Genomic DNA, 57,671 nt, shown 5'->3' on the forward strand with positions numbered 1-57,671 from the left:
CCCAGGCGCTGGAGTGGATTTTCGCGCGCGCCTGCGGCTTGGGCTTTCGCGTAAGTGCGGACAATCTGGATGCGGGGCTTGGCCCAAGTGATGGGTTCAAGCGAGCGATCTGGCAGCAAGTGCAGAATTACTGCACTGAGGGCGTCAATGGGCGTGCCGAGCTGTTTGCGCGATCCTTGGCGCAGGCTTTCGGCCAACCAAATCCGTTCAAGCAGACGCAATATCGACTGGAGGATCTCGGGTGAAACAGATTTATCTGGTGGACGCCTCTGTCTATATTTTCCGCTACTACTTTGCGTTGCCCCCGAATTGGGAAAGCCGCTCCGGTTACACCACCGAAGCGGTATACGGCTTCAGCAATTTCTTACTGGATCTTTTGGCGCGCCGGCCCGACGGTGTTGCTTGCGCGTTTGATGAATCCCTCGGCAGCTGCTTCCGCAACGAAATTTATCCGGACTACAAATGCAGTCGGGCATTACCGGACGAGGGGCTCGCTTTTCAGCTGGCTGCGTGCCGGGAAATGGCCGAGGCCCTCGGCATCGCCAGCTTCGCCAGTGAGCGCTATGAGGCAGACGATATTCTCGCCACCCTGACCAGGATCTGTGCCGAGCAGGGGGAGGCGCCGGTGGTCGTTACCCGGGATAAAGACCTTGGGCAGTTGCTCAGTCGCGGCGCATCGAGCCTGTGGGACTTTGCCGCCGACGCGCATATGGGAAGCGTTGAGATTGAAGCGAAGTTTGGCGTGCGCCCCGAGCAGATCGCCGACTATCTGGCACTGGTTGGTGACAGCATTGACGATATCCCTGGTGTGCCCGGTATCGGTGCCAAGACGGCAGCGGGCTTACTAAGCGAGTTTCGCTCAGTCGATGAATTACTGGCGAACCGAGAGCGCGTAGCGGGCCTTAAAATACGCGGGGCCAAAGGCTTGGTGGACAAACTGGCGGAACATGAGGATCAGATTCGCATGGCGTTGCAACTCGCGCAGTTGGCTTACGATGTGCCAGTGGGTGTGACATCTGAAGCGCTAGCCCATAACGCCTCCGGGCTTGACTTAGCGATTGCCCTGGCTGAGGAGTTTGGTATTGGTGGACTTGCTAACAAGATTTTCCGCACGCTGACGAACAAAAGTGCAGAGCCTGTAACCTGACTCGTCTGGACTAGATACTGATTATTAATGATATACGAGAAGTCATGAGTCTTAACACCACAACAATACCACTCAACATGGTCGCCGATGAAAACATTCCCGGGCTTGAGCAGTGGTTTGGCGATCTCGGTACGATTGTACGCGTGCCGGGACGCAGTCTTTCCGCATCGCAATTAGCTGATGCCGATATTTTACTGGTGCGCTCGGTCACCCAGGTGAACGAAGCGCTGCTGGCAAACACGCCGGTGCGTTTTGTCGGCAGTTGCACGATTGGCACCGACCACTTGGATACGCACTGGCTGGAGCAGCAGGGTATCGCCTGGAGTGCGGCCCCAGGCTGTAACGCCAATTCCGTAGTGGAGTATGTGTTTTGCACACTGGCGGCGCTGGATGTCGATTGGCGCGGGCGCAATTTCGGCATTGTTGGCTGTGGCAATGTCGGCGGGTCGCTGCAGCGCAAACTGCACGCGTTGAATATCCAATGCAAAATTTATGATCCCTGGAAAACCGATAACCCGGATAGCGCGACGCTCGAAGAAGTCCTGCAGCAGGATGTGATCTGCCTGCACGCTCCTCTGGTGAAAGATGGCCCGCACCCAAGTCTGCATATGATTGATGGCGAGGCGTTGGGCCGCATTCGTCCCGGGGCGGTGCTGATCAGCGCCGGCCGTGGCGCAGTGATTGATAATCGCGCGCTGCGCGAACGGGATACGTCGTTCACCACGGTGCTGGATGTCTGGGAAAACGAACCGGATATGGATCCGGAGTTGCTTGAACGTGTAAACCTCGGCAGCCCGCATATCGCCGGCTACAGTCACGATGGCAAGCTGGCGGGGACGCGCATGATTCGCGAAGCGCTCGACCGGGCGCTGGACCTGCCCGCGGCAGCAACCGCACAAGAGACTAGCCCAGCGAGTTCGCCAGAGCAGTCGTTGTTGACCACCGACAAGTCGGGCTTTGCGGCAATGTGTGAATTGCTGTTGTCGATGTACGACCCGCGCCAAGACGACACCCGCTTGCGCGCTGCGGCGCAGTCTGCAGCCACCGGCGGGGAATCTCTACCGCTTGCGTTTGATCAGCTGCGCAAGCAGTACCCCAAGCGTCTGGAATTCTCACATTACACTTTGCCATCGTCCGCGCAGTTGCCGAATCTCGACCAGGCAGTGCGCGCGCAGCTGGCAATATTGGGGCTCAAGTGAAGCTTAAAAAACTCGGACTTATCATCAACCCCTGGGCGGGTGTTGGCGGCCCCGCCGGGCTCAAGGGGAGCGATGGTGTCGACACCGTGACCCGTGCTCTGGCGGCAGGTATTGAGCCGCAATCGCACAAGCGCGCGGCGATCGCGTTAAGCGCGCTGCAGCCGTTTAGCGAGTCGCTGCAAATCGTGACTTTTGCTGGTGATATGGGAGAGGAGCTCGCGGCCTCCCTGGGCTTTACCGTAGAGGTGATTGGTGCTGCGGCCGGTGAGCGCTCCACGCCGAGGGACTCCGAGTTGGCCGCTGCAGCCATTCGCGATGCCGGTGCGGATTTGATTGTGTTTGCCGGTGGCGACGGCACCGCGCGCAATATGGTCAATGCGCTGGGTGATGGCTTTCCTGTATTGGGGATTCCGGCCGGGGTAAAAATGCACTCCGCCTGCTTTGCCATCTCCCCGCGCGCGGCGGGCGAAGTACTGCGCCGGCTGATGGCTGGCGAGCTGGTGGATTTGCACCAGCGCGAAGTGCGCGATATTGATGAAAAATCTTTTCGCGAAGGGCGGGTAAGTACCCGCTATTACGGCGAGTTACTGGTGCCGGAAGAAGGGCACTTTTTGCAGGCGGTAAAAAATGCCGGGCGCGAAGTGGAAGAGCTGGCAGTGGCAGACATCGCCGCGCAGATGGTGGAAGAAATTGACGAGCTGGACCCGGAGGCCCTGTATGTATTCGGCCCCGGTTCTACGACCCTTGCGGTGTTGAACGAGCTGGGCGAGGAGGGGACCCTGCTGGGGGTGGACCTCTGGCGCAATGGATCCCTGGTGGCGGCAGATGTCAGCGCCCCGCAAATTGTGCAGGCAATCGCGCAACACCGTGAATCCCACCCTGAGCGCCCGGTAAAAATTATTCTTACCGCCATCGGTGGTCAGGGCCATTTAATTGGTCGCGGCAATCAGCAGCTAAACCCGCAGGTTCTGACCAGTGTAGGCCGGGAAAATCTGTTGGTGGTGGCCACCAAGACAAAGGTCAGCGAACTGGGAGGCCGCCCGCTGTTGATCGATAGCGGTGATCCGGCGTTGGACGAAGCCTGGAGTGGCTTTGTGCGGGTAGTCACTGGCTACCGCGATGAAATTCTCTACCCATTGTCTGGTGACGGCAGCGGTATTGCGCCAGATCATTCGTCTGCCACACGCGACGAATAACACTCAGTAAAGAACTAAAGAGTACAAGTACATTGAATTGGGAACCCTTGCTGCAGGTAGTGCGCAGCAAATTGCAGGAAGAACAGTCTCAGGGTGAAGCACCCGATAGTCGCCGCCTGTTTCATGGCCGTGGGCACTGCTATGCGGGCCTGGACCGCGTGTGTGTAGACAGCTATCACCCCGCCATTCTGGTCACCTTGTTTGACGAATATCCCGAGGAAGATGCACTGGCGGACCAGCTGTGGTCGCTGGTGGAGCCGCTGGGGTACAAGGGTGTGGCCGTGCAGCGACGCTACCAGCGCGGTGCCCCCATTCAGTGGCAGTGTGGCGAAGAAGTGGAAGCACCCGTGGCCCGTCGCGGCGCGCTGAAGTTTCCCCTCACATTTGATCGTCAGAACGTGGGCTTCTTTCTGGACATCGAACCAGGCCGCCAATGGCTGGAGCAGCAGGTGCGGGAAAAAGCCGGCAAGGTCGACAGCCTCAAGCTGCTGAACCTGTTCGCGTTTACCTGTGCGTTTTCTGCGGTGGCGCGCGCCGCGGGAGAGCTGGAAGTGCTGAACGTAGATCTGAACAAGGGCGTGCTAAAGCGCGGGCAGGCCAACCACCAGCTAAACAACCTGGCCAGCAAGGGTATTCGCTTCCTCGCCATGGACGCGCTCCGGGACTTCAAACGATATGACCGTCGCGGACCGTTTCAGTTGGCGGTGGTAGACCCACCCACGCGCCAGCGGGGCAGTTTCGATGCCGCAGAGAACTATGCGCGGCAGTTGGAGCTTTTGCCCGGCTGCCTGGCGGATGAGGCAGACTTGCTGCTGGTGCTGAATTCACCGGCCCATAGTGAGCAGTATTTCAGGGATTTGATTGAAGCGGCGAACCCGGGCTTCTCTGTGGTGGCGCGGTTGCCGCAAAATCCGGATTTCCCGGATAGCGATTCCGACGCGGCATTAAAAATGTTGCATGTGAAGTTTCACAGGTGACGCATTAAATCCACGACCAGCGCTTCCAACTGAGGTGACGAGCCTCCGCGAACTGCCTCGTTAAGCTTTTCCGCATTACTCATCCCGTCTTCACCGCGGCTTACCATCAGTAAGAAGCTGCGGTGGGATAGGGTGGCTTCCTCCACCGCTTCCTGTCGCACAATTTGGGCGAAATTAATATAGCCGCACTCCTTGAGCCAGGTCATTGCGCCCAGGCAGGCGAGGTGGCGGGGGGAGTGCAGGCCAAATTCGTCCGGGGTGTCGGGGCCGGAAATATCCTCCACGTAGATGGTCGCCGGTACGGGAAACTGCTGGAACAGTGCCAGCAGAATACGTCCCGCATCGCGGTAAAAGTCGTGAATGTGCAGATCGTCCAGCATGTTGCTCTATTGCCAGTATTCTTTTGCCAGTACTTAGCGGCTAATTATTTGCTGTAGTGTTCGAGGAAATTGCCCAGCCGTGCAATTGCATGCGACAGGTCATCGGCCCGCGGCAGGAACACGATGCGCAGGTGGTCCGGTTCATCCCAGTGGAAGGCGCTGCCCTGTACCAGCAGAATCTTTTCCTTGCGCAGAAACTCGAGCACAAAGCGCTCGTCATTTTCGATCTTGTGTTTATTCAGATCCAGCTTGGGGAACAGGTAGATAGCACCCTGTGGCTTTACGCAGCTGACTCCGGGGATATCATTCAGCATGCGATACGCCAGATCGCGCTGCTGGCGCAGGCGGCCTCCGGGGAGCACCAGGTCGTTGATACTCTGGTAGCCACCCAGCGCCGTTTGTACGGCGAACATGGCCGGTACGTTACTGCACAGGCGCATGGACGAAAGAATGTCCATGCCCTGGATAAATCCCTTGGCGCGCTCCTTGGCGCCGCTGACAATCATCCAGCCAGAACGGAATCCCGCCAGGCGGTAGGATTTGGACAGGCCATTGAAGCTCAGGCACAGTACGTCTTGCGCCAGTGAGCCCATCGGTACGAACTCAGCGTCGTCGTACAGGATTTTGCTGTAGATCTCGTCGGCAAAAATTACCAGATTGTGCTGGCGCGCCAGCTCAACGATTTGCTCCAGCAGCGCGCGCGGGTATACGGCGCCGGTGGGGTTGTTCGGGTTGATCACCACGATGCCGCGGGTGCGGGAAGTGATCTTTGACTTGATGTCTTCGATATCCGGCAGCCAGCCCGCCTGCTCGTCGCAGCGGTAGAGTACCGCTTTGGCGCCGGTCAAATTGGTGGCGGCCATCCATAGCGGGTAGTTGGGCATTGGCAACAGCATTTCATCGCCGTCGTTCAATAATGCCTGGGTGGACATGGAGATCAGCTCGGACACGCCGTTGCCGAGGTAGATGTCATCGATGTCCACATCGGGAATGCCCAGTGTCTGGCATTCCTGCATGATGGCCTTGCGCGCCGCAAACAGGCCCTTGGATTCCACATAGCCCTGCGCCTGGGACAGGTTGTAAATCACGTCCTGCAGGATTTCATCGGGCGCGTCGAAGCCGAAGGGTGCCGGATTGCCGATATTCAGCTTCATGATCCGGTGGCCTTCTTCTTCCAGGCGCGTGGCCTGCTCCATGACTGGTCCGCGAATCTCGTAACAGACCCCGTGGAGTTTTTGCGACTTGTGAATATCCTTCATTGCAGCGTTCTTTAATTGGGCTCAGTAAATTGGGTTTGTGCGCATTGGCCCGGCAGTTTCGATGAAACTGTTTCCATGGAACTGCCAGGCGGGCAAATTCGTTTCTCTCCAACGCTCGGACCTAGTAGGCTGTACTGCTCGTTGGTAAGGCAATCAGCGGCTGGTCGGCCCAGCAGTTGGGTGGGCGCCCCGGGGTGTGAGGTGCTGCCACAAAGCGTTTTGCCGGGGCAGGGTAATGCCGCTGGATACTGACTTTTCAGGCAAAAAAGGAGGCACAGTATGGCAAAAGAAAAAGACGATAACTACTGGCGCGAGCGCCTGACTGCGGAAGAATTCCGTGTTTGCCGGGAAGCAGGGACCGAGCGTCCATTTACCGGTGAGTACTGGGACACCTTTGAAGACGGCAAGTACCTGTGCCGCTGCTGTCAGGAGGTGCTGTTTCATTCCTCATCCAAGTTTGATGCCGGCTGTGGCTGGCCCAGCTTCGATGCGGAGGCGAGTGCGGGTGTTGTTGAGGAGCGCGCGGACCACAGCCTGGGGATGCGGCGGGTTGAGATACTGTGCGCCAACTGTGGCAGCCACCTGGGGCACGTATTCCCCGATGGGCCGACCGACACCGGCTTGCGCTATTGTGTTAATTCACTGTCGGTAAAACTGGATCCGGATACCGAACCACAAGATGACTGAGCCCCCGCGAGGGTAGAGGGTAAGGTAGGAGGCTGACTATGCTGCGTTCCGGGCGTCCACGTCACTGGAGTCGTTGGCTATACCGCATCCAGTGGACACTGCTTGCGCTGATCGGCCTGGCGATTGTCGGGGTGCGGGTAGGCCTACTGAGGCTGGATGCGACTTATTCTGTCTTCACCGTCCTCGGCCTTTCAATGATTGCGGTGGCGCTCTTTGCCATGCTGGTGTTCCTGTGGGGCATGGTAAAACGCAATGCAGAGGCGCGAACCTCGGCATTGTGGGCCATGCTGCTGGCGGTGATCCCCGTAGCCGTGCCGATGATGTTGGTGGGCCAGCAGAACCTGAATACGCCTGCGCTATACGACATTACTACCGATCTAAAAGACCCGCCCGAATTCGACATGCTGATCTCCCTGCGCCGGGAAGGCGACAATAGCCCGGATTACCCTGGGCGAGTCTCTGCAGAGATCCAGGCCGCCACGCCCGCCTATGCCGATATCAAGCCTCTGGTTGTGGATGTGCCGGCGCGTAAGGTGATAGAACATGCGGAGAAGGTCGCGCGCGAGCTGGGCTGGCGGGTGATTGCCGTCCAGCCAGCTAAAGGACGGTTGGAGCTGGTGGGGCGTACCCCATTGCTTGGCCTGACTCAGGACATCGTGGTACGTGTCCGTCCTCACGAACCGGAGAAGGCCTCTGAGTCAGAGGCGGATGAAAAGCCGTCTGACCAGCAGAAGAAAAAGGCGGATGCTACGCCAGTGAGCGGTAACGCGGGGCCGGTGAGGGTGGATGTGCGTTCTGCTTCCCGCACTGGCGCGCGCGATTTGGGTAGCAATGCGGCGAGCATTCGCCTCTTTCTTGAGCACCTTCAGCAGCGATTGCTGCACTCGGCGGAAGGGGAGCCCCCGGTGGCGCAGTAATCGCTGGTCATCCGAGCCAAGTATTTCTGCGGGTTTTGGCCGCTGGTTGTGTAAGTGTCTGTATGGAAAGGAAAAATTTCTGGAAAAGTTTTAAATCGGGTGTTGACAGCCCCCCGGCCTCTCCATAGAATGCGCCCCACTTCGACGCAGTACTGACTTACGGAAACGACGGTCAGCAACGCCAAGAAGGATTCTGGGTCCCCATCGTCTAGAGGCCTAGGACACCGCCCTTTCACGGCGGTAACAGGGGTTCGACTCCCCTTGGGGATGCCACGCGGGAATAGCTCAGTTGGTAGAGCGCAACCTTGCCAAGGTTGAGGTCGCCGGTTCGAACCCGGTTTCCCGCTCCAAGTTTTTGTTCGCCGGCGTAAGCGGGTGAATAGGTAGATCGAAAGGTTCATAAGAATACTTCGGTTTGCCAAACTCAACCTCCTTGAGGTTGGGAATGTTCTATGTCCCCATCGTCTAGAGGCCTAGGACACCGCCCTTTCACGGCGGTAACAGGGGTTCGACTCCCCTTGGGGATGCCAATGCTGTGAAGCTGCGTTAGCGGCTTTGCCACAGGATTGCGGGAATAGCTCAGTTGGTAGAGCGCAACCTTGCCAAGGTTGAGGTCGCCGGTTCGAACCCGGTTTCCCGCTCCAAAATGAAAAGCCGCTCTTTGAGCGGCTTTTTTTTGCCTGTTTTTCGGCTAGCTTGTTTTTCAATGGGTTCTTTCGTTTCCGGTTGCGGTTGAAATGTTGCCGCTACGGGCGTTGAATAGCGTCTCCCTGCACAGGAATAGCAACCACTTATGACTGCCGCACTCTCCATTCGCAATCTTCAGAAAACCTACGACAACGGTTTCCAGGCATTAAAAGGCATCAGTTTTGAGGTGCAGCCGGGCGACTTCTTTGCACTGCTCGGCCCCAATGGGGCGGGCAAGTCCACCACGATTGGCATTCTCTGTTCCCTGGTACGCAAGACCGGTGGCAGCGTGTCCATCTTTGGGATTGACATCGACAAGGATTTCCCGGGCGCCAAGCAGCAGCTGGGCGTAGTGCCTCAGGAATTCAACTTCAGCCAGTTTGAAAAGGTGTTCGACATTGTCTGCACCCAGGGCGGCTTTTACGGTATGCCTCGCAAGCTGGCCGAGGAGCGCACCGAGAAGTACCTGCGCAAATTGGGTCTGTGGGACAAGCGCTTTACCCAGGCGCGGATGCTGTCCGGCGGTATGAAGCGCCGCTTGATGATTGCACGTGCACTGATTCACGAGCCCAAGCTGCTGATTCTGGATGAGCCCACCGCGGGTGTGGACATCGAGCTGCGCCGCTCCATGTGGGAGTTCCTGCAGGAGATTAATGCCCAGGGTACGACCATCATTCTTACTACCCACTATCTGGAAGAGGCCGAGAGCCTCTGTCGCAACATTGCGATTATCGATAAGGGTGAAATTATTGAGAACACCTCGATCAAGTCCCTGATCAAGACCCTGAGTAAGGAAGTCTTTATTTTGGATTGCCTTGAAAAGCTGAGTGACGCGCCCGACTTCGGGTCTTTCAATGGTCGCTTGTTGGATGAGCATAGCCTCGAGGTAACGGTGGAGAAGGGGCAGTCCCTGTCGGAATTGTTCGCCCACCTGAGTGCGCAGAATGTTTCCGTAACCAGTATGCGAAACCGCGCCAACCGCCTTGAGGAACTGTTTGTTTCCCTGCTGGCGGAAAATAAGAAGCAAGAAGCGGAGATGGGAGAATGAGTGTGAGCCCGCAACTGATCTGGACTTCGTTCTCTACAATTTTCCGCCGCGAGGTGCGTCGGTTTATGCGCATCTGGCCGCAGACCCTGGTGCCGCCGGTGATCACCATGTCGCTGTACTTCGTGATTTTTGGCTCGCTGATCGGCAGTCGTATTGGCGAAATGGGTGGCTACTCCTACATGGAGTTCGTGGTGCCCGGTCTGATTATGATGGCGGTAATCACCAACTCGTATTCGAACGTGGTGTCTTCCTTCTATAGCGCGAAATTCCAACGCAGTGTGGAGGAGTTGCTGGTGTCGCCAACGCCCAACTGGGTGGTCATGTCCGGATATGTGCTGGGCGGCGTTGCGCGCGGTTTAATTGTCGGGTTCATCGTAACCGTGATCGCGCTGATTTTTACCTCGCTCACCATTCAGCACATCGGGCTCACGATTCTGATCGTGTTTATGACCTCGGTGCTGTTCGCGTTGGCGGGCTTTATCAATGCGATCTTTGCTAACAGCTTTGACGATATTTCGATTATTCCAACCTTTGTGCTGACGCCACTAACCTACCTCGGCGGGGTGTTTTACTCCATTGAGCTGCTGTCCCCGTTCTGGCAGGCACTGTCCAAGTTGAACCCGGTACTCTATATGGTGAATGCGTTCCGCTACGGAGTGTTGGGTGTTTCCGATATTAATGTGGCTTGGGCATTTGCCGGTGTGCTGCTGTTTATCGCGCTGCTGTCTGGCTGGGCTTTGCACCTGATGCGTCACGGCAAACGGCTGCGTCACTAATCGATCGAACAATTTCGGATTTGAGCAAAGGTATGAACCGAGAAGACTGGCAGAACCTCCCGCTGGGCCAGGAAACCCGCTACGAGAGCAAGTACAACTCTGGGTTGTTGCACCCCATCCCGCGTGCAGTTTCGCGTAAGCAGTTGGGGCTGGAAGGGGAGGCGCTGCCGTTTAGTGGTGCGGATGAATGGTGGGGGTTTGAGCTGTCGTGGCTGAATCCGAAGGGTGTACCGCAGGTGGCAGTGGCGCGCTTCCGTTTTGCCGCCTCCAGCCCGTCGATGATCGAATCCAAATCGTTCAAGTTGTATCTGAACTCCCTGAATCAGACCGAGTTCGCGTCTTCCGGCGCAGTGCGTGAGGTTTTGGAAAAAGACCTGAGCGCGGCGGCTGGCAGTGACGTTGCGGTGACCCTGTTTGACGTGGACGATTCCGCGCTGGCGGTGCATGCGCCGCAGGGTGAGTGCCTGGATGGTCTGGATATTGAAACTCGTACCTACGAGCCGGATGCGGCGCTGCTCAAGCTGAAGCAGGGCGGTGAGCTCGTCGAAGAAACCTTGTTCAGTCACCTGCTGCGGAGCAATTGCCCGGTCACCGGTCAACCTGATTGGGCCACGGTATCGATTCAATATCGTGGGCCAGCGTTGGACCGCGAGGGTTTGCTCGCCTACATCATTTCATTCCGTGAGCATCAGGACTTCCACGAACACTGTGTAGAGCGTATCTACTGCGATCTGCAGCGCCTCGCAGCATTTGAAGAATTAACCGTTTGTGCGCGCTATACCCGCCGCGGTGGGCTGGATATCAATCCGCTGCGCACATCCTCGGGCAACATCGAATTTCCTCCGCGCTACGGGCGCCAGTAACCCGCCCGGCAAAGAGGGTAAGAGTAGGGTGGTGGTATGTAAGGTGGGGGCTATCTGGGGCGGCTGCCTCAGATAATGACTTTGCTTTTCAGGCGTGCCTGCGCATCTTTGAGTGCGCGCAACACTTTCTCTTTGTCGTAGTTGCGCACCTTGTCCAAATCCAGGTGCATGGCAAAACCCGGCGCATGTTCTTCCAGGTAGGCCTGCTTGCCGCCCAGATTCTTGCGCAGATCTGTTACCGAATAGACCTTTACCGGGGTGCTGAAGCCTTTCACGGTAACGTGGCCCTTGTCGCGGCACATCACCGTTTGTTTGATCATTGCCCAGGTCTCGTGGCTCACTAGGATTTCTCCCGGGTCCGCGGCACTTTCCAATCGCGCGGCCAGGTTCACGTGGGTGCCCATCACGGTATAGGTTTGGTGATCGGCGGTGCCGAACACGCCCACGGTGCAATAGCCGGTATTGATGCCCATACGAATTTGCAGTGGGTGTGAGATGCCCTGGTTGTACCACTCCTGCATCATTTCGCTGACCCGCTTGCGCATCGCCAGCGCCATTGCCACGCAGCGCAGCGCGTCGGACTTTGGCCCCTTGCTCTGGTCATCCCCGAATACCACCATGACCGCATCACCGATAAATTTATCGATGGTGCCACCGTAGTGCGCCACGATACGCGACATTTCGGTGAGGTAATTATTGAGCAGGCGGGTGAGAGTCTCCGCTTCCATCTCTTCGGTGAGCTGGCTGAAATCCTTGATATCGGAAAAGAACACCGTCAGCAGTTTGCGCTCGGTAACGATTTCTTTGTCTTTGCCGGTAGTTACCGCGCGCCACAGGCGCTTGGGCAAGTAGCGGGAGAGTTTGTAGCTGGCGATGTTCGCAATCCGCTGCTCTTTGCTCAGCCTTTCGTTGCTACTGCGCAGCTGGGAAATCTGCTTGTGCATGTAAAAGGCATAGCAGCAGAAATAGGTAAATACGCCGATCAGGCTGGCCGCACTGATATTCAGGTCTGCGTTTACCACGAGAGCGGGGCGGTGAATCAGATAGCCGACACCAACGCCCAAGAGTAGCGCCGTATTGTGCTCAAACCAGCTGCGACCGCCGCCCTGGGTGAGCGCGTGGAACTGCACCATGGTCAGGAACAGCAGGCTGGGTAGTAGATTGAAGTTGGCGAGCGCCATGGCCATGCCGATAAGCAGCGCATCGGTGAACGAGAGCCAGCGGCGAATTTCTTCGCGCTTTTCCTGATTGGCACGCAAGGCAATGCGGTAGGCCGTTGGAATGTACACCAGGAGCAGCGCTGCCATGCCCAGCGGCAACAGGGTGGATTGCGATAATAGGGAAGACCAGTTGATGCTGTTAAGCAGGGTGCCCGCCGCCGCGAAACAGATTAAAGCGCGGAAATACAGCGGATACCGGGAATCCGATTTTAGGCCGTTGTTTTCTTCGGGCTGGTTCTGCATGACCACTGAATCTTTTTAATTCTGTACTGCAAAAACGGAACGGGTGTAGGCGGCGTTTCGCAGAGGTTCTCTGGGAGCTTGTTGTTTTCTTTTTGTCCACATTGCCGTGCGCAGTCGGGATTCCGACCATTGCCGCAGGTATGGAATTGATAGCCCCGCAGCACTGTGACCTGAAAATGTCTTGGGGGCAGGCTCCGTCAGATGGAGGTGGGTTCCGCAAGAATTATTGAAATAACGTGGTTCAGATCACCGACAGGCGCAAAGTTTACCCTCAACTGCGAGGGAAAGCGATGTCATTTGAGAATCTTGTCCTAAAAATGGACGGTCGTCCATAAGAAAATCGAGCAACCAATAGGGTAAAATCATGCTCTTTTGAGGTTGGCGCCAAATTCAGCCTGTACCACCTACACAGTTTTATGAAGCACTCAGGAGACACAAATGGACGCGCTGGACGCATTGCATAACCGGGTTTCGGTTGGCCTACTCACCGAGCCCGCGCCGGATGCGGATCAACGGCAGAACATTTTCCGTGCAGCCCTGCGCGCGGCTGATCACGGCAATTTGCGCCCGTGGCGCTTCCTGGTGGTTGAGGGCCCGGCAAGGGCACGGTTGGGGGAGATCTACCTGGAGGCGACTGAGAACAAAGAAGCACTAAGCGAGGCCCAGCTAGCGCGCATTCTCGCCATGCCACTCCGAGCCCCACTGGTGATTGTGGCCATTACCCAGCTGCAGGAGCACCCCAAGGTGCCGCGTAACGAGCAGCGGATGTCTACCGCCGGCGCTGTGCAGGCCATGCTGACCGCCGCCTTTGCCGAGAATGTCGGCGCCTACTGGCGCACCGGTGCACTCGCCGAGAACCGATTGGTCGCCCGCGCCCTTGGGTTGGCAGATAACGAAGAGATCAGTGGCTTCATCTATATGGGTACCCCGGCAAAGCCACCGAGATCCGCGCCAGACCTCGCAGTAGAAGACTTCTTTGCGGACTGGGCTGGCGAATAACTCGACAGGCGGAGGTGATTGGCGGATTTTTTTCGAATTTCGCTTGCACCCTCCGCCGCCTTTTTGTAAAGTGCGCGCTCGCTGATCGGGGCGCTATGTTACTGATTAGCAAGGCAAAACAGCCACGAGCCCGCAGGCGTGCGGACGGCAAGCTCGCTAAACAAGCCGTAATCCACGCATACAATTTGGTGAGGTGTCCGAGTGGTCGAAGGAGCACGCCTGGAAAGTGTGTATATCGAAAGGTATCGAGGGTTCGAATCCCTCCCTCACCGCCATTAAACGAAAAAGCCCGGCATATGCCGGGCTTTTTCGTTTAACGACGCCGAGGTCGGGTGAGAACCCTCCGGTTCGATTAACTCGCGCAAGCGAGTTAAGACCGAGGCGAGTAGCCGAGCCCGCAGGGTTGAAACACGCCCTAGCGTGTTTCAAGTCCATCCCGACCGACGCCCGATACCTACCGCGTACCTTCTAAACCGAATCTGTGCTTTCTGTTCAGCTCGGTTGGCCCGCTTTAACCGCCCGCCGACACCCATACGCAAACACAAACCCAGCAACCAAGCCCGCCAAACATTGCCCCAGAAGCCCCCATGTGTCTCGCGTACTAGCGATCAGGCTTACATGAAAAATCGGATGCATCGCAGCAAAAAAAGCCAGATAAGCAATCACTCCCCCGATAGGGTAAACAACCGCAGCAGGCAAGCCGGTAAAGCGGCGTAGTAAGCCCATCACCAAAAAGCCGATTGCCAGCCCGACGGCAATAACCGTTCCGTAACCGGGCAGCAGCCCGGCGATGTCCCGCCCAGTAGCCACCAGCCGATCCTGCCAGCCGATCTGTACGCCGAGTTCAGTCAGGCCGGACAGAACCACCTGAGTATGAATGATGCTGCTTAACAGGAAGGCAACGACCACCGCCACCAGATAAGACAGAAGGACCACCGATTTACGGATCACAGTTTTTTCTTTATTCATGCTTACGACTATGTCACAACTTTCCCGCTGCGCGAAGTGCTTGCTACCCAACGCAGCTTTCGGCGGGGCACATGAGTTGCAGTCTCGTCCCCTGTAGTGGTTACGGGTTCTGCGTTATAGTTTTCGGAACAATAAATGGAGTGCGCAAGTGCCAAATAGAATCAGTGTATGGGCGGGCCTTATGTCTCTCGCTCTATGTTCCACCCTCGCGATGGCTGCCCCCCCACACGATGTACCGGTGCGAGAGGCGATCAACAGTGATGCCTTTACGATTACCGAGTTGAATACAGACTTGCAGCTGCCCTGGGGGCTGTCCCTCCTGCCAGATGGCCGCATGCTGGTGGCGGAGCGCGGTGGGCGCCTGGTAATGCTGGATGCGGACGGCGGTAACCTGCATGAGATCGCGGGGCTTCCGGATGTCTACGTAAAAGGACAGGGCGGCCTGTTTGAAGTGCTGCCGGCTCCAGATTTTGCGCAAACCGGCGAAGTGTTTGTCTCTTATGCGCACGGTACCGACAAAGCCAACGGCACACGTATTAGCCGGGCTATCCTGCGCGACGGTGGCCTGCAGGATTTGCAGCCCATATTCACTGTCGAGCCACTCAAGGATACCCCGGTGCATTTTGGTGGGCGCATGGCCTTCCTGCCGGATGGCTCCTTATTGCTGACAACCGGCGACGGTTTCGATATGCGCGAGGACGCGCAAAAGTTGCAAGGCCTGCTGGGTAAGGTCGTGCGAATCAATCGCGACGGCAGCGTGCCAGCGGATAACCCCTACGCGAGTAACCAGGGTGCTGGAGCCAAGGTCTGGACCTATGGCCATCGCAACCCGCAGGGGCTGGTGTACGACGCGGCCAGCGACAGCGTAATAATGCATGAGCATGGCCCAGCCGGGGGCGATGAGGTCAATATCCTGCAGGCGGGCAAAAACTACGGCTGGCCAGTTGCCACCTATGGCAAGGATTACTCCGGTGCAATTATTTCACCGTTTACCGAGTACGAGGGTATGGAGCCCCCCCTGATGCACTGGACGCCGTCCATCGCACCGGCAGGCCTTGCCATTTACCGCGGCGAGCTGTTTCCGCAGTGGGATGGGGATCTGCTGGTAGCGGCACTGGCTGGTCGCCATTTGCGGCTGGTGCAGATGGAAGGTGGCAAGCCAATTGCACAGCAGGAACTGATTGCGGATCTCGAAGAGCGCATTCGTGATGTACGGGTGGGGCCGGATGGTGCTATTTACCTGTTGACCGATAGCGACCAGGGCAAGCTGCTAAAGCTCCAGCCTCGCTGATCACTACAAAATACCCACTGACGATAATTAAACAACGCACCCAGGGGCTTAAATGTCACTCAAAACTTATCTCCGTCGCTCTGCCATCGTGCTCGGCTTATTCAGCACACCGGCGCTGGCGATCACTTACATTAGCGCCGACCGCATGATCGATGTGGAAACCGGCAAGGTTATCGAAGCGCCGGTGGTTACCGTGGATGGCAACCGCATCACGGCAGTTACCGCCAATGGTAAAGTTCCAGAGGATGCGATTCGCCTGCCAGGCACTACTTTGGTGCCAGGGTTGATGGATATGCACGTACATCTCACGGGGGATGCGCATACCCATGGCTACCGTCGTCTGGCGGTATCTTCCGTGCGCTCGGCGCTTACCGGTGCCAAGAATGCGCGCATCTCGCTGGATAAAGGCTTCACCACCATGCGCAACCTGGGTGCGGGTGGCTATGCGGATGTGGCATTGCGGGATGCGATTAATGATGGCGATATTCCGGGGCCGCGTCTGTTCGTTTCCGGTCCGTCGATCGGCATTACCGGTGGGCACTGCGATAACAACCTGCTACCGGTGGAATACGATGCGGTCGGCGGTGGCGTTGCCGATGGTCCCTGGGCGGTGCGCGCCAAGGTACGTGAAAACCTGAAGTACGGGGCGGACCTGATCAAGCTTTGTGCCACCGGTGGCGTCATGTCCAAGGGCACCGAGCCGGGCGCCCAGCAGCTGGCACTTGAAGAAATGCAGGCCGCGGTAACCGAGGCTCACAACCGCGGCACCACCGTGGCCGCACATGCGCACGGCACTGCCGGTATCAAGGCTGCTATTCGCGCGGGTGTGGATTCGGTAGAGCACGCCAGCTTTCTGGATAAAGAGGCGATCCGCCTGGCGAAAAAGCACGGCACCGTATTGTCCATGGATATTTACGTAACCGAATACATTCTTTCCGAGGGCGAAAAGGCGGGTATTCTGCCGGAGAGCCTGGAAAAGGAGCGTCGTGTTGGTGGCAAGCAGCGCGAGAGCTTCCGCTACGCGGTGGAAGAGGGCGTGAAAATGGTATTCGGCTCCGATGCAGCGGTATATCCGCACGGCCAGAATGCGCGCCAGTTCTCCCGTATGGTGACGTTCGGTATGACGCCGCTACAGGCCTTGCAGGCATCTACCATCAATGCGGCGGAACTGCTGGGTAAACAGGAAGACCTGGGTAGTATCCGCGTGGGTAAGCTTGCGGACCTGGTGGCGGTACCGGGTAACCCGCTGGACGATATTTCCGTAATGGAAAATGTGCAGTTCGTGATGAAGGATGGCGAAGTATTTAAAAATACGCTGAAAAACTTCTAAGTTTTCGCTAGCCAGCCCTGCTATTGGAAAGGCCCGCGGACAACTCAATCTGGAGTTGCCGTGGGCTTTTTTGTATGTCGGACTTCTCTCTCACAGAGAAGAGCAGGAAAAGTCAGTGCCCCCAATCTCCTACCTTGTCTGATCCGGGAAGATAGAATTCGAGATAACTTTCTACCGAAAAAGGTAACTCTTCGGTCACTTGCTTGACCCGCTCGGCGATCGCCTTGGTTTCCGGGCGCGCATTGGACAATCCGGTGTACGGGATGCCCTTGGCGTTCGGCATATCCGGATATTTCTTTTTCATCAGCTCGTGCCGGGCGACCATCCGGTTAAATTGACCCTGGGTGTGAATCAGTGGGGTCAGTTGCGGATTTTCTTCTCGAGGGTCCATGTACAGGTCGAAATAGGCCTCGGGCATACCGGATGCGGCTACATCACCGGCACCGATCCAGTGGCGCTTATAGCGGCCTTTTACCGTGGCACCGAGTTCGTGCCCCGCGTAGATAAATACATAGTCTCGTCGGCTGTGGGTGTCGCCTTTGAGCAGTAGCGCGGTTTGGTCGAGACCATCCACCACGCGGTCGGTTGGGATATTGTCCTTGGCGCCGCCAAGGCGGGCGAAGGTGGTGTAGAGGTCGGTGACGTGAATGATGTCGCCGACGGTTTGCCCCTGCTCAATCATCCCGGGCCACCAGGCAAATGCCGGTACCCGCACGCCACCTTCGGTGAAGTCACCCTTGCCGCCGCGATACAGCATCGGCAGCATGCCCCAGCCCGTAGGTGGGCTGTGTACCATGGGGCCGTTATCCGCCATGGCGATAAACAGGGTGTTCTCCGCAATGCCCAGTGTTTTGAGTTCTTCCATCAGCTGGCCAACGAAGTCGTCTACCGCCGGGAAGGCGTCGGCGACCATCAGGCCAGCAACGGAATTTTTGGGATTGTAGACGGCGAGGAAGTTGAGAAAGTTGGGCCAGTAGGCCACGAAAAAGGGTTTTTTCGCTTCTGCATTACGCCGAATAAAATCGATGGTGCGGCGCTCAGCCTCCGGGTCAAACTTGGCAAAACATTCGTTGGATGTGCCGCACCACTCTTTACCTTGTTCTCCCTTTTTGCCCTCGATATTCATTACCCAGCCCTCGGGAATTAATCCGGGGTTATCCAGGCGGTAGGGATCGGGTGGGTAGATCTCTGGGGCGAATCCCAGTACTGCATTTACCGCGTTGGCCTGCGGGTTATACAGGGAGGTGATTTGGTTCATCGGGGTAAACAGTGCTTCGTCAAACCCCTGGTTGTGCAGGTAGCTTTCTTCGATATCCCCAAGGTGCCCCTTGCCGAAAAATGCGGTGGCGTAGCCGCTTTTGGACAGTACCTCGGCGATGGTGACTTCCTCTTCGCGCATGCCGGAAAATTCGTGGGGCATGCCGACAACCCCCATGCCGTGGCGCACCGGGTGCCGCCCGGTAAGGAATGCCGCGCGCGTTGGCGTACAGGAGGGCTCGCTGTACATGCGAGTGAAGTTGATGCCCTCGGCAGCCATTTTGTTGATGTTTGGTGTGGTGTAGCCGAAGTTCTTTTGCAGGGCAGGGAAGCCTACGGCGCCAAATGCGGTGTCGTCCCAAAGCAGGTAAACGATGTTGGGTGGCTGGCCATATTTTTGGCGCAACTGCCGCAGTTTTTGGTCCAGCTCCTGATCTTCCTGTTTCCATTTTTCGCCGTGTTGTAGCTTCAGCACGTAGTACTCGGCGTCGTGTACGACCTTGTCGGCGAGTACCGTGAGCGGCAAGAATATGCTGACAAGAAAAAGGGTGGTGGCGCGCATCATGGTGTTACTTCCCAAACCTGCTGGTGAATGATTGGTAGCGACTTCGCAAACAATGAAAAGGCGCACATCATCAGGCGCTAACCGAAGGAGATAACGGGTGGAATTAACCCAACGCTAGCAGGCTAACTTTAGGGTACTGTGGGGCAGGTGAGCGGAGTCGGGCGCCAGTTGGGTGTCTGTGCTCTGTAAATGCGAATTTGGCGAGAGGCTAGAAAAGCAAAAGACCCGGGGATTACCATCCGCGGGCCTTGGTTTACGTCGCAGCTGAACCGGTCAGACTTCGGTGACAGGAGTCTGGGGGCTGCCAGTCAGTTTCCGCTTCACCGCGGCCTTGGTGCGAGAAGCCACGTTACTGATGTCGACACCAATTCCGTACATGGCGGGTACCAGCAGCAGGGTCACGAAGAATGCCACGAATACACCGAATGCCAGTGCCACCACGATGGGCTGCAGGAAGGCGGCCTGAATGCTGCGCTCCAGCATCATTGGCAGCAGGCCGACAATGGTGGTGACGGTGGTCAGCAGGATCGGACGGAAACGCGCCACGCCCGCTTCTACTACCGCCTTGATGGGTTCCATGCCTTTCTCCCGCAGGCGATTACAGTGGTCCATCAATACCAGGTTGTCGTTGACCACCACCCCGGCCGCTGCGGCAATGCCGAAATAGCTGAAGATGGCCATGGTTATCCCCATCACACCGTGGCCCAGGATCGCGCCGACAAATGCGAAGGGGATCGCGATCAGGATCAGGATGGGCTGGAAGTAGCTGCGGAATGCCACCGCCAGCAGGCTGTACATGGCGAAGAATGCCATGGTGTACAGACCGAGTACTTCCTGAATAAAGCGTTTTTCGCCTTCAGCCTGACCCACCGCACCGCGCACGATACCGGGGTAGCGGGCTTCCCAGTCGGGGAAGAAGTTTTCATTCAGGTCCTTCATGATGTCGCCGCGTACATCATCTTTCAGGTCCGCCATCACGCGCGCGGCACGGTTACCGTTCCAGCGCTGGATGCGTTTGATGCCCGGTGCGTATTCCAGATTGGCGACGGCAAGCAGCGGCACTTCACGGCCATCACTGGTGCGCACACGGAAGTCCTTCAGGCTTTCAATGGAGCGACGCGACTCCAGCGGGTAGCGCACCATGACTTTTACGTCCTGGCCGCCGCGCGGCAGGCGCTGTACTTCTTCACCGAAATAGGCCTGGCGCACCTGGCGATTGACTTCGGCCAGGGTCAGGCCAAGTTTGGTGGCACCGGGCTTCAGGTCGATACGGATTTCTTCCGAGGCACCTTCCAGGTTGTTGCGCACGTCGTAGAGGCTTTCGTAAGTGCGCAGTTGGGCTTCCAGTTCGGCGGTGGCATCGCGCAGCACGTCGAGGTCCGGGTGGCGAATGGAGAGTTCAAAACCCGGCCCGTTGTTGTTGAACGAGTACTGTACCGATACCTCCTTGGCGTCTGGGATCTCGCCGAGCAGTTCACGCAGGCGCAGCGCGGCGTCCTTGGCGGTCATGTCGCGCGTTTCCGGCGGCGCCAGCTGCACAATGGCCATAACACTGTCACGGCGTGAGCGGGTGTACCAGTTCTCGATCAGTGCGCCTTCGCCATTGGTGCGCTGGTTGACCTCTTCTTCCAGGCGCTTCTCCGCATCCTGAAGCTGGGCGAGGATTTCCAGTGCACGGCTGTAGGGCGCGCCCTCTGGCATGACCACGTTCACAATAATCTGGTCGGATTCGATTTCCGGCATAAAGCTTTTCTTCACCCAGCCGCTGCCGAATGCGCCAAAGCCGATAAACATTGCCCCAACAAAAATGCTCAAGGTGAGGTAACGGCGACCCACCGCCCACTGGCCAATGCGGCGGTAGTGGTTCTGGGCAACGTACACAATGCCGTTGGCAATCTTTTGTTGCAGGCGACCGAAGCGGCCCGGGTTTTCCCGCGGCTTCAGGTTGTTAAGGTGCGCCGGCAAGATAAACAGCGACTCGATCAGGGAGAACACCAGGGCCAGGATCACCACCCAGGTAATATGACGTGTGAACTCACTGGTAGATCCGCTGATAAAAATCCACGGCAGGAATGCGAGGATAGTGGTCAATACCGCGAAGATAACCGGCTTCGCCACCAGCTGGGTGCCCAGGGTTGCCGCACTCAGGCTATTGCCGCGGTGTTCGGGGTTGTGTGATTCGGTATGGATGCTCTCGCCCACCACGATAGCGTCGTCCACCACGATGCCGAGTACCAGCAGGAACGCGAAGGTAGACAGCATGTTCAGGGAAACACCAACGCTCGGCAGCAGGACAAAGGCGCCGGCGTAGGCGGTACCAATACCCACCGATACCCAGAAGGCCACCTTGGGGCGCAGGCTGAACACCAGCACCAGCAATACCAGTAGCAGACCCATAAAGGCGGAGCTGCTGATGGTTTCCATGCGACCTTTAAACTCTTCTGCGTTATCGGTCCATAGTGTCAGCTCGGCACCTGCGGGCAGGGTCTTCTTCCGCTCGGCGATCCATTTGCGAATGGAGTCGGAGGCGGTAACGATGTCCATGGTCTCGGTGCTCATGACCTGCAGCAGCACCGCCGGCTCGCCATTCAGGGTGGCCAGGATCTCATTGTCTTCAAAGCCGTCTACAACCGTGGCCACATCGCCCACGCGGATGGTGCCGCCATCGGCTGTCTGGCGGACGATGATATTGGCAAACTCTTGTTCGGTGTCTGCCTGCTTGCGCACTTTCAGCTGATAGGCGCCGACTTCGGTACGCACGGTACCGGCGGACTGGTTAATGGAGTTGGCACGGATAGCATCGGCAAGTTCCTGGAAGGTCATGCCGTAGCGGCGCAGGGCCTGCTCGCTGACCTCAATGGAGACTTCTTCCATGCGTGTACCGAACAGCTGCACCACGGAAATAGCGGGTAGGGTGGCCACTTCCCGACGCAGTTGTTCCGCCAAGCGCTTAAGTTCACGCTCACTCAGGTCGCCGTGCACCGCCACGCGAATAAATTCCTGGCGGTTTACCCACTGGTGTACCTGTGGCGGCTCAATACCACGGGGGAATGAAGAAATACCGTCCACGCGGATTTTTACATCGTTCATAAAACGGGAAAAATCGACGGTAGTTTCGGCGAGGATATACACGCCGCCATATCCCTCGGCGGAGGTGGAGCGAATCCATTCAATATTGTCGAGCTCGCTCACCGCTTCTTCGATACGCGAGACGATTTGTTCTTCCACTTCCTGTGGTGCAGCGCCCGGCCAGGACACATTAATCTCGAGTCCTGGGAAACGAACCTGTGGGTCCATTTCCCGTTCCATGCTGAAAAAGCCAATAACACCGGCGACAAGAATGCCAATCATGGCGAGGTTGGCGGCAACCCGGTTACTGGCCCACCATGCAATCAAACTATTCATGGGTGTGAGTCCTTATCGACGAGCCAGTTGGGTGATTGGCTGAACTTCCATACCTTCCACCGGATTGGCAATGGTGGAGGTCACAACGCGCTCGCCATCGGCAACGCCAGCGGCGATCACTACACGGTTTTCGGAGGTGGAGAGTACCTCGACGGTGCGAATATTCAGGCGGTTATCGGCGTCGACAACGTAAACCTTGTCAGCGCTGCGCAGCGCTTCGCGGGGAACCACGACGGCATTGCGTTCCGCGGTGGATGCCGCTTCTGCATTTACAAACAAACCAACTGCCAGAGGCACACCATCGCTGGCGCCCTTGCCGTAAGGATCGGCAACTTCGGCAACCGCATAAATCAGGCGGGTTTGCTGATCAATCGTTGCCTGGGTACGCACGATACGTCCGCTCCACTGCTGCTCATGGTTGCCTACCAGTGCGGAAAGTTTTACTTCCGGACCAGGATTGTTGTCGCCAGCGACGAAGCCCAGTGGCAGGCCGAGCTCCTGCAGCTGGTTGTCGGTCAGCGGAAGGCGAATTTCTACACGATCGGTGGCGAATACGCGGCCCAGCGAAGTACCGGCGGTAACGTATTGGCCAACACCCACTTCGCGACTCACCACACGGCCGCGGTAAGGCAGGTGAATTTTGGTGCGTGCGAGGTCCATTTTTGCATCGGTCAGCGCAGCCTTGGCGGCACGCAGGTTTGCTTCTGCTTCCAGTACTTGCGGTTTGTTTACCTGCAACGGGGTTGGTTCTTTATTCGGGTTCAGGTTTAACCACTGCTGGCGTTTGATCGCCGCAGCAGCCTGAGCTTGCAGTAACAGTACCTCAGCTTGTGCCACACGCGCTTTGGCCTGGGCAACTTCCAGCTGGTAGTCGGCATCGTCGATTTGGATCAGGGTTTCGCCGGCTTCAAAGCCTGCGCCTTCCGCAAAGCGATCGGCGATCGCCGTGATGCGTCCGGATACCTGTGGGGTCAGATCGATTTCGGTGTGCGCGCGCACTTCCCCTTGTGTCGTTACACGCAATTGCACCGGTTCGGCACGGGCCTCAGAAGTAACCAGCGAAATCAAACGCTGCTCCTCTTCCTTCTTTTCAGGCTCCGGTTTTGCTGCGGACATCCATTGTACGGCGCCGAACGAGGCCGCAATTACGAGAACCGGGGCCATCACATTCAAGATTTTTTTCTTCATCGTTCTATTCGCGTAGTTTCAATTTTTGTGGAATTTGGCGAATGCGACCGAGTTACCACTGGTGCAATAACCCGATATGAGCACGAAAACTACGGGCCTTGGAATCTCCAAGGCGCCGAGGTGAGCTGAATCAGCGACCAAAATCCATTTGGGTTGCCTGATTGACGAGGTGATGTCTGGCGGTGGATGCAGTGGTTGTGAAAAAAATTTTGGGCGAGCGGATCGACTGTTGAAAAAGGCGCCCAGGCAAGCCTTGGTTCGCAGTGAGTCGGGTGGGGCTATCGCTTAATCCTGCGGGTGCATATTGCTTTGCTGCGCGCGAAAACCTATTGGGTGCAACAGGCGTGCGGACAGGGCCAGGATCAGGCCTGCAAGTGCGCCCCACAGGTGGGCATCGATCGCTACTTGCGCATCGATCAGTGTTGCGGTGGCACTGGTGTCTCCGCCAAGTTGTTCCCAGGCGATTTTTGCGAAGACGCCTGCCAGTATTGCCAGCCCAAATCGCTCACCGTGCATCAGGTCTTTCGCACAGCCCCAAACAATCAGCGCGTGGAGCGCACCGGACAAGCCCACGTAATGCGTCAGGTGTGGTGAAAAGAAAAGGATCGCCGTTCCGGTCAGCAGGCACATCAGAGATAGCAAGACGGCGGCGGGTAGGGGCCGCAGGTGTGCCTTGAACAGGTGCCAGAGAATTGCGCAGGCGCCCGCATTGATGAGTGCGTGAGGTAGGTTGGTGTGTAAAAAATGAGCGCTTAGTAATCGCCAGTATTGGCCAGAGAGGATGGCCTCGCGGTCGAAGCGCAACACATTCTGCGCGTGCTCGGAAATCAGTTGGGCAAGACCGATCAGAAAAACTACGGCAATAAACGTTGGGTTGAGCGCTCGGAATGCCATGGTGGAAAGGGGTGTGCTCAGGGGCGTGTGGCCGGTCTTGTGTATATGGCACCCCCGGGTGGACTCGAACCACCAGTCCGGACTTAGGAGGTCCGTGGTTTATCCTGTTAACCGACGGGGGCGTACTCTTAATCTGCCTAACTACTTGGGGCTAACGTCCCGGCGCGCTGGCTGTGCAAGAGGCTGGCCATTCTAACCACTGGCGCGGGCGCTGTCATCGAATGCTGTGTGAGGTCCCCGCCGTGTGTAATCGCCTGTAATCTCGGATTGCCTTCTCGAGAATTTCCTGCTGTCACCAAGCGTAACGTTTTGCGCCACATAGGTTACCCATTTTCTCTTCGCTTGAAAGTTTTCTTCTATCTACAAATCGGCGAAAAAATTTCGCAAATTGGTAACAAATTACCGTTATTTTGGCGCGAGCTGCAGATCAGTGAGGATCGGGCTTTTGGCCTTTGCCTGGCAAACGGGAGTCCTCAGTGTAACCCCCGGGAAAACCTGATCGCACAGTGTAAAAGTTGCTTGACCAGAAAAGCGGGAGCTGGCTAATCTGGAATTGCACAACAAAAACAGACAAAGAGTTTCTGCCCTGGCAGATCGAGATTGTGGAGTTTTCTATGAGCGGTAACGTTATCGAAAATGACATGGATTTTGGTGGATCTGATTCCTCTCTTGAAGAGAGTCTGCTCTATACCCCGGAGAGTCCCCGTGACGCACGGCGCATGGTGGAGGATCGACTGGAGGAACAACGCCTCCGGCGGGAACTGATGGATTATCAATACGACTTCTGACTTCGAGTCTTTCCTAGGCTCTTTCTTCGAATGCCTCTTGGAGTCGTTTTCTCCAAGAAGCATTTCTGAAGAACTATTCTGTTTAGTCCTTCTTACCGGGTACAGTCCGGTCGTTCATATACGCCCCGTATTTATGCTTTGTGCAGAAAATAGCCGGTTACCGTGAAAGGGTGCCTGAGGCACCCTTTTTACGTTCTGGGTTTGCGTTTTGGGTTTGCGTTCTGGGTTTGCGTTCTGGGGCGGCCGCTTTGAGGTAGGGGATTTCCTGCTAAGGCCGGTCCGTAAATGACGAATCCATCCCGGGCAAATATGCGTACGTTCGCCATGTAGGTTTTGCCGGTTTTCACCCCCTGCGGGTGGGTGTATATTGGCGGAAACTAGTTTCGCAATAGTAAGGAAGAGGCAGGATATAGGGTCCGCAAATGGTGGTTTCCGAAAGGTTTGAGAGCCGCGTGAGCTCGGAAGTTTCCGATGGTGGTGATGAGCTGGTGATTCGTGTCGCTGGCAATTTTGATTTTAATATCCACCGTGATTTCCAGCGCGCGTACCGTAATGTCAGCCCGGCGCCGAAGGTGTTTCTTGTGGATCTGTCTGCAACCGAGCATCTGGATAGCGCAGCATTGGGAATGCTTTTGTTATTGCGTGACTACTGTGTGGAACTTGGTCATGAGGGTGAGCAGCCGCGGGTGGAGTTAATGAACGCGAACGCGCACGTATCCCACATACTGCACGTTTCCAATTTCGATCAAATTTTCAGCATCTGCTGAAGCCTGCTTCACCCCGATGCCAGCCTTCCGCATCCTCATTATTGAAAGCGACCAGCAAGAGTCCGCGGAGCTGCAGCAGCTGATCCAGCAGTGGGAATATAAAAGTACTGCCGAGAGCATCTCCCCCGCGTCCACCTTGTGCGTGCCCAATATCGACGCCGCGCTAAAGTCCTTTGACCAGTTCCCGCCCAGTCTCGTGATTTTTGGCCCCATTGCGGCACGGGAGACCCCTTCCGAGTCTGTGCGCCAATTGCGCCAGTCGATGGGGTTAGAGCCAGTGCCGATTCTTGCGGTGCAGGAGGTGCAGGAAAACCCTGCCGAGCCCCTGTATCTGGCGGATTGCGACGATATTCTGACTAAGCCCTATAGCCGCTCGTTGGTAGAGCTGAAGTTAGTCGCTATCCGGCGCTTCGGTGAGTTCAGTCGATCACTGATGGCGCAGCGCGACCGCCTGCGTCGGCACCACGCAGACTTTCTTCAGGAACAGGCGAATGCGCGGGAAATATTCGGCAACCTGGGCAATGAGAGCTGCCTGGATGATACGCCTGCGATTCGCTACCACCTTTCTCCGCGCGCGGTGCTGAACGGCGATTTGCTGGCGGCAACCTACTCACCAGATGGCAAGTTGGTATTGATGTTGGGGGATTTCGCCGGGCATGGACTGGCTGCGGCGGTTGGCGCGGTTCCACTGACTTCCATTTTTTATTCAATGATCCCCCGGGGCTTCTCTTTTGGGCGGGTAGCGCGGGAAATTAACCGTAAATTGCACGATATCTTGCCGCGGCAGATGTTTTGTTGCCTGGCAATCATGGAGTTCGACCCTCGGCGACAGCACCTGCGCATAATGAACGCGGGTATGCCAAGCCCCTGTCTGATGCGCGCCGACGGTTCTTTGCTGATGATTGAATCCCGGCATCTACCTCTGGGGGTGTTGCCGTCGGACCATGTGGATTCAGCGATAGTGAATGTACGAACTTCACCGGGAGATCGCCTGTTCTTGTGGAGTGATGGTATTCACGAGGCACGCAGCAGTCGCGGTGAGCATTTCGGTGAAGCGCGCCTGTTGTCACTTCTGCAAAGTGAGCAGCCGGATGGCGAGCAGGTGTTTGAGCAGATTCTGCTGGCGGTCAATGCCCACGCGGCGGAACAGCATGATGATCTGTCTCTAGTGGAGTTGGACCTCACGGATCCCGGTTTACTGCGCGGCGGGGGGCTGCCGCAGGAGGTGGCCGGCGATCGGAAGGGGACGCCTGTCGGTGACTGGTCGATTAATTTCCGTCTTTGTCACGCGGAGTTGCGGCAGGCAGATCCGCTTCCGCAATTACTGAGTGTCGTGATGCAGATGCCCGGCGCCGCCAGATTCCAGGAGGACCTTGCGATTGCGTTGGGCGAGTTGTTCCGAAATGCGCTGGAGCATGGTGTGTTGGAACTGGATTCCTCAATTAAGGGGATGGATGATGGGTTTGTTCGTTATTACGACCTGATGGCGGAGCGGCGTAGCCAATTGGATTCCGGGTGGGTCAGCATTTCCCTCTCTTGCCTGGAAGGTGAGGCGGGCGGAAGCCTGAGTCTGGTAGTAGAAGATAGCGGCAAGGGATTCTCTGGGGTGCGTGATACCGGCTCGATATACTCCGGCCGCGGGCTGGAGCTGCTGCGCACGGTTTGCTCTGAATTGCACTACTCGGCAGGCAGCAGTCGCGTTGAGGCCATCATTCGCTGGCAGGCAGAACCCGATGCAAAATCGGAGGGTGCAACGCAAGCGCAATACAATGCCATACAAAACCCTTCAGTACCGGTATAATTACGCTCAGTTTTTCATCAATACCGGTGGGTAATGTCCTCGAGCCCCTATACATCCTCTGCCACCTCTCTCGAATTATCTGCGCAGAATTCACCTGTCGACGGCGATCGCCTGCGTGCTCGCGACCTGTCCTGTGAGCGTGATGGTCGCGTGTTGTTCGCTGGTCTGGACTTTCTGTTGCCTGCTGGGACTGCATTGCAGGTTGAGGGGGCCAATGGCGCGGGCAAGAGCACACTGATTCGCACGTTAATTGGCAGTACTAGTGATTATCACGGCGATATTCTGTGGCGTGGTAAGGCGTTCCCCGGGGCCCTTTCCGCCATGCGTTCAGAATTGCTGTATATCGGCCACAATGCCGGCGTGCGCCGCGGCCTTTCCCCTATGGAAAACCTTGCCTGGTATGGGGCTGCTGCGGAAGATGCAATGGCAGCCCTCGATGCCGTGGGCTTGTACGGTTTTGAAGATACTCTGTGTCAGCAGCTGTCCGCAGGTCAGAACCGGCGAGTCGCACTGGCGCGCCTGTACCTGCCCGGTGCCCCGCAGCTGTGGATTCTGGATGAACCGCTCGCCGCGCTTGATGTGGCCGGGGTCGAGAGCCTCGAATCCTGTATGCGCGGTCACCTGCAACGCGGGGGCAGCGTATTGTTGACGTCCCATCAGCCGGTCAATATCCAGCCACTGGCGAAGGTGAATCTGGCGGACTTTCAGCCGCAAGAGAGTCACTTGGAGGCCGAATATGGGTTCTGAAGCGGTGGGGGTCTCCTTGTCGAAAAAAGCTCAGTCCGACGAAGCCCGCGGCGTGGCGTTGGATGCCTATGCGCGGGTACCGGGCTTTTACACCCTGTTCCGCACCGAATTGGTTCTCGCCGCCCGCCGCCGTTCGGATATCGTGAACCCGCTGCTGTTTTTCGTCACCGTGCTGGCGATGATGCCGCTGGGTATTGGCCCCGAACCGGAAATGCTGTCGCGCATGGCACCGGGGCTTATCTGGGTAATGGCGCTGCTCGCTACCTTATTGTCCCAAGAGTCATTGTTCCGCGGTGACTACGAAGACGGTTCACTGGAGCAGTTGGCGTTGCAACCACAGCCATTGTATTTCCCGGTGCTGGCCAAGGTGCTGGTGCACTGGTTGGTCACGGGGGTGCCCCTGGCCCTGTTATCGCCGCTTTTGGGGATGATGTTAAACCTGGGCGCCGAGGGGTACTGGCCGCTGTTTGTATCGCTCGTACTGGGCACCGCCAGTCTCAGTTTGATCGGTGCCGTGGGTGCCGCACTGACCGTGGCTTTACGACGCCCCGGCCTGCTCTTGGCGTTGATCATTATGCCGTTGTATGTGCCCGTGTTAATCTTCGGCACCGGAACGGTGCAGGCAGCACTGGATGGCTATAGTTTTGGCCCGCAATTGGCGGTTCTCGGTGCGATATTGGCCGTGGCCGCGGCGCTGGCGCCCCTGGCGTCTGCGGGAGCTATCCGAATCAGTCTCGAAAACTGACCCTTCCCGAGCCAGTCGCGCACAGCCGCGACCGCATGAGAGAAGGGCGTAGGAGTAAGTATTTTGTCCTGGCAATGGTTTCACAGATTGGGCTCGCCCCGCTGGTTTTACCAGAAATCGAGCGCCTGGCTTCCCTGGCTTGGTGGGGCGGCGTTGTTGCTGCTTTCCGTGGGTATTGTCTGGGGCCTGGGCTTTGCGCCTGAAGACTTCAAGCAGGGTAATAGCTACCGGATCATCTATATCCATGTGCCTGCGGCATTCCTTGCGCTGGCAGGCTACTACATCATGGCTATTTCCGGAGCTATTGGCCTGATCTGGAAGATGAAGCTGTCTTTTGTGGTGATGCGTGCTGCAGCGCCCATCGGTGCCGCTCTTACCTTTATTGCCCTGTTTACCGGTGCAGTGTGGGGCAAGCCCACCTGGGGTACCTACTGGGTGTGGGATGCCCGTATCACCTCCATGTTGATCCTCTTCTTTCTTTATCTGGGTGTCATGGCTCTATCGGGCGCCTTCAGTCGTGAACAGTCGGGAGACAAAGCCAGTGCGCTGCTCGCGTTGGTGGGCACCGTAAATATCCCGATCATTTATAAGTCTGTTGATTGGTGGTTCACATTGCACCAGCCGGCCACTCTGAAGCTGACCGAAGCCAGCACCATCGACCCAAGTATGTTCTACCCGCTGATTACCATGATCGCCGGTTTTTATCTGTTTTATGCCTGGGTGCTCACCTTGCACACCCGCACCATGATTCTGCAGCGGGAAGGGCGTACGCAGTGGGTACGCGAACTGCTCGGGGCACCGGCTCCGACCAAAGCCTGAAGCGCGAGCGAGGATTCGATTGATGCAATTTCAGTTTGATAGCCTGGCCAGCTTTTTCGCTATGAACGGCCATGGGCCCTATGTGTGGGCATCCTATGGGATGGTGGTGCTGGTACTTGTTGTGCTGGCGGTTACCCCTGTTTTACGCCAGCGCAAATTGCGCCGGGAATTCCAGCAGCAGTTGCGCCAGGAAGAGGCCCGCAGGCGTGCTGCCGCGGCGCGCTCCGCATCGCAGCGAACAGCGGAAGCGGTCGAGTAATTGCGAACAGGCTTTCACAGATCTAGCGATTCAAATTTATAGCGATTTCGATTTTTAGTAGGAAGACCATGCATCCAGCTCGTAAACAACGTCTGATCCTTGTCGTACTTTTGGTGGCGCTTTCCAGTGCTGCCATTGGGTTTGTGACTTATGCCATGCGCGCAAACATGGACTACTTTTACGCCCCCCGCGCCTTTGCCGCGGGCGAGGTGCCGTTTGAAAAACGTATTCGTGCCGGTGGTTGCGTGGTGCCAGGCAGCATTGTGCGCGACAGTGATTCACTGGATGTGCGATTCGCGATTACCGATGGCGAGGCGGAACTGGAAGTGGTGTTCGACAAAATACTGCCGGACCTGTTTGCCGAGGGCGAGGCTGCGGTGGTAACCGGCAAGCTCCAGCAGGACGGTTACGTACGCGCGGATCAGGTACTGGCCAAGCACGACGAAACCTACACGCCGCCTGAAGTCGCAGATTCCATGGTGGGTAAAGCGAGCTGTCAGGGAGATGCAAAAATATGAGTCCTGAACTCGGGCATTTTTCATTAATTGTCGGCCTGCTGCTGTCGATTGCGCTTGCCGTTGTTCCGCTGCTTGGTACCTATGCCGGCCGCGTATTGTGGATGGATACCGCGCGCCCGCTTTCTTTTGGGGTGCTGGCGTTTACCGCGCTGTCTTATGTCTGCCTGACGGTCGCTTTTGTTAACAGCGACTTTACCGTTGCCTACGTTGCGCAGAACTCAAATAGCATTCTGCCAATGATGTACAAGGTGACCGCGGTGTGGGGTGGCCACGAAGGTTCCATCTTGCTGTGGCTGCTGATGATGGCTGGCTGGACCGCCGCCGTTGCCATATTCAGTAAGCAGTTGCCGGACGTATTGGTGGCGCGAGTGTTGTCGGTACTCGGCATGCTGTTGATCGGGTTTTTCCTGTTCATCCTGATGACCTCGAATCCCTTCGACCGCATCCTGCCGTTTCCGCCCAGTGACGGAAATGACTTGAATCCGTTGCTGCAGGACCCGGGCATGATTATTCATCCACCACTCCTGTACATGGGGTATGTGGGCTTCTCTGTTGCCTTTGCGTTTGCAATCGCAGCGTTGCTGGAAGGTCGTTTGGATAGCGCCTGGGCGCGCTGGGCTCGCCCCTGGACTGCCGTGGCCTGGTCGTTTTTGACCCTAGGCATCGCACTGGGAAGCTGGTGGGCTTATTACGAGCTCGGCTGGGGTGGCTGGTGGTTCTGGGACCCGGTAGAGAATGCCTCGTTTATGCCCTGGTTGGTGGGTACCGCGTTGCTGCATTGCCTGGCGGTAACCGAGAAGCGTGGATTGTTCCGCAGTTGGACCATCCTGTTATCCATTTTCGCGTTTAGCTTGAGCCTGCTCGGTACCTTCCTGGTGCGTTCCGGGGTGCTGACCTCGGTCCATGCGTTTGCCACGGACCCGCTGCGCGGCGGCTTTATTCTGGCGTTCCTGGCCATCGTGGTCGGTGCTTCACTGTTGCTGTTTGCGCTGCGTGCGCCAACGGTAAGTGCGGGCAGCGTATTTTCATTCCGTTCGCGGGAAACCTTTTTGCTGGGCAACAACGTTGTACTGATGCTGGTCATGGCGATGGTGTTGACCGGAACCCTGTACCCGCTGCTGGCCGATGCGCTCAACTGGGGCAAGATCAGTGTGGGCCCCCCGTTTTTTAACCTGTTCTTTGTGCCGCTGATGATCGTGCTGTGCATTCTGCTGGGCATGGGTATTCACGCCAACTGGAAAGACACTCAGGGTAAGAAATTAGTCAAAGCCTGGGTTATGCCGGCGCTGATCGCTGCGCTCGGAGCGCCGTTGATTGCGCTGCTGGCAGGAGACTTCCACTGGGGTGTTGTAATTGGTTTGTTTGCGGGGCTTTGGGTGATTACCGCAAGCGGTGCCGATATTCTGGCAAAGTCACGTAATGCGGACAGCCTCATTGCGGGGTTGACGCGTCAGCGTGCGAGCTACTACGGCATGCATCTGGGGCACATCGGTCTGGCCATTTCCGTATTGGGGGTGGCCCTCACCACGGTGTATAGCGTGGAGAAAGATCTGCGCATGTCTCCGGGCCAGAGTGCAGAAATGTCTGGCTACGAGTTTACCTTCGAGGGGGTACGCCAGGTTCGTGGGCCAAACTACCGCGCCTCAGAAGGTGTGATTGTCGTTCGCCATGGCGGCCGTCAGGTGGCGGAGCTGCTCCCGCAGAAGCGCAGCTATCTCTCCGGTGGCAATATCATGACCGAGGCCGCAATTGATACCGGTCTGTTCCGCGACTTGTACGTAGCGCTGGGTGACCCAATGGATAAAAACCATTTGGGTGGCGACTGGGCCGTGCGTCTCCACTACAAGGCTTTCGTTGTGTGGATTTGGCTGGGCTCAGTGCTGATGGCACTTGGTGGTGCAATTGCCGTGGCCGACAAACGCTATCGTAAAGTGCGTGCGGGGCGAGCGGCGAACGTCAAAACAGAAGGTAATACCGGTACTCTTGCTGGCGCCTGAGGTCGGGAGTCGGCGCGCCCTTTGCCGAAATCGGGGCGCGCGAATGGATAACTATGGATTGGGAAATTGATGGCGAGACTTAAGCTCTTTCTTCCGCTCATCGTATTCGCTGCGCTGGCGGTACTGTTTTGGCGAGGATTGTCCCTCAATCCGCAGGACATGCCTTCGGCACTGGTTAACAAGCCGGTGCCCGAGTTTGCTCTGCTGGATGTCGAATCCAACCGGGAGCTGAAAAAGTCCGACCTCCCCAGTCGCCCGCTGCTGTTGAATGTCTGGGCTACCTGGTGCGTATCCTGTCGGGTTGAGCACCCCTACCTGAATCAGTTGGCAGAGCAGGGCGTACCGATCGTTGGTATCAATTTGAAAGACGATAACGAAGCGGCACAGAAGTGGCTGGAGAAATTCCAGAATCCTTATGTGTTTTCCGTTTCGGATATTGAAGGCCGTCTGTCACTGGATCTGGGTGTGTTCGGTGCACCGGAAACCTTCCTGGTGGATGCCGGTGGCACCATCCGCTGTAAGCACGTCGGCGTGGTCGACGACAAAGTGTGGCAGACCAAGCTGCAGCCCTTGTACCAACGTTTACAGAATCAAGAATGGGACGATTTTTCTGGTGAGCTATCAGACTCCTTGCTTGCCCGTTGTCGCTGAGACCGAAGAAAAGAAAAGCCGCTTTATCTGCTGGCTCGGGCCGGTAACCGATAAAGCGGCTTTTTTGTGTCAGCTCGAAACGGTGCGCGCCCGTTATCCGGATGCTTCCCATCACTGTACTGCGCTGGTTATTGGTAATCCCGGTAATCCAGAGGTGATGCAATTCGACGACGATGGCGAACCAGGCGGCAGCGCTGGCCGACCTATGATGGAGCTGCTGCTTAAGCAGGGCATTGGCAATGTGGGTGCTATCGTTACGCGCTACTTTGGCGGTACCAAGCTTGGCGTGGGTGGATTAATGCGTGCCTATCGCGGTGCGGTTGCCGCTGGGCTCCAGTCTGCCGAACTCGAAACCCATGTACCTATTATGAGTGTCAAAATCACATGTGATTTTGCGGGTGAGTCGCGACTGCGTTTTCTGGTGTCGCAGTCTGGTGGTACCTGTGGCGAGGCACATTACTCCGATAAGGTGCGTGTGGCTGTCTCATTACCGCAGGATCAGTGGTCGCAATTGCGCGAAAAACTTCTCTCGGAAGGTTTCTCTGTTCAGGAAGAAACCTAGATTTCTCGAGCCAATAGGCTTGCTTCAGTTATCTTCACCCAGCAAAACAGAAATATTCTGGCGTTGAAGCCCACCACCTAATTGACAGCGTTGTCAGATCGTCATTAGCTTGTTCGAGCTAGTATGACAGCGTTGTCGGCCACGAGCCTGGCAGTTTTCTCTTTGTCCCGCCTTCACGAGAGGCGGGTGTATTCCTCTAGCGTTTTCTTTCCCTGCGGTACTGACCTTTTCAAACTGGGCCGGCCTGTCCGGCCGTAACTACCGACTCTTCGACTAGGAGAAGAAGACAGAATGCAAACAACAACAATAAAAAAGATTGTAAGTACAGGTGCTGTGCTCTTTGGCTTTTGGGCCAGTGGAAGTGCGTCCGCTTACGATTGCAGTAATTCCACAGAGTTTACCGATGGCGCCACTTATGCAACTGGTGCGATCGTGCAAAATGAAGGTAATGCCTACCGTTGTGATGTAGGTGGTTGGTGCAGTCAGGGTGGCCCCTATGCACCGGGAAGTGGCTGGGCCTGGGGGCATGCCTGGACCGATCTGGGTGCCTGTGAATCGGGTGGCTCAAGCTCTGGTAGTTCGAGTTCCAGTTCGAGCTCAAGTTCGAGCAGCTCTAGCTCGAGCTCAAGCTCCAGTTCTAGTAGTTCTAGTAGCTCGAGTTCAAGTAGCTCAAGCAGTTCGGGTAGCGGCAGTTCCAGCTCCGGCAGTTCTTCTGGTGCAGGTACCTGTCCCGCCTATGCCGCCGGTTCGACCTATGCCGCGGGCGATATCGTTGCCAACAACAGCGGATATTTTGCCTGCTCGGTAGCCGGCTGGTGTTCGTCCGGCAACGAAGCCTATGAACCTGGAGTGGGTTGGGCCTGGGAACACGCCTGGTCTGCCAGCACCGCCGAGGCCTGTGCCGGTGGTAGTAGTGGGGGTAGCAGCGGCGGTGGAAGCAGCGGTGGTGGTGTCACGATTCCAGATGAATATTTCTGCGCACCCATGTGGAAGACCGGTACTTTGTATACCCAAGGTACCATCGTCGATTATGAAGGCATTGCATATCGCGCATTGGTCGATACCCACTCTATTACTCCGGACAATGCTGCTTATCCAGACCAGTGGGAGCCCGCGGGCTATCCGGATGAGGCGCTTTGCCCGGTGCCGATTCCCAACACCATTGACTACGGTGAGCCACAGCCGGTCGATGGCAATGTGTCTGCAGGAGTCATAAACGCTACCGGTAGTATTGCGGCAGCGCGTATCGCCGATGTCCAGTCCAGCCTCACTGGCACACAGGGCGGAGCCAACCCGGCGACAGATAACGGCGGTGATCATGGCGGTCTTGATGTAGACAATGGTGCCCGTGGTACCAAGCTGGTGCCGGGTAGCTTGCCTTTACAGCACAACACCTACGATCTAAGCGCGGGTACGGAAATCGTGACTTACATTGGCGACTGGGCAATTTACGGTCGCCAGTACGATTTCACCAAGTTGCCCGCGTCCAACCTGAATCGCATTGTGTATGGCTTTGCCGGTATCTGTTACCCCGATGCGAAGAACGAGCAGGACGGAGGCTTCCCGACTTCGGCACCTGCCGCAGTAATGCGTACCTGTAACCAAAGTAACTTGCCCGATGGTGCAATGGCGGTTGCGGATTTTGAAGCGGCGTTCCTGCGTGATGTCGGTGTTGCCCCCAATGGGGTTGTTGGTACCGAGAGTATGTACGAACTGGATCGCACCAAGGTTGGTGGCGTATTCGGGGTGTTGTATCAGTTGCGCGAGCAGAATCCGCAGTTGAAGCTCGATCTTTCCATCGGTGGCTGGACCCTGTCCGAAGGCTTCCCGTGGATGGCGCACGATCCGGTGCGGCGTAAAGTCTTCATTGATTCGGTGGTGCATTTCCTCGAGCGCTATGACTTCGACGGTGTCGATATCGACTGGGAATACCCGGGTAGTGACGGCGCGGTAGTTGGCATGGCGCGTGAGGACGATGGAGAAAATTACGCAATTCTGATTCGTGAAATGCGTGCGGCGATGGACTGGCTGACGGTGAAAACCGGCAAGCCCTATCGTTTGTCTTCTGCGATTCCGGCCGGTCTTGGTCGCCTGCAAAAAGTCGACTGGGCACAGGTGCATCCTTACATGGATCGTCTGTACGCAATGACCTATGACTTGACCGGTGCCTGGGAGCGTGAACTTTCCCATCACACACCGTTGTACATCAATCCGATGGCTACCGGCTCTTCTGCTGGTACCTCTGCCAACTCGACGCTCGCTTATTTGCAAAGTTTGGGTGTGCCGGCCAACAAGCTGATGATTGGTGCCGCCAATTACCATCGCTCGAAAGCCACCAGCACCGGTGATATTTCCGAGTTCACTTACGGCCTGACCGGCAGCAGTAGCTACGGTGATAGCAACTGGAGTGGGGCGGACCTGATCCTCGGTGTGGCAGGTCTTGGTTCCTGGGAGGCGGGTGTGATTGAAGGCTATGACCTGTACCAGAATTATCTGGACAGCAACATGGCCCCGCGCAATGGTTTCTGGCTGTATACCGATAAAGAGGCGAATGCAGACTATCTGTATAACGACGATATCGGTGCGTTTATCTCCGTCGAAACCCCGCGCACCGTTGCGCTAAAAACCCAGTATGCAAAAGACAATGGCCTCGCCGGTGTCTTTTTCTGGATGGCTGAGCAAGACAATGGTTACAACCTGAATGCGGTCAACCATGTATTGGGCAATAGTCAGGTTGCCAATGGTTCCGATGCGAGTCCGGCAGACCAGATTCCGGTGTGTGGCCGTAATGTGACATCTGCGGAGTGTGAAGCGTTGATTGCGCCCCTGCGTTAATCGGGCCGCTATTTATTGGTGTTCGGCAGCGCGGCCCGTTTTTTCGGGTTGCGCTTGCTGGCAGCACATATCAAGCGCATACAAAAAAGGCCCACACTTTCGTGTGAGCCTTTTCTGTATATGGCGGACCGGACGGGACTCGAACCCGCGACCTCCGGCGTGACAGGCCGGCATTCTAACCAACTGAACTACCGGTCCGCATACCTGACATTCCTTTGTCAAATCTGCCTGGCAGACCTAAAGGAAAGTGGTGGGTGGTACAGGGGTCGAACCTGTGACCTACGCCTTGTAAGGGCGCCGCTCTACCAACTGAGCTAACCACCCCGCGTCAGGAGCTGCGTATAGTAATGATATTTTTTGGGGCGTCAACGCTTTTTGAAAAATTTTTTTCAATTCAATGAGTTATGCCCTTTTGGCGGTTTGGCGGCTGCCGATATGACTATGTTGCGAGGCCTGTTGCCATGGGTGTCTGAGGGCGAAGGCGCTGCTATAATCGGGCGAATTTCCGCCGGAGAAAATCAGTGCAGAAAAAACGAATCAACGCGTCTCTTACCAAAAAGATCGCCGCCACATTGACTCTACTGGCCACAATGGTCGCGTTCTTGCCTTCCAGCTATGCCGCCGTAGAGGTGGAGAGACTGCCGAGCGCTGAGTTGCAGGCGCGGTATGAGGTTTTGATTGAGGAGCTGCGCTGCCCCAAGTGTCAGAATCAGAATCTGGCCGGCTCGGACTCCATGGTTGCGACCGATTTGCGCCGCGAGGTTCGTCGCCTGCTCGAGGAAGGTTACACCGACGAAGAGATTAACCAGTACATGGTGGCCCGTTACGGCGACTTCGTTCTGTATCGACCACCGATGCAACGCAACACCATGGTGTTGTGGGTTGCGCCGGGTGTGTTCGCCGCACTGGGCCTCTTGTCTCTAATCCTGATTGTCGTTCGATCCCGCAATGGTCGCGGAGGCCGGCAAGAGGAGGAGGGCGCGGAACTGAGCGCGGAAGAATCCCAGCGGCTTGCGGAGCTGCTGAACGGTGAGCAACAAGGTGGTAGTAAGCGTAATGATTGATTTGTGGATGATGCTGGCGCTGCTATTGCTGCCTTTGGCGTTGGTAATTGCTTGGCCGCTGGTTGGTAAGAGGCACAAAGCGCGCCGTGCAGAGGCGAAAACGGATGGTCCTGAGGGTGCCTCTCAGGCAGCTTTGTATCGCGAGCACCTGGCAGAAATTGAGCAGTCTCGTGCTGATGGCGCGATCGACGAGGCGCAATATGCTTCGCTAAAGACCGAGCTTGCGCGCAAGCTGTTGGCAGAAGGGCAGGGTGGCAGCTACCAGTTGGCGCAGCGCCGAGATGGTGGGCGCGGATTGTTGTTTGCGCTGGCTTTTGCTGTGCCTTTTACTGCGGTTGGCCTGTATTTCTACTGGGGAGCGCACGATGATGTCGCGCTGCACCGGGATATTGTGGCCAGTCAGTCCGGCACGTCCGATATGGTGGTAGAGGCGCGAATTACTCAACAGTTGCGCAAGCATGTCGAAAGTAACCCGGACGACCTGAATAGTCGTTATATGTTGGCGCAGCGCCTGCTGGTGAGCAACGATATTCAGGGAGCCCTGGCTCAGTACCGTTACATCGTTGCCAAGCAGCCAGAGGCGGTCAGTATTCGTGCGGAAATGGCGCAAGCGCTGTTTTTTGCCAATGGTTCCAAGATTACGGCCGAAGTGGCTCGCGAAGTGGAGCAGGTATTGGCCACGCAGCCAAATAACACTACGGCACTGGGCCTGGCGGGCATAGCTGCCTTTGAGCGCGAAGACTATGCGGCTGCAAAGTCTCATTGGCAGCGTGCGCTCAACCAGCTGACACCGGGCTCCAATGCGGCTCAGGCCCTGGCTGCTGGGGTGCAGCGCGCGGAAGCGGCATTGGCCAAGGTTGGTGGTGAGGCGGTAGCGGAGTCCACCTCGGTAGCATCCGATTCTGCGGACGAGGGTGCTTCCAAGGCGCAGGCAGCGGATGAAAACAGTATTGCGGTCACCGTGTCACTGGGTGATGCGGTCAAATACAGCCCCTCCACCCCGGTATTTGTCTACGCGCGTACCGCGGAGAGCCCAATGCCGCTGGCGATCGTGCGGCTCACTGCGGCGGACCTGCCTGCACGTGTGGTACTGGATGAATCGCGGGCAATGATGCCCGGTCGCAGCCTTAAAACGGTTGATCAGGTGCAGGTGGTTGCCCGCCTGGCGGTCGGCGGTAATGCCCGTCCGGCGCCTGGTGACTGGCAGGGCGAGGTCAAGACCCTGGCCAAGGAAGACTGGTCGAAGCCTTTATCTATTGTGATTGACCAGCAAATCTGATTCATTATTGATCGATTTCACACCTCCCGGTTGCGCCTTTCGGTGCGACCGGCCCTCCCGCATTTTCGGCCGAAAATAGCGCTGAAACCCGGCTCATAGCCATGTACAATCGTCTGTTTGCAAAGACAAGCTGGCGTTTCGTGCGGACTGCTTAGTCAGGCCCTTGCGAAATCCCTGTTTGAACCTTTTGAAAGTACAACGAAGAGCGTCCGGCAGAGCAAAGTTGCTGCACGGTTGCCGAGTATTACCGAGTTAAAAGACCATGCGTTTGAAGTGCATTAAGTTGGCCGGATTCAAGTCGTTCGTCGACCCGACCACCGTCTACTTCCCTTCCAACCTGAGCGCCGTGGTCGGCCCAAACGGTTGTGGCAAGTCCAATACCATTGATGCGGTGCGCTGGGTAATGGGTGAGTCGTCTGCGAAGAACCTTCGTGGTGACTCCATGACCGACGTAATCTTTAACGGCTCCAGTGGCCGTAAGCCTGTGGGCCAGGCTTCCATCGAGCTGGTATTTGATAACTCCGCCGGCAAGCTCACCGGGGAATATGCCGCATTTAGCGAAATTTCCGTGAAGCGTAAAGTTACCCGCGATGGTCAGAACAACTATTACCTGAACGGCGAGAAATGTCGTCGTCGCGACGTGACGGACCTGTTCCTGGGCACCGGCCTGGGCCCGCGCAGTTATGCGATTATCGAGCAGGGCATGATCTCCAAGCTGATCGAGGCCAAGCCGGAAGAGCTGCGGGTATTTATCGAGGAAGCGGCGGGCATCTCCAAGTACAAGGAGCGCCGTCGCGATACCGAAAACCGCATGCGTCGCACCAAGGAAAATCTCGAGCGCTTGACGGATATTCGCGATGAACTGGACCGCCAGCTGGCGCGTCTGGAACGCCAGTCTGCCGCGGCGGAAAAATACAGCCGCTTCAAAGAAGAAGAACGCACCCATAAAGCCCATCTGCAGGGCCTGAAATACAAAGACCTGGACGATCAGGCAAAAGGCAAGCAACAGCAGATTGGTGAACTTGAGCTGACCGTGGAAGAGCTGGTCACCCGCCAGGTGGGCTTCGATACCGGTATCGAAGAGCAGCGCGTGGCGTATCACGAATTCTCCGATGCGTTTAACGAAGTGCAGGGGCGTTTCTATTCTATCGGTGCCGACATCGCGCGCCTCGAGCAAAGTATTTCCCACGCCCGCGAGCGCAATGCATCGCTGCAGTCTGATTTTGCCCGTACCGAGCAGGAGCACAGCGAGTCTGTGGCGCTCCTCGCCGCGGATCAGGAAAAAGCCGAAGAGTTCGATGTCGAACTGGAAGTGATTACCCCGGACCTAGAAATGGTTCAGGCCGCAGAGGAAGAATCTGCGCAAACCCTGCTGACCGCGGAAGACGAAATGCGCGAATGGCAGAACGCTTGGGACCAGTTTAACCAGGGTGCATCCGGCTCCCGCCAGCGCGCGGAAGTTCAGCAGTCCCGTATTCAGCATCTGGAAACCTCAGCACAGCGCCTGCAGGACCGTATTACCAAACTGCAGCTGGAGCGTGAGAGCCTGTCGGTTTCCGAAGATGAAATCGAACTGGAAGAGCAGAACGAAGAACTGGCCGAGCTGGAAATGCAGCTGGAAGAGCTGCGAGAGTCCACTGCCCAGCAGGTAGAAGAGCTGTCTGACCTGCGCCGCAAGGAAACCGAGCTGGCCGCAGATCTGGATAAAGAGCGTTTGCAGCTGCAAACCAGCCGCGGTCGCCAGGCTTCCCTCGAAGCGCTGCAGCAGGCCGCTATGGGGCAGGGTAAAAATGTCGCCAGCTGGCTGGAGCAAAACGACTTGCAGGGCCGCCCGCGATTGGCCGAGCAGATCAGTGCAAGTGCCGGCTGGGAGACCGCGGTAGAAACCGTACTCGGTGCCCAGCTGCAGGCAGTATGCGTAGACCAGATCGAGTCCCTGCAACAAACCCTATCCAGTTTTGATGGCGGTCAGGCGGTATTTGTTGACGGCCACAGCGCACCAGCTGCGGCGAGTGGCACACTGCCGAAGCTGGCAGATGTCATCGACGGCCCCGCGTCTCTGGCCGGCCTCATCGACGGCATCTACACCGCAGAAGACCTGAACAGTGCGCTGGCGCAGCGCGACCAGCTGAAGGCGAGTGAATCCATTGTCACCCGCGACGGCCTGTGGGTGGGCCCAAACTGGCTGAAAGTCAGCCGCGGTGGCGATGCGGAATCCGGTGTGCTGGCGCGCAAGCAGGAGTTGGAAAACCTGGAAGCGGAACTGGAAGCCTGTGAGGCCCGTATTGAAGAGCTTTCCGCGCAGCGCGAGCAGCAGCTGTCGAGCACTTCGCAGCTGGAATCTGCGATTGAACAGGGGCGCAACAATGCCGAGCAGCTGAACCGCCGCGTTGGCGATCTGCGCAGCCAACTGTCTGCCCAGCGCGCGCGTCAGGAGCAGATGGACGAGCGTCGCCGCCGTATCGAAGCGGAAATTGCTGAAGTAAAAGAACAGAAAGAGCTGGAAGCCGAGTCCATTTCTGAAGCCCGTATGGTGCTGCAGGAAGCGGTCGAGGCTATGAGTGACGATACCGATCGTCGCGAAACTTTGTTGGCCAAGCGCGAAGAATTGCGCGAGGCCTTGGATGCCGCACGGCAACGCGCCCGCGAAGATAAAGACCGCGCCCACGAATTGGCGATGCGCGAGCAGTCCGTACGCACCCAGAAAGTTTCTCTGGAGCGCACCCTGCAGGTACTGCGCGAGCAGGTAGAGCGCCTGCAAGAGCGTCGCGAGCAGCTGCAGCGCCAGATGGAAGATGCACAGGATCCATCCCAGGACTTCCAGGCCGAACTCGAAGACAAACTCGGCCAGCGCATTGAGGTGGAAACCGAACTCGGTGAAGCGCGCAAGAAAATGGAAGAGGTGGAGGCCACCCTGCGGAACCACGAGCAGGAGCGTCACAAGGTCGAATCGGCGTTGCAGGGCGTGCGCGCACAGCTCGAGCAGCAGCGTCTGGCCGCACAAACCCTGGAGACGCAGCGTAATGGCCTGGTTGAACAGCTTGAGGAAGCCGGACACGAGCTCGACGCGCTGCTGGAAGAGCTGCCCGAAGAGCTGACCATGGACGCGGTGCAGCAGGATATCGAGCTGGTCGCAGCGCGCATCTCGCGCCTGGGCCCGATTAACCTGGCGGCTATCGATGAATACAAGCAGGAGTCCGAGCGCAAGTTCTATCTGGACAGTCAGTTCAATGACCTGAACGACGCTCTGGAAACTCTGGAAAACGCCATTCGTCGTATCGACAAGGAAACCCGTACCCGCTTTAAGGAGACGTTCGATCAAGTGAACGGCGGCCTGCAGGAGCTGTTCCCGAAGGTGTTTGGCGGCGGCCACGCGTATCTGGAGCTGACCGGCGACGACTTGCTCGACACCGGTATTGCCATCATGGCGCGTCCACCGGGCAAGCGAAACAGCACCATTCACCTGCTGTCCGGTGGTGAAAAGGCGCTGACGGCAATCGCGCTGGTATTCTCCATCTTCCGTCTGAACCCGGCACCGTTCTGTATGCTGGATGAGGTAGATGCGCCGCTGGATGACGCCAACGTGGGGCGTTACGCGCGGATGGTAAAAGAAATGTCCGAACACGTGCAGTTCATCTACATTACCCATAACAAGATTGCCATGGAGATGGCCAACCAGCTGTTGGGTGTAACCATGCACGAGCCGGGTGTATCCCGTCTGGTGTCCGTGGATGTGGAAGAGGCAGCGGAGCTGGCGTCTGCGTGATGAAGGAAACATGTTGTTTGAGTCGGAAGATCCCGATGGACTACAACGTTTGGAATCTGAATTGCCAGATTCAGTGTCGGTCGGTTCAGGGACAAGAATGTCCTCGCACAGCGGCACAGGGAGAGGGGCAAGAAAATGGATAACTGGCTGATTAATCTACTCGCGCTGATCATTCTCGGCGTGGTGCTTGATGGCGCTCGTCGTGCCTATCTGAAGCATAAAGATTCGGTCAAAGTTTCCCGCAACCTGTCGCGTTCCATGCGCCAGGAAATGGCGGATGACGATATATTGTCGACGCCACGTAAAGTGAAAGAAGAGTCGGATTGGCAGCCGCCTGTTCAGGAAGTGCCTGCAGCACCCGAAGAATCAGAGTTGGAGTACATCGATCCGGAAGAGGCGGAAAAACGCCGCCAGATCGCTGCCGAGCTTCCCGGCACTGTGCGCGTGGTCCAGCGGCGTAAACCTGAGGACGCCAGTCAGGTGAACCGGCAGGTGCAAAAGAATTTCCACTCTTCTCGCAAACCGCTCGCCGGTAGCAAGCCGGATCGAGGTGAAGACACAGAAATGGTGGCTCCGAAGCCGGCGCCAGGTTCCGTTTCTGCGGCCGCACCTGTATCGGAGCCTGTATTGGATGTACCGCAGCAAGCATCGTTGAACCTGGAAGAGCAGGTGCCAACGCTGATGGACTCGGTGGAGCCGGTTGTTGCGCCGCGCAGCGAGCAGAGTATGCCATTTAGCGAAACCGCAGAGGGTGAGTCAGCGTCTGACTCATCGCACTTTGCTCCTTCAGTGGAAGCTGAGGTTGCTGCACCAGACCCGCTGGCAGCCCTGTCTGCTGATGGCGAGGAGCCACAACTCCTTGATCGCCGCGAACCTTCGCTGGACGAGTCGGTGAGCCTGGAGTCTTTGCAGGCGGTCCCGGAAGGGGCTGAAGCCGAACAAGAGGAGAGCCCGGCGAAGAAATCCTGGGCTGCGCCTGATCTCAAACTGCCGGAGTTGAAATTCCCTGACCTCAAGAAGTCCGCTTCCGTCAGCCGCGAATCTTCCGAGCCTTCTTCCAGTGACACCGGCGGTCGCCGGGCGGAGAGCGACCGCTCAAAACGTCCGGGCAAACGCAGCGAAAATGCTCGCACCGAGCGCGCGGTAGAAGAAGTGTTGATCTTAAATATCATGGCGCCTTCCGGGGATTGCTTTGAAGGCAACGACCTGCTGCGCGTACTGCTTTCCAGCGGCCTGCGCTTTGGTGATATGAATATTTTCCACTACCACTGTGGCGAGGCCGGCGAAGGGCCAGCCCTGTTTAGCCTCGCCAATATCGTGGTGCCCGGCACCTTCGATATGTCGGATATGGAAGAATTCACCACACCGGGCGTTAGCCTGTTCCTGGCGTTGCCAGCGGAAGTGGAGGCGCTGAAGGCATTCGATACTCTACTGTCGACTGCACGAAACATCGCCGAGCAGTTGGGTGGCGAACTCAAAGATGAGAATCGCAGCGTGTTTACCGCGCAGACCGCGGAGCATTACCGACAACGCGTGATGGAATTCCAGCGCCGCAAGGCGCTGGCACGCGCGCAGGCCTGACAGCCTCTCCGAATGACGACGGCGGGAGTGTGAAAAACTCTTTCCTCCCGCCTGTTGCGCGCGTTTCTCTCTTTAATCCAACCTGTAACCGGCAAGAATTTCCCGTTTTTTGCGGATAGAAAATGACTAAAACAATTCCCCCGGAAGCCCAGCAGCGCGCCGAGCAGCTGCACGATATCCTCAATCGAGCAAACTACGAATACTACGTGCTGGACGCACCCGACTTGCCGGATGCGGAGTACGACCGTTGCCTGCGCGAGCTGCAACAGCTAGAAGAATCCCACCCGCAACTGATTACCAGTGATTCGCCGACCCAGCGTGTCGGCGCGGAACCACTGGCGGCCTTTACCCAGATTCGTCATGAAATGCCCATGCTGTCGTTGGACAATGCGTTTAGTGACGATGATATGGAAGATTTTGATCGCCGTATTCGTGAGCGCCTGAACAGTGTGGAACCCGTCGAGTATGCCTGTGAGCCCAAGCTCGACGGTATTGCGGTCAGTTTGCTGTACCGCAAGGGTTTACTTGAGCGCGCGGCCACCCGGGGCGACGGTACTGTCGGTGAAGATATTACCCAGAATGTGCGCACCATCTTCTCGATCCCCCTCAAATTACTTGCGAACGATGTGCCGGAAGTACTTGAGGTGCGCGGCGAAATTTATATGCCCAAGGCCGGTTTTGATGCGCTCAATGAAAAGGCGCGAGCGGCCGGAGACAAACTTTTTGTGAACCCCCGCAACGCCGCCGCCGGTAGCCTGCGCCAGTTGGATTCCCGTATCACCGCGCAGCGCCCCTTAGAGATGTGCGCATACAGCGTGGGGCTGGTCGAGGGTGGTGAATTGCCCGAGCGCCACACAGATATTCTTGCGCAACTCAACCTGTGGGGCTTTCGGATTAACGCGGAAATGGCGGTAGCGGAAAATATTCAGCAGTGTATTGATTACCATCGCAAGCTTGGCGAAAAGCGCGCTGAGCTGCCCTACGATATCGACGGTATCGTGTTTAAGGTAAACAGTATTCCCCTGCAAAAGCGCCTCGGTTTTGTTGCGCGCGCGCCGCGCTGGGCCACCGCGTACAAATTCCCCGCACAAGAAGAAATGACCCAGCTGTTGGATGTGGAGTTCCAGGTGGGGCGTACCGGCGCGGTTACCCCGGTGGCGCGTCTGCAGCCGGTATTCGTTGGTGGCGTTACGGTTTCCAATGCCACTTTGCACAATCGCGATGAAATTGAGCGCCTTGGTGTGAAAATCGGTGATACGGTAATTATTCGCCGTGCGGGGGATGTGATTCCGCAGGTGGTTTCTGTGGTCGAGAGCCGTCGCCCCGAGGACGCCCGCGATATCGAATTCCCCAGCCACTGTCCTGTGTGCGATTCCCCGGTGGAGGCAACCCCCGGTGAGGCCGTGGCCCGTTGCAGCGGTGGCCTGATCTGTAGTGCGCAGCGCAAGCAGGCGATCAAGCATTTTGCCTCGCGCAAAGCTATGGATATCGATGGTCTCGGCGATAAGCTGGTGGAACAACTTGTCGACGAAGGGCTTTTACACTCGGTTTCCGGGCTTTACCACCTGTCTCTGGAGCCGCTGATGGGGCTGGAGCGCATGGGCGAGAAGTCCGCGCAAAATTTACTGGATGCGCTGGAGCGTAGTAAAGACACCACACTGCCCAAGTTTCTGTACGCCCTTGGCGTGCGCGAAGTGGGTGAGGCCACCGCGCGGAATTTGGCCCGTCACTTTGGCGATCTGGATCACTTGATGCAGGCGGATAGCGAAGCCCTGCAGCAGGTGGAGGATGTGGGGCCTGTGGTTGCACACTATGTGGCAGAGTTTTTTGAGCAGGCACACAATCTCGAAGAAGTCGCTGCGTTGCAGCAGGCGGGCGTGCACTGGGAAGCCGAAGTCCAGGAAACCGGTAGCCAACCGCTTGCGGGGCAAACCTGGGTGCTCACGGGTAAACTCGAGACCCTGTCGCGCAGTGAAGCCAAAGACTATTTGCAACGGTTGGGTGCCAAGGTGGCTGGCAGCGTTTCTGCGAATACGCACACAGTGGTTGCGGGTCCTGGAGCTGGTTCAAAATTGAACAAAGCGCAAGAATTGAACTTGCCAGTGCTCGATGAAGAAGGGCTGATGGCGAAGCTGCGGGAGTGGGGCGTCGAAATTTAATCGATCTGCTGGAAATGCGATCGGGTCGAAAATTTCACAGCATCTGACGGTAGAATTCTCCCGGTTGCCCCGTTACAGTTGGCGCTGTATTTGTTGAATTGACCTGCCAGACGGACCATCGTCTGGCAGGGAAAGCGTAGGGGTTAGCGCAGCGTGATTCAGGGCGATCAAGAATCTATCGTTTACGGCTGTATCAAAGACAGCAACAGTCTCACCGGTGGCAGCGACCGTCGTCGCGTCAACCGTGAAGCTGTGCTCGCGTTGCCCAGTGCCGACGAATGGCCCTTTCTATGCCGCGATATGTTTGCGGTACCCACCATCAAGGTCAAACAATCCCAGTACCAGACCGATGTGATTCATTTCGGTGCCTCTTATCGAGCGGTTGAGTACGAGTGGAATCACTGGATCCAAAAATTCGAAGAGTTACTGCGCAGTATGTACTGGGTATCAGCGACCGTGCATCTAGAGACCGAATTATCCGGAACGCATTCTTTCACCTGGGAGGCCGCAGGTCTGTACCACGAGCCAGGTTGCGGCGAGATGCAGGTGCGTTGCGAATGGACTCAGGAAGGTAAGGTAAGTGTCTGACAAGGGCTTACCTTCGGTTGCCTTTCACCGACGGATCTCCCTTATTTGCTAACTTCTCTTCTGAATCTGTCTTCTCTGCCAAATTCCCCCTGACGACACTAACCTGTACTGGTTTCCCGGTCTGCGTGCGGAGCCGGGTGATGTTCTATGGGAAATTCAGGAGGTAGTCTCCGGTGCAGAACAAAAGTAGCCAGGTAAATCGTTCGGCCGCGGATTCTGAATTTCGAACAGAAGAAGACAGTCTGGGGGAAATCAAAGTGCCCCAGCAGGCTCTATATGGAGCGCAGACGCAACGTGCCGTAGAAAACTTTCCGGTAAGTGACTATGTGATGCCCGTCGCATTCGTTCGCGCAGTGGTCGCGATCAAGCGTGCCGCAGCGCAAACCAATGTGCATTTGGGGCTACTGGACAGTGCGATCGCGGATGCAATCATTCAGGCCTGTGACAGCCTCACAGACGAAGACTACGCACAACAGTTTCCTGTCGATGTATTCCAGACGGGTTCCGGCACCAGCACAAATATGAATGTGAACGAGGTGCTCGCTCACCTCGCCTCCGCAGCGAGTGGTCTTTCCATTCGTGCCAATGATCACGTCAATATGTGTCAGAGCAGCAACGATGTGATTCCAACGGCCATCCACCTCTCAGCGTTACTCGCGATTCAGAATGAACTGTTGCCCGCGCTGGTGCACCTCAGTGACGTTCTGGATCAAAAAGCAGAAGAGGTGGGCGAAGTGGTGAAAACCGCACGCACCCATTTAATGGACGCTGTACCAATTACATTTTCGCAGGAGGTGTCCGCGTGGAGTGCGCAGATCAAACTGTGTCGCGCGCGTCTGGAATGCACCTTGCCTCGCCTGGAGTTGCTGGCCCAGGGTGGGACGGCAGTGGGGACGGGGCTGAATGCACACGATGAATTTGCGCAAGAGTTTGCGCTCAGGTTAGGGGCCGATTGTGGCATTGCGCCGCGGCCCGCGGAAAATCCGTTTGCGGCCATTTCCAGCCAGGATACTGCAGTTGAGGTATCCGGCCAGGTCAAAACTCTGGCGGTTGCGCTGATGAAAATTGCCAACGATTTGCGCTGGATGAACAGCGGCCCGCTGGCGGGGTTTGGCGAAATTTCCCTGCCAACCTTGCAGCCAGGCAGCAGTATTATGCCGGGAAAAGTAAACCCGGTAATTGCCGAGTCCACCGCGATGGTTGCGGCGAAAATTATCGGTAACGACACGACGGTGACGGTCGCCGGCCAAAGTGGCAACTTTCAACTGAACGTTATGTTGCCGGTTATTGCGTTTTGTTTGCTGGAGAGTATTCAACTTGCAGCAAGCGCATCGCGCTTGCTGGCGGATAAGGCGATATCGGGTTTCACCGTGAATCGATTGCGCATGCAGGAGGCGCTCGCGCGCAACCCCATTCTTGTCACTGCGCTCAATCCCGTGATCGGGTACGCCAGGGCTGCTGAAATTGCGAAACTGGCGTACCAGGCGAACCGCCCGATACTGGACGTGGCTGAGGAAATGACGGAACTCTCGCGCGCGGAGCTGGAAAAATTGCTGGATCCTTCCCGCTTGAGTGGCGGTGGTATCGTGAGTGGGGATTAGGCGTATGGTTTCGTTCACGCAAAGATCAGTACGCCGAGCAGAATGGAGCCTGCGATCAGCATCATCCATTCAACCCAGATGCCCAGCCGGCGCAGTGCTGCTCTGTCCTCAGCGCGGAATAAAAGTCGTTTGTGCATAGCCTTTGACGAGCCTGTCGAGTGGGCGATATATCTGCCCCGAGCCCAATGTTTGACTTCAAACTTACACGCGACCCGCGTTGACACGGGTAGACCAATGTTGCAGGATTCGGCGCCGTTGAGAGATCTGGGCTGGCACACCATGCGTACCAGAAGAAGTATTTGGCGCAATGGCCCACCGGAGGTTTGCTCGGTGCGGCCCCGGTGCACTAGGCCCCGAGGCTTCCGTGCCTGTGGTCCGTCTCTCTCGATAGTGTGTGCACCCTATCGCTATAGTATAAAGGTCGGCGCTGTCGATTGTGTCGTGCAGGACGCCTGCAGCCGCTAGGGTAGTGTGGAGTCCTCCGTTGACCAATCATTCATATCTGGATGAAAGTAGTTAGTTATGGCTAGAAAACGCCGCCGTTCGTTTGTTACCAGCGTACTCGCCTGTCTCGCCTTTATTGCTGCGGCGGTGTGGAGCTGGGATTTACCGGTAGAAGACCTGCTCAGCTACCTGGTGCTGATGTTGATACTACTCGCTGTGATTGTTGCGGTGGCGCTAGGTTTTGGTGCGCTGCTGAACTGGCTGCGAAATCGTAATTCCAAAAATCGTCACCACGACGATCGCTGATCGCGAGTAGGGCATGGGTAGCGATTCACAATCACTGGTTGCCGGCGCGAGCCAAGCGCAAGGCGATGACATTCGCATTCCGATTACCTATGTTCAGCGTCTGCTGGAAGAGGCTTCGAATCGTGGGTGCGATCGTGCAGAGCTTCTGGCCTCGGTTGGTATTTCCGAGCACGACCTGGAGGATACCGCGGCTTTTTCTGCGGTAACCTACGGCCGTTTGTATCAGCGAGTGATGTGGCTGGCGCAGGACGAATGGTTCGGTATGCTCAGCGGCGGTCGAGTGCGTTCCGGTTCCTTTCGTTTGTTATGCCTGACCGTGGTGAATTGCGCAACGGTGCGGCAAGCCATTACCCTCAGTGCAGAGTTTATGGAAATCTGCCGCGGATTTCGGGTTAAGCCGGTACTTTCACAGGAAGGGGATCGGGACAAAGTGGTGATCCAGGGGATCAGTTCTTTGCAGCCCGGTGAATTTGATACGCTGATTGCAGATACTTCCCCAAGTGTTATCCGCACCACACTGGCAGTGTGGCATCGATTTTATTGTTGGCTGGTGGGGCGCGAAATTCCACTGGCCAAATTGCACTTCTCTTTTCCCTGTCCCGAAGAGTTTCAGACGCTCGCGCAGAGCGAGGCGGGCGAGCTGCTGTTTGATCAGCCGGGTAATGCGCTGGAATACGAAAGCCGATATCTGGATTACCCGGTAGTACAAAGCCCTCAGACGGTGGAGGATTTTATCCGCACCGCGCCCTATCACCTGGTGATCAGCGACGGCAACGCAAACAGCATCAAGACCAAGGTAAAGACGATTCTGAATCGCGATGTGAGCGAATCCATGCCCCCGGCGGAAGCGGTTGCCGAGCGGTTGAATATGTCGGTCACTACCTTGCGCAGGAAATTGCAGCAGGAAAACACCTCCTATCAAAAATTGAAGGACGAGTGTCGAATGGAGGCCGCTTTCCATTATCTGAGCTGTCCCGATCTTTCCAACACGCAGATTGCAGAGATGCTCGGGTTCGATGAGGCCAGCGCATTTTTCCGCGCGTTTAAAAAGTGGACCGGCGTCACCCCCGGGGAATATCGCAAGAGCCCACGCAGCTCGGTCGTCGACGGCTAGCGGTCACACTGCGCAATTTTTTCGAAACTACCTTTCCCTGGGTTGATTCTGGCATTTGTGGCCGACTAGTCAGTACGATGGCTTGTGGCCTGCGCGTCATTTTCCTTCTTCCTCATTGCCCTGTTTGACTCACCCGTCAGCCCGTTTGCGTCAATTTTGTCGCCGTAATTTGTTAGTGCTTTGGACACTTTTCGCCATAGTGGCTATTGGTTATTTGCTACTAATATGAATAAAACCAATAGTTGAGTCACGGCTTAGTGCCGAGCTTCCCGACGCGCCATTCGCTTGTTACAACTTGCTATATGGGCGCGAACAATCGAGTGTAAAAATCGTTAACGAGGGTATTCAGGATGAGCGAGATCAAAATTCCGCTGCGTGACATGCGTTTCTCTATGCGTGAACTGCTGAACTGGGATCAGCACTATGCGGCACTGGGCTACGAAGATGCGAGCCCGGACGTAGTGGATGCGATCCTGGAAGAAGGTGCCAAGTTCTGTGAGAACGTTCTGGCGCCGATTAACCAGAGCGGTGACCAGCAAGGCTGTACCTGGAAGGACGGCGAAGTCACCACCCCCGACGGCTTTAAAGAGGCTTACCAGCAGTTCGTTGAAGCGGGCTGGCCGTCCATGCCGCACGACGTCGAAGTTGGTGGCCAGGGCCTGCCGCACTCTCTCGGCACCATTCTGAGCGAAATGGTTGGCACCGCCAACTGGTCCTGGGGTATGTACCCGGGCCTGTCTCACGGCGCCATGAACACGCTGGATGCGCACGGTACCGACGAGCAGAAAGAGACCTACCTGACCAAGCTGGTAGAGGGTACCTGGACTGGCACCATGTGTCTGACCGAGCCGCACTGCGGTACCGACCTGGGTATTCTGCGCTCCAAAGCCGAGCCGAATGACGATGGCTCTTACGCCATCAGCGGCACCAAAATCTTTATCTCTGCCGGTGAGCACGACATGGCAGAGAATATTGTCCACATCGTACTGGCGCGCCTGCCAGACGCACCTGCGGGCACCAAGGGTATTTCCCTGTTCATCGTTCCCAAGTTCCTGCCGAACGCAGACGGCTCCGTGGGTGAGCGCAATGGCGTGACCTGTGGTTCCCTGGAACACAAAATGGGTATCCACGGTAACGCCACCGCGGTACTGAACTTCGACGGTGCCAAAGGCTTCCTGATTGGCCCGCCCAACAAAGGTCTGAACTGCATGTTCACCTTTATGAACACCGCGCGCCTGGGTACTGCCCTGCAGGGTGTTGCGCACGCCGAAGCCGGCTTCCAGAAGTCTCTGGCCTATGCCAAGGACCGTCTGCAGATGCGCTCCCTGAGCGGCCCGAAAAACCCGGAAGGCGCGGCTGACCCGATCATCGTGCACCCGGACGTGCGCCGTATGCTGCTGACCCAGAAAGCCTTCGCTGAAGGTGGTCGTATGCTGGTACTGCTGTGTGCCAAGCAGGTAGACCGCAGCAATGCTGCCGAGACCGAAGAAGAGCGCAAAGCCGCCGACGATCTGCTGGCGTTCCTGACGCCAATTGCCAAGGCTTTCCTGACCGAGACCGGTTACGAGTCTGCCAACCTGGGTCTGCAGTGTTTCGGCGGCCACGGCTACATCGCCGAGTGGGGCATGGAGCAGAACGTGCGCGACAGCCGTATCTCTACCATCTACGAAGGTACCACCGGTATTCAGGCACTGGACTTGCTGGGCCGTAAGGTTCTGATGACTCAGGGCGAACTGCTGCGCAACTTCACCAAGATCGTACACAAGTTCTGCCAGGCAGAGCTGGACAACGAAGCGCTGGCGCCTTACGTCACCAAGCTCCAGGAGCTGAACAAGGAGTGGGGCGAGCTGACCATGAACGTTGGCGTTAAAGCCATGGAAAACCCGGACGAAGTCGGTGCCGCTTCCGTGGATTACCTGATGTATTCCGGTTATGCGGTTCAGGCCTACCTGTGGGCTCTGGCGGCTAAAGTGGCCAATGAGAAACTGGCAGAAGGTACCAGCGAAGAGGACTTCTACCGTTCCAAGCTGGCAACTGCGCGTTTCTACTTTGATCGCATCCTGCCGCGCACCGCGACTCATGCCGCCGCTATGCAGAGTGGCGCAGACAACCTCATGAGCCTGGATGCGGAACACTTCGTATTCTGAGCCACATGACTTACGAACACCGCCGCTGGTGACAGCGGCGGTGTTTTTGGATCTGGGTCTCGCCAACGGGGGTGGGGCACAGGTCTCCGAGAAACCGGAGTAACGATGCAATTACCGGCGCACATTCTCGAGCGTTTGCGGCAGCTTACTTGTCTGCCACAAAGCACTCGAGTACAGTTTCGATTGCCGGATGGCAGCGATTTTTATCTGCAGGTACAACGGAAGTCCGGGAGTGAAAGCCTTGCCGAAGGTGACTGTGTAGCCATTGAAGCGAAGCAGGTTGAAGGTTTGGCGGCGTCGTCTGATCTGGACCTGGAAATGTCCTACGATACGCTGCAAGACATTATTGGCGGCAGGTTAAGTGCGCGGCACGCATTTTTGCTTGGCGATATTCGCTACACTGGAAACCGGGAATTGGCCGCGGCCCTTGCGGATCTGTTTGCGGTACATTGAGTTTCTTTTATTAAAAATTGCGCCGAGACTGTTCAGTCGAGACGTGTTGGCGCGAAAATAATTTAATGGCAGATCACCGCCGAACAAGCGATGAAATTCAGGCGGCTGTTTTGCCTCACACAGTTACATTCACCAGATAACTAACAAAACTTACAATAATTATTCGCCCGGTTAGATCAGAACCGCGGAATTCGTCTATAAACGGACATGGAATATCCTTCAGGTACCATCGTTCCGTGAACTCGCCGATAATCCGTTAGTCCTGTTGCTACCGACCTCCTATAGAGGTCCGGGTCGCGTCCAGCGGGCGAAATCACAACAACAACAGAATTGGGAGATACAAGTTGGACATTGAACGCAGCATTCTTGAAGTGTTTACCGATGCTACGGCCAAATTTGCAGACCGGCCCGCATTTACCTGCCTCGGGCAGACGTTGACCGTTGGTGATATCGATCGGCTCAGCGCCCAATTTACCTCCTACCTTCAGAATCATACCAACCTGAAACCGGGCGATCGCATTGCGGTTCAGCTGCCGAACGTACTGCAGTACCCGGTAGCGGTTTTCGGTGCACTGCGCGCCGGCCTGGTAGTGGTTAACACCAACCCGCTGTACACCAAGCGTGAAATCAAGCATCAGCTGAATGATTCCGGTGCCAAGGCGCTGGTGGTTCTGGCAAATATCGCCGATACCGCCGCTGCAGTGGTTGCGGAAACTTCTGTTGAACAGGTGATCGTGTCGGAAATTGCAGATCTGCACCCGCCGCTGAAGCGCGTGCTGATCAATACCGTTGCCAAGCACGTGAAGAAGATGGTTCCGGATTTCCATTTCGCGAACCAAGTGAACTTCCGCGACGCAATGGCCAAGGGTGCCAAGGCGCCGCATCAAGACGTGGCGCGTACCGCGGATGACCTGGCTGTACTCCAGTACACCGGTGGTACTACTGGTGTTGCCAAGGGCGCGATGCTGACCAACCGCAACCTGGTTGCCAACATGGAGCAGGTGCGCGAAGCGCTGGGCGAATCCATGAAAGAGGGTGAGGAGTACTATGTTGCACCTTTGCCCCTGTATCACATTTACGCCTTCACCATTCATTGCATGTGCCTGTTTACCACTGGTAACCACTCCCTGCTGATTCCAAACCCGCGGGATATTCCGGGCTTCGTGAAGACCCTGAAGGGAATTCGTTTTACCGGTTTCTGCGGCCTGAATACGTTGTTCAACGGCCTGATGCGCGACCCTGGTTTTGCCGATCTGGACTTCAGTAAACTGCACACTACCTGTTCCGGTGGTATGGCGCTGACACGTGCCACCGCTGAAAAGTGGGAGCAGGTGACTGGCTGTGTGGTAACCGAAGGCTACGGTATGACGGAAACTTCCCCGGTTGTTTGCTTCAACCCGGCGGAAGCGGTGCAGCTGGGTACCGTGGGTGTCGCGGTTCCGGGTACCGAAGTGAAAGTCATTGACGAGAACGGCAACGACCTGCCGAACAATACACCGGGTGAGCTGTGTGTACGTGGTCCGCAGGTAATGAAAGGTTACTGGGAGCGTCCAGAAGCCACTGCGGAGACCATCGACTCCGAAGGCTGGCTGAAGACTGGCGATATGGCAGTTATTCAGGACGACGCGTACATCAAGATTGTTGACCGTAAGAAAGACATGATCATCGTGTCTGGCTTTAACGTTTACCCGAATGAAATCGAAGATATCGTTAGTGCGCACCCGAAGGTTACCGAGGCTGCTGCAGTGGGTATTCCAGATGAGCGCAGTGGCGAAGCAGTGAAACTGTTTGTGGTGAAGGCGGATGCCTCTCTGACCGCGGACGAAGTCATCGCTTACTGTCGTGAAAACATGACCGCCTATAAGGTGCCCAGAAACATCGAGTTCCGCGAAGACCTGCCGAAGACCAACGTCGGCAAGATCCTGCGCCGTGAGCTGCGTGATGAAGAACTGAAAAAGACCGAGGCGGTAACCGCTTAAGTTTTTTCGAGTCGACTCATGGCTGCTGTCGTAGACAGTAGCCATAAAAAAAGCCCGCGAATATCGCGGGCTTTTTTGTTTGTCGGAATGGTTACCCGATTGGCTTATTTGCGGGTTTCGCTGCTGGCATCGCGGGCGGCACGGAACTCGTTTCCTTCATACCAGTTTGGCCAGTCGCGGCTGTTGGCCAGCTCTAGGCCAAGGTCCAGGCCGAGCGCCAGATCCAGCGCCGCACCTTCCAGATTCCACTCTGCATCGTACTCATCGCCGGGCTTGTGATAAGCATTTGCCAAGTAGTCTTTACCTTTCTGCTGCGCCCACTCGCGACCGTGCTCGAAGCTGTCGGTACCGGAAGTGAAGTACAGCATCGGTACGCCTTTCTTCGCCAGGCTGAAGTGATCGGAGCGGTAGAAGTAACCGCGTTCAGGATGTTCTTCCGGTGCCAGATAGCGCGCTTGTTTCGCCGCGGCTTTCTCCAGCATCTTCTCCAGCTCGCTGCTTCCGTAGCCCATTACCACCACATCGCGCATTGGGCCGAGTACACCCATGGCATCGAAGTTAATTCCGGCAACGGTTTTTTCCAGCGGAACAACCGGGTTTGCTGCATAGAACTTAGAGCCCAGCAGGCCAGATTCTTCTGCAGTCACCGCGACAAATACCATCGAGCGCTCCGGCGCTTGCGCTTGCTTGGCCACCTGATGGGCCATTGCCAGCAGGCCGGCGGTGCCGGTGGCATTGTCTACCGCACCATTGAAAATGTGGTCGTGGCCCTCTGCGTTTTCATTTACGCCCAGGTGATCCCAGTGGGCAGTGTAAATAATGGCTTCATCCGGGTATTTGCTGCCTTCGACTTTGGCAACGACGTTGCGCGAGTCGGAGGTACGCAATTCCTTTTTCAGGTCTACGCTGGCGGTTAAATTCATCGGCTTGGCCTGGAAGCCACGCTGTTTGGCTGCCGTCATCTCTGCGTCAAAATCGAGGCCCGCGGCGGTAAACAATGCCTTGGCTGCGTCGTCGGTAATCCACGATTCCACCGCAACCCGGTCCGCGTTTTTGTCATCCGCCGCCAGGCTGATCTGAGCACCGGACCAGCTGCCACTCACGACTTCCCACGGGTAGCCAGCAGCGCCCGTCTCGTGGATCACGATAGCGCCGTCTGCACCCTGGCGAGCCGCTTCTTCAAACTTGTAGCTCCAGCGACCGTAATAGGTCATGGCATTACCGTTGAACAGGTTTTTGTCCTGGGTTGCGTAGCCCGGGTCGTTGACCAGGATCACTGCGGTTTTGCCTTTCATATCCAGGCCCGCGTAATCATTCCAGTCATTTTCCGGGGCGACAATTCCGTAGCCGACAAACACCAGTGGGCTGTCTTTAAGCTGGCTCTCTGGGGTCTGGCGCTGGGTAAAGGTCACCATATCGGTGAGTGGGGCGAGTGACTTTTCAAAGTCTTCGCCCTTGATCACCAGAGGTGTGCTTTCGATGTTCATTTCTACCACCGGCACCTTCTGGAACCAGCTGGGGTTACCGTCACTATCGATGGCGCCGGGTTTGAGGCCCAGTTTTTCGAACTCAGTTGCCAGGTAGTTGATGGTCAGCTCTTCGCCTTTGCTTGCCGGGGCGCGGCCTTCAAATTCGTCAGAAGCGAGGACTGCTACGTGGGTGTGCAGGTCTTTTGCCAGTTCGGAGATTTCCGCCTGCTCCTGTGCGCTGAGTGTCGGTGCGCTGGCGGTCTCCGGTGCAAGCTGTTCGCCGGCTTCGGAAGGCGCTGCGGATTCAGCGGCGCTGCTCTGCGGGGCTTGAGGTGTATTATCAGTGGCGCTCGGCGCCTCCTGTTTGCTGCAAGCGCCCAGTGCAATCAAGCTTGACAGGGCGAGCGGCAGAGCGAGTCGCTGCAAGGGTAACGGGTTCTGCATCGTGATTCCTTTTCAGGTCTTCTTTGTTATCGGTGTTGTTATGGATACGTTATTTGTTGCCTTTCATAAACGCGAGCGTTTCGCGAATCGGCGTAAATATGTCGCGCGCGAGCTGTCGGCTTCGTGCCGGAGACCAGCCCTCAACGGGGTCGGGCAGCTCGTCATTGTCCTTAAATGGCATCTCCAGGGTCAGGGCCAGGGTGCGGAACTGATGGCCACACCAGTTGGTGCCGACGGTCATGTTGGCTTCACCGGGTTTGTCGAGCGGGTAGCCCTGCGCAGTTTGGAAGT

The 57,671-nt window shown here is 56.8% G+C and carries 48 protein-coding genes and 8 tRNA genes (2 of these 56 cut by a window edge); 42 read left to right on the forward strand and 14 right to left on the reverse strand.

Annotated elements, in window-relative coordinates; translation table 11 throughout:
• The 5 genes in view from KUV22_RS01090 to KUV22_RS01110 are tightly spaced (at most 44 nt apart) and all read left to right on the forward strand, a layout consistent with a single transcriptional unit that may run on beyond the window.
• Positions 1–245 carry the final stretch of an elongation factor P hydroxylase gene (locus KUV22_RS01090; protein WP_224918936.1) on the forward strand. 292 nt of this gene lie to the left of the window's left edge, so only the last 245 of its 537 coding nucleotides appear in the window; its start codon lies off the left edge, out of view; the stop codon is at positions 243–245.
• Positions 242–1,147, forward strand: coding sequence for a 5'-3' exonuclease (locus KUV22_RS01095; protein ID WP_222227812.1), 906 nt, complete (start codon positions 242–244; stop codon positions 1,145–1,147). The genes KUV22_RS01090 and KUV22_RS01095 overlap by 4 nt, the downstream gene beginning before the upstream one ends.
• A gap of 44 nt (positions 1,148–1,191) precedes the next feature.
• Positions 1,192–2,346, forward strand: a complete 1,155-nt coding sequence (locus tag KUV22_RS01100) for a 4-phosphoerythronate dehydrogenase (protein WP_222227813.1) — start codon at positions 1,192–1,194, stop codon at positions 2,344–2,346.
• Positions 2,343–3,542 (forward strand): ATP-NAD kinase family protein, encoded by a 1,200-nt coding sequence (locus KUV22_RS01105; RefSeq protein WP_222227814.1) that lies wholly within the window; start codon positions 2,343–2,345, stop codon positions 3,540–3,542. The genes KUV22_RS01100 and KUV22_RS01105 overlap by 4 nt, the downstream gene beginning before the upstream one ends.
• Positions 3,543–3,574: 32 nt before the next feature.
• A complete protein-coding gene (locus KUV22_RS01110) occupies positions 3,575–4,519 on the forward strand; it encodes a class I SAM-dependent methyltransferase (RefSeq protein WP_222227815.1) in 945 nt (314 codons plus the stop codon).
• Here the strand turns inward: KUV22_RS01110 and KUV22_RS01115 are convergent.
• Entirely contained in the window at positions 4,510–4,899 is a 390-nt protein-coding gene (locus KUV22_RS01115; protein WP_222227816.1) for a hypothetical protein, read from the reverse strand. The genes KUV22_RS01110 and KUV22_RS01115 overlap by 10 nt on opposite strands.
• A 44-nt stretch (positions 4,900–4,943) precedes the next feature.
• Positions 4,944–6,158 carry a pyridoxal phosphate-dependent aminotransferase gene (locus tag KUV22_RS01120; RefSeq protein WP_222227817.1) on the reverse strand — a complete coding sequence of 405 codons (1,215 nt, stop codon included), beginning with the start codon at positions 6,156–6,158 and terminating at the stop codon, positions 4,944–4,946.
• 279 nt (positions 6,159–6,437) lie between these two features.
• Between KUV22_RS01120 and msrB the strand changes: the two genes are divergently transcribed.
• The 9 genes from msrB (at position 6,438) to queF (ending at position 11,136) form a co-directional block, all read left to right on the forward strand.
• Positions 6,438–6,845, forward strand: a complete 408-nt coding sequence (gene msrB / locus KUV22_RS01125; RefSeq protein WP_222227818.1) for a peptide-methionine (R)-S-oxide reductase MsrB — start codon at positions 6,438–6,440, stop codon at positions 6,843–6,845.
• A 38-nt stretch (positions 6,846–6,883) separates the two neighbouring features.
• Complete coding sequence (locus KUV22_RS01130) at positions 6,884–7,762, forward strand: DUF1499 domain-containing protein (protein ID WP_222227819.1); 879 nt, start codon at positions 6,884–6,886, stop codon at positions 7,760–7,762.
• 197 nt (positions 7,763–7,959) lie between these two features.
• A tRNA-Glu gene (locus KUV22_RS01135) sits at positions 7,960–8,035 on the forward strand.
• 1 nt (position 8,036) lies between these two features.
• Positions 8,037–8,112, forward strand: a tRNA-Gly gene (locus KUV22_RS01140).
• A gap of 104 nt (positions 8,113–8,216) precedes the next feature.
• Positions 8,217–8,292 (forward strand) — tRNA-Glu (locus KUV22_RS01145).
• 38 nt (positions 8,293–8,330) lie between these two features.
• Positions 8,331–8,406: transfer RNA gene (locus KUV22_RS01150), tRNA-Gly, on the forward strand.
• Between the two features lie 149 nt (positions 8,407–8,555).
• Positions 8,556–9,497, forward strand: a complete 942-nt coding sequence (locus KUV22_RS01155; protein WP_222227820.1) for an ABC transporter ATP-binding protein — start codon at positions 8,556–8,558, stop codon at positions 9,495–9,497.
• Positions 9,494–10,273, forward strand: coding sequence for an ABC transporter permease (locus KUV22_RS01160; RefSeq protein WP_198040115.1), 780 nt, complete (start codon positions 9,494–9,496; stop codon positions 10,271–10,273). The genes KUV22_RS01155 and KUV22_RS01160 overlap by 4 nt, the downstream gene beginning before the upstream one ends.
• Before the next feature lie 32 nt (positions 10,274–10,305).
• Complete coding sequence (gene queF / locus KUV22_RS01165) at positions 10,306–11,136, forward strand: NADPH-dependent 7-cyano-7-deazaguanine reductase QueF (protein WP_222227821.1); 831 nt, start codon at positions 10,306–10,308, stop codon at positions 11,134–11,136.
• Positions 11,137–11,204: 68 nt separating this feature from the next.
• On the opposite strand, the gene KUV22_RS01170 is transcribed toward queF, so the two are convergent.
• Positions 11,205–12,599 (reverse strand): adenylate/guanylate cyclase domain-containing protein, encoded by a 1,395-nt coding sequence (locus KUV22_RS01170; RefSeq protein WP_222227822.1) that lies wholly within the window; start codon positions 12,597–12,599, stop codon positions 11,205–11,207.
• 438 nt (positions 12,600–13,037) lie between these two features.
• Between KUV22_RS01170 and KUV22_RS01175 the strand changes: the two genes are divergently transcribed.
• Entirely contained in the window at positions 13,038–13,598 is a 561-nt protein-coding gene (locus KUV22_RS01175) for a nitroreductase family protein (protein WP_222227823.1), read from the forward strand.
• A gap of 187 nt (positions 13,599–13,785) precedes the next feature.
• Positions 13,786–13,873, forward strand: a tRNA-Ser gene (locus KUV22_RS01180).
• Between the two features lie 217 nt (positions 13,874–14,090).
• Here the strand turns inward: KUV22_RS01180 and KUV22_RS01185 are convergent.
• A complete protein-coding gene (locus tag KUV22_RS01185) occupies positions 14,091–14,567 on the reverse strand; it encodes a hypothetical protein (protein WP_222227824.1) in 477 nt (158 codons plus the stop codon).
• 181 nt (positions 14,568–14,748) lie between these two features.
• On the opposite strand from KUV22_RS01185, the gene KUV22_RS01190 reads away from it, so the two are divergent.
• Positions 14,749–15,858 carry a PQQ-dependent sugar dehydrogenase gene (locus tag KUV22_RS01190; protein WP_261319064.1) on the forward strand — a complete coding sequence of 370 codons (1,110 nt, stop codon included), beginning with the start codon at positions 14,749–14,751 and terminating at the stop codon, positions 15,856–15,858.
• A 52-nt stretch (positions 15,859–15,910) separates the two neighbouring features.
• On the forward strand, positions 15,911–17,188 hold the full coding sequence (locus KUV22_RS01195; protein ID WP_222227825.1) for a Xaa-Pro dipeptidase: 1,278 nt from the start codon (positions 15,911–15,913) through the stop codon (positions 17,186–17,188).
• Between the two features lie 112 nt (positions 17,189–17,300).
• Here the strand turns inward: KUV22_RS01195 and KUV22_RS01200 are convergent, their stop codons facing one another.
• From KUV22_RS01200 to KUV22_RS01220, 5 genes are all read right to left on the reverse strand, one after another.
• Positions 17,301–19,010, reverse strand: a complete 1,710-nt coding sequence (locus KUV22_RS01200; protein ID WP_222227826.1) for a sulfatase-like hydrolase/transferase — start codon at positions 19,008–19,010, stop codon at positions 17,301–17,303.
• 273 nt (positions 19,011–19,283) lie between these two features.
• Entirely contained in the window at positions 19,284–22,415 is a 3,132-nt protein-coding gene (locus KUV22_RS01205) for an efflux RND transporter permease subunit (protein ID WP_222227827.1), read from the reverse strand.
• Between the two features lie 12 nt (positions 22,416–22,427).
• Positions 22,428–23,603, reverse strand: coding sequence for an efflux RND transporter periplasmic adaptor subunit (locus tag KUV22_RS01210; RefSeq protein ID WP_222227828.1), 1,176 nt, complete (start codon positions 23,601–23,603; stop codon positions 22,428–22,430).
• 285 nt (positions 23,604–23,888) lie between these two features.
• Complete coding sequence (rrtA, locus tag KUV22_RS01215) at positions 23,889–24,497, reverse strand: rhombosortase (RefSeq protein ID WP_222227829.1); 609 nt, start codon at positions 24,495–24,497, stop codon at positions 23,889–23,891.
• Between the two features lie 46 nt (positions 24,498–24,543).
• Positions 24,544–24,619, reverse strand: a tRNA-Arg gene (locus KUV22_RS01220).
• A 492-nt stretch (positions 24,620–25,111) separates the two neighbouring features.
• On the opposite strand from KUV22_RS01220, the gene KUV22_RS01225 reads away from it, so the two are divergent.
• From KUV22_RS01225 to KUV22_RS01280, 12 genes are all read left to right on the forward strand, one after another.
• Entirely contained in the window at positions 25,112–25,285 is a 174-nt protein-coding gene (locus KUV22_RS01225) for a PA3496 family putative envelope integrity protein (protein WP_222227830.1), read from the forward strand.
• Between the two features lie 452 nt (positions 25,286–25,737).
• A complete protein-coding gene (locus KUV22_RS01230) occupies positions 25,738–26,052 on the forward strand; it encodes an STAS domain-containing protein (RefSeq protein ID WP_315857484.1) in 315 nt (104 codons plus the stop codon).
• A gap of 16 nt (positions 26,053–26,068) precedes the next feature.
• A complete protein-coding gene (locus KUV22_RS01235; protein ID WP_222227832.1) occupies positions 26,069–27,853 on the forward strand; it encodes an ATP-binding SpoIIE family protein phosphatase in 1,785 nt (594 codons plus the stop codon).
• Between the two features lie 33 nt (positions 27,854–27,886).
• The gene (gene ccmA, locus KUV22_RS01240) at positions 27,887–28,600 is read left to right on the forward strand and encodes a cytochrome c biogenesis heme-transporting ATPase CcmA (RefSeq protein ID WP_261319065.1); all 714 of its coding nucleotides are present in this window, start codon (positions 27,887–27,889) and stop codon (positions 28,598–28,600) included.
• On the forward strand, positions 28,590–29,345 hold the full coding sequence (gene ccmB / locus KUV22_RS01245) for a heme exporter protein CcmB (RefSeq protein ID WP_261319066.1): 756 nt from the start codon (positions 28,590–28,592) through the stop codon (positions 29,343–29,345). Before ccmA ends, ccmB begins: the two co-directional genes overlap by 11 nt.
• Before the next feature lie 63 nt (positions 29,346–29,408).
• Positions 29,409–30,164 (forward strand): heme ABC transporter permease, encoded by a 756-nt coding sequence (locus tag KUV22_RS01250; protein WP_315856937.1) that lies wholly within the window; start codon positions 29,409–29,411, stop codon positions 30,162–30,164.
• Positions 30,165–30,186: 22 nt separating this feature from the next.
• Positions 30,187–30,423 carry a heme exporter protein CcmD gene (ccmD, locus tag KUV22_RS01255; RefSeq protein ID WP_222227833.1) on the forward strand — a complete coding sequence of 79 codons (237 nt, stop codon included), beginning with the start codon at positions 30,187–30,189 and terminating at the stop codon, positions 30,421–30,423.
• Positions 30,424–30,491: 68 nt separating this feature from the next.
• Positions 30,492–30,941 carry a cytochrome c maturation protein CcmE gene (locus tag KUV22_RS01260; protein WP_222227834.1) on the forward strand — a complete coding sequence of 150 codons (450 nt, stop codon included), beginning with the start codon at positions 30,492–30,494 and terminating at the stop codon, positions 30,939–30,941.
• Positions 30,938–32,938: a heme lyase CcmF/NrfE family subunit gene (locus KUV22_RS01265; protein WP_222227835.1), complete on the forward strand. Its 2,001-nt coding sequence runs from the start codon at positions 30,938–30,940 to the stop codon at positions 32,936–32,938. Before KUV22_RS01260 ends, KUV22_RS01265 begins: the two co-directional genes overlap by 4 nt.
• 69 nt (positions 32,939–33,007) lie before the next feature.
• Complete coding sequence (locus KUV22_RS01270; RefSeq protein ID WP_077402427.1) at positions 33,008–33,589, forward strand: DsbE family thiol:disulfide interchange protein; 582 nt, start codon at positions 33,008–33,010, stop codon at positions 33,587–33,589.
• Positions 33,573–34,151, forward strand: coding sequence for an IMPACT family protein (locus KUV22_RS01275; protein ID WP_222227836.1), 579 nt, complete (start codon positions 33,573–33,575; stop codon positions 34,149–34,151). Before KUV22_RS01270 ends, KUV22_RS01275 begins: the two co-directional genes overlap by 17 nt.
• A gap of 291 nt (positions 34,152–34,442) precedes the next feature.
• Entirely contained in the window at positions 34,443–36,986 is a 2,544-nt protein-coding gene (locus KUV22_RS01280) for a glycosyl hydrolase family 18 protein (RefSeq protein WP_222227837.1), read from the forward strand.
• A 121-nt stretch (positions 36,987–37,107) separates the two neighbouring features.
• Here the strand turns inward: KUV22_RS01280 and KUV22_RS01285 are convergent.
• Both KUV22_RS01285 and KUV22_RS01290 read right to left on the reverse strand, forming a co-directional pair.
• Positions 37,108–37,184 (reverse strand) — tRNA-Asp (locus tag KUV22_RS01285).
• A 50-nt stretch (positions 37,185–37,234) separates the two neighbouring features.
• Positions 37,235–37,310 (reverse strand) — tRNA-Val (locus tag KUV22_RS01290).
• A 197-nt stretch (positions 37,311–37,507) separates the two neighbouring features.
• Between KUV22_RS01290 and KUV22_RS01295 the strand changes: the two genes are divergently transcribed.
• The 7 genes from KUV22_RS01295 (at position 37,508) to KUV22_RS01325 (ending at position 49,024) form a co-directional block, all read left to right on the forward strand.
• Positions 37,508–38,050 carry a cytochrome c-type biogenesis protein gene (locus KUV22_RS01295; RefSeq protein ID WP_222227838.1) on the forward strand — a complete coding sequence of 181 codons (543 nt, stop codon included), beginning with the start codon at positions 37,508–37,510 and terminating at the stop codon, positions 38,048–38,050.
• Positions 38,016–39,329 carry a c-type cytochrome biogenesis protein CcmI gene (ccmI, locus tag KUV22_RS01300; RefSeq protein ID WP_315857485.1) on the forward strand — a complete coding sequence of 438 codons (1,314 nt, stop codon included), beginning with the start codon at positions 38,016–38,018 and terminating at the stop codon, positions 39,327–39,329. Before KUV22_RS01295 ends, ccmI begins: the two co-directional genes overlap by 35 nt.
• Positions 39,330–39,591: 262 nt before the next feature.
• A complete protein-coding gene (gene smc / locus KUV22_RS01305; RefSeq protein WP_222227839.1) occupies positions 39,592–43,095 on the forward strand; it encodes a chromosome segregation protein SMC in 3,504 nt (1,167 codons plus the stop codon).
• Positions 43,096–43,230: 135 nt separating this feature from the next.
• A complete protein-coding gene (zipA, locus tag KUV22_RS01310; protein WP_222227840.1) occupies positions 43,231–44,676 on the forward strand; it encodes a cell division protein ZipA in 1,446 nt (481 codons plus the stop codon).
• A gap of 122 nt (positions 44,677–44,798) precedes the next feature.
• The gene (gene ligA / locus KUV22_RS01315) at positions 44,799–46,835 is read left to right on the forward strand and encodes an NAD-dependent DNA ligase LigA (RefSeq protein ID WP_222227841.1); all 2,037 of its coding nucleotides are present in this window, start codon (positions 44,799–44,801) and stop codon (positions 46,833–46,835) included.
• A 153-nt stretch (positions 46,836–46,988) separates the two neighbouring features.
• A complete protein-coding gene (locus KUV22_RS01320; protein ID WP_222227842.1) occupies positions 46,989–47,423 on the forward strand; it encodes a hypothetical protein in 435 nt (144 codons plus the stop codon).
• A gap of 173 nt (positions 47,424–47,596) precedes the next feature.
• Positions 47,597–49,024 carry a class II fumarate hydratase gene (locus tag KUV22_RS01325; RefSeq protein ID WP_222227843.1) on the forward strand — a complete coding sequence of 476 codons (1,428 nt, stop codon included), beginning with the start codon at positions 47,597–47,599 and terminating at the stop codon, positions 49,022–49,024.
• A gap of 14 nt (positions 49,025–49,038) precedes the next feature.
• Here KUV22_RS01325 and KUV22_RS17250 read toward each other — a convergent pair whose 3' ends face one another.
• Positions 49,039–49,161 carry a hypothetical protein gene (locus KUV22_RS17250; RefSeq protein ID WP_257787925.1) on the reverse strand — a complete coding sequence of 41 codons (123 nt, stop codon included), beginning with the start codon at positions 49,159–49,161 and terminating at the stop codon, positions 49,039–49,041.
• A 385-nt stretch (positions 49,162–49,546) separates the two neighbouring features.
• On the opposite strand from KUV22_RS17250, the gene KUV22_RS01330 reads away from it, so the two are divergent.
• The 5 genes from KUV22_RS01330 to KUV22_RS01350 all read left to right on the forward strand — a co-directional run bounded on the left by KUV22_RS01330 (position 49,547) and on the right by KUV22_RS01350 (position 55,467).
• Complete coding sequence (locus tag KUV22_RS01330; protein ID WP_222227844.1) at positions 49,547–49,774, forward strand: hypothetical protein; 228 nt, start codon at positions 49,547–49,549, stop codon at positions 49,772–49,774.
• A gap of 13 nt (positions 49,775–49,787) precedes the next feature.
• Positions 49,788–50,888, forward strand: a complete 1,101-nt coding sequence (locus KUV22_RS01335; protein WP_222227845.1) for an AraC family transcriptional regulator — start codon at positions 49,788–49,790, stop codon at positions 50,886–50,888.
• A gap of 350 nt (positions 50,889–51,238) precedes the next feature.
• A complete protein-coding gene (locus KUV22_RS01340) occupies positions 51,239–53,035 on the forward strand; it encodes an acyl-CoA dehydrogenase C-terminal domain-containing protein (protein WP_222227846.1) in 1,797 nt (598 codons plus the stop codon).
• Positions 53,036–53,140: 105 nt separating this feature from the next.
• Positions 53,141–53,488: an SCP2 sterol-binding domain-containing protein gene (locus tag KUV22_RS01345; RefSeq protein WP_222227847.1), complete on the forward strand. Its 348-nt coding sequence runs from the start codon at positions 53,141–53,143 to the stop codon at positions 53,486–53,488.
• A 344-nt stretch (positions 53,489–53,832) separates the two neighbouring features.
• Positions 53,833–55,467 carry an AMP-binding protein gene (locus KUV22_RS01350; protein WP_222227848.1) on the forward strand — a complete coding sequence of 545 codons (1,635 nt, stop codon included), beginning with the start codon at positions 53,833–53,835 and terminating at the stop codon, positions 55,465–55,467.
• Between the two features lie 104 nt (positions 55,468–55,571).
• On the opposite strand, the gene KUV22_RS01355 is transcribed toward KUV22_RS01350, so the two are convergent.
• On the reverse strand, positions 55,572–57,380 hold the full coding sequence (locus KUV22_RS01355) for a M28 family metallopeptidase (protein ID WP_222227849.1): 1,809 nt from the start codon (positions 57,378–57,380) through the stop codon (positions 55,572–55,574).
• A gap of 49 nt (positions 57,381–57,429) precedes the next feature.
• Positions 57,430–57,671 carry the end of a M14 family metallopeptidase gene (locus KUV22_RS01360; protein ID WP_222227850.1) on the reverse strand. 892 nt of this gene lie beyond the right edge of the window, so 242 of the gene's 1,134 nt are visible here — the last part of the coding sequence; its start codon lies beyond the right edge, outside the window; it ends in the stop codon at positions 57,430–57,432.

Source organism: Microbulbifer agarilyticus (assembly GCF_019800665.1).
Taxonomy (GTDB): Bacteria; Pseudomonadota; Gammaproteobacteria; order Pseudomonadales; family Cellvibrionaceae; genus Microbulbifer; species Microbulbifer agarilyticus_C.

Bases quoted from the DNA above. Each gene is read 5' to 3' on its own strand.
- KUV22_RS01100 (WP_222227813.1), top strand. From the start codon at position 1,192: ATGAGTCTTAACACCACAACAATACCACTCAACATGGTCGCCGATGAA.
- KUV22_RS01115 (WP_222227816.1), bottom strand. From the start codon at position 4,899: ATGCTGGACGATCTGCACATTCACGACTTTTACCGCGATGCGGGACGT.
- KUV22_RS01120 (WP_222227817.1), bottom strand. From the start codon at position 6,158: ATGAAGGATATTCACAAGTCGCAAAAACTCCACGGGGTCTGTTACGAG.
- msrB (WP_222227818.1), top strand. From the start codon at position 6,438: ATGGCAAAAGAAAAAGACGATAACTACTGGCGCGAGCGCCTGACTGCG.
- KUV22_RS01130 (WP_222227819.1), top strand. From the start codon at position 6,884: ATGCTGCGTTCCGGGCGTCCACGTCACTGGAGTCGTTGGCTATACCGC.
- KUV22_RS01155 (WP_222227820.1), top strand. From the start codon at position 8,556: ATGACTGCCGCACTCTCCATTCGCAATCTTCAGAAAACCTACGACAAC.
- KUV22_RS01160 (WP_198040115.1), top strand. From the start codon at position 9,494: ATGAGTGTGAGCCCGCAACTGATCTGGACTTCGTTCTCTACAATTTTC.
- queF (WP_222227821.1), top strand. From the start codon at position 10,306: ATGAACCGAGAAGACTGGCAGAACCTCCCGCTGGGCCAGGAAACCCGC.
- KUV22_RS01170 (WP_222227822.1), bottom strand. From the start codon at position 12,599: ATGCAGAACCAGCCCGAAGAAAACAACGGCCTAAAATCGGATTCCCGG.
- KUV22_RS01175 (WP_222227823.1), top strand. From the start codon at position 13,038: ATGGACGCGCTGGACGCATTGCATAACCGGGTTTCGGTTGGCCTACTC.
- KUV22_RS01185 (WP_222227824.1), bottom strand. From the start codon at position 14,567: ATGAATAAAGAAAAAACTGTGATCCGTAAATCGGTGGTCCTTCTGTCT.
- KUV22_RS01190 (WP_261319064.1), top strand. From the start codon at position 14,749: ATGTCTCTCGCTCTATGTTCCACCCTCGCGATGGCTGCCCCCCCACAC.
- KUV22_RS01195 (WP_222227825.1), top strand. From the start codon at position 15,911: ATGTCACTCAAAACTTATCTCCGTCGCTCTGCCATCGTGCTCGGCTTA.
- KUV22_RS01200 (WP_222227826.1), bottom strand. From the start codon at position 19,010: ATGATGCGCGCCACCACCCTTTTTCTTGTCAGCATATTCTTGCCGCTC.
- KUV22_RS01205 (WP_222227827.1), bottom strand. From the start codon at position 22,415: ATGAATAGTTTGATTGCATGGTGGGCCAGTAACCGGGTTGCCGCCAAC.
- KUV22_RS01210 (WP_222227828.1), bottom strand. From the start codon at position 23,603: ATGAAGAAAAAAATCTTGAATGTGATGGCCCCGGTTCTCGTAATTGCG.
- rrtA (WP_222227829.1), bottom strand. From the start codon at position 24,497: ATGGCATTCCGAGCGCTCAACCCAACGTTTATTGCCGTAGTTTTTCTG.
- KUV22_RS01225 (WP_222227830.1), top strand. From the start codon at position 25,112: ATGAGCGGTAACGTTATCGAAAATGACATGGATTTTGGTGGATCTGAT.
- KUV22_RS01235 (WP_222227832.1), top strand. From the start codon at position 26,069: ATGCCAGCCTTCCGCATCCTCATTATTGAAAGCGACCAGCAAGAGTCC.
- ccmA (WP_261319065.1), top strand. From the start codon at position 27,887: ATGTCCTCGAGCCCCTATACATCCTCTGCCACCTCTCTCGAATTATCT.
- ccmB (WP_261319066.1), top strand. From the start codon at position 28,590: ATGGGTTCTGAAGCGGTGGGGGTCTCCTTGTCGAAAAAAGCTCAGTCC.
- ccmD (WP_222227833.1), top strand. From the start codon at position 30,187: ATGCAATTTCAGTTTGATAGCCTGGCCAGCTTTTTCGCTATGAACGGC.
- KUV22_RS01260 (WP_222227834.1), top strand. From the start codon at position 30,492: ATGCATCCAGCTCGTAAACAACGTCTGATCCTTGTCGTACTTTTGGTG.
- KUV22_RS01265 (WP_222227835.1), top strand. From the start codon at position 30,938: ATGAGTCCTGAACTCGGGCATTTTTCATTAATTGTCGGCCTGCTGCTG.
- KUV22_RS01270 (WP_077402427.1), top strand. From the start codon at position 33,008: ATGGCGAGACTTAAGCTCTTTCTTCCGCTCATCGTATTCGCTGCGCTG.
- KUV22_RS01280 (WP_222227837.1), top strand. From the start codon at position 34,443: ATGCAAACAACAACAATAAAAAAGATTGTAAGTACAGGTGCTGTGCTC.
- smc (WP_222227839.1), top strand. From the start codon at position 39,592: ATGCGTTTGAAGTGCATTAAGTTGGCCGGATTCAAGTCGTTCGTCGAC.
- zipA (WP_222227840.1), top strand. From the start codon at position 43,231: ATGGATAACTGGCTGATTAATCTACTCGCGCTGATCATTCTCGGCGTG.
- ligA (WP_222227841.1), top strand. From the start codon at position 44,799: ATGACTAAAACAATTCCCCCGGAAGCCCAGCAGCGCGCCGAGCAGCTG.
- KUV22_RS17250 (WP_257787925.1), bottom strand. From the start codon at position 49,161: ATGCACAAACGACTTTTATTCCGCGCTGAGGACAGAGCAGCACTGCGC.
- KUV22_RS01330 (WP_222227844.1), top strand. From the start codon at position 49,547: ATGGCTAGAAAACGCCGCCGTTCGTTTGTTACCAGCGTACTCGCCTGT.
- KUV22_RS01335 (WP_222227845.1), top strand. From the start codon at position 49,788: ATGGGTAGCGATTCACAATCACTGGTTGCCGGCGCGAGCCAAGCGCAA.
- KUV22_RS01340 (WP_222227846.1), top strand. From the start codon at position 51,239: ATGAGCGAGATCAAAATTCCGCTGCGTGACATGCGTTTCTCTATGCGT.
- KUV22_RS01345 (WP_222227847.1), top strand. From the start codon at position 53,141: ATGCAATTACCGGCGCACATTCTCGAGCGTTTGCGGCAGCTTACTTGT.
- KUV22_RS01355 (WP_222227849.1), bottom strand. From the start codon at position 57,380: ATGCAGAACCCGTTACCCTTGCAGCGACTCGCTCTGCCGCTCGCCCTG.